Raw genomic sequence first — 57341 nt, 5'->3', positions numbered from 1 at the left:
AGCGCCCTCGCCCGTGCCCACCGCATGTGCGCGGGCCTCGGCGTCCCCCTCACGCTCAGCGGGGCGAGCGCCCGGACCCGCAGCCTCCTGGACGCCAACAGCACCTGATCCGACGGTCAGCGCGGTCCGTGGGTCTGGAGGAAGAGCACCGGGCCGCCCGCGAGGCCGCCGCGCGCGTCGAGTTCGAGCAGCGCGGCGAACGCCTTCGCGGTGTAGGTGCGTTCCAGGGTCAGGCCGGTCCGCGCCGAGGCCAGGGCGAGCGCCCGGTCGCCGGCCGCCGTCGGGTGGGCGTAGCCGTCGCCCAGCCACGCGGTCTCCACGCGGACCGCGTCGGGGCCGGGCACCGCGCCGGTGACGTCGGCGCCCCGCACCCGGAGCAGGGCCGCGGAGCGGCGGGCCAGCGCGAGGAGGGCGCGGGCGTCCAGGCGCAGGGTGTCGTTCACGACGACGCCGAGGACGCGGGTGCGCAGCCCGGCGAGCCGCAGTCCGAGGGCCAGTCCGGCCGTGGTGCCGCCGGAGCCGACGGGGGTGACCAGCCACGCCGGCTCGGGCAGTTCCCCGGCCTCGACCTGAGCTCCCAGCTCCAGGGCGATCTCCACGGCGCCGAGCGCACCGAGCGGAGAGGAGCCACCCGCCGGCAGGTAGTAGGGCGGTGTCGCACCGTGGAAGTGCCGTACGAAGAGCCAGGGCGCGGCCAGCATCAGCCTGGTCTTCGTGCGCGGGAAGTACAGCGAGGCACCGGAGGCCCGCAGCCGCTCCAGTTGGTCCCGCACGTGCTCGTCCACCGGGTGGTCGATGAGACCGAGGGCGACCTCAAGACCCTGCTCCCGCGCGTACCGGGCAGTGGCGAGGCCCCAGTTGGTGCCGAGCCCCCCGACGGTGAGCAGCGTCCTGGCACCGCGCCGCCGAGCCTCCGGCAGCAGCCACTCCAGCTTGCGGACCTTGTTCCCGCCCCAACCCCCGTCCCCGTACCCGCTCTCGTCCTTGATCCACAGCTCGGCCCGCGTCCCCGCCCCGGGGAGCGCCCGCACGGGCGTGGGCGCCGCACCCAACCGCAGGAAGGGGAGGGAACCGACCAGCTCGGGGCAGCGCCGGTGCAGCAACGGAGGTCGCATGAAGGCGACGCTAGAGCACGGGACGCCCGACGGGACCGCCTGGGACGTGACCATCCTGAACCGGCCGCCCTCCGTCCGGCCGGCCCCGGACCGGCGTGAGCTCCGCAACACCGCGGACCGACCGCCCGCTCCGGGCACGCCCTTGCCGGTACGAGCGGGCCCTGGTCGAGGATCTTCGCCATGGACACCCACCGGACGCGACCGCGTCCGAAGGGGTACGAGGGCGCGGCGAAGCGTCCTCGGCCCGGAGCGGGAGGCTCGGCCGCTCGGAGGCGCGACGCGAGGACGGGCCGGACACCGGCGAACGGGAGGGCCGCATTCAAGCCGGGCAGGTGGGTAGTTTGGGTGTATGAGGCCTTTCAGTTTGCCGTGTTTCTTCGGTACGGACCGACAGGTGCCGTTCGACATGTACGTGGGAGAGGCCGCGCCGGACGCGCACCCGCTGGAGCAGCAGCTTGCCTGGCTGGCTCGCGAGCGGGGCGGCACGATGCCCCGGGACGTGGTGGACGCGTTCGCCAAATTGCACGCCATCGCGCTGGAACACGGGGTGAGCACCGAGGAACTGTGCGTGTACGCCATGGAGGAGGCCGCGGGACAAGCACCGGGAAGCGCCTCGGAGGGCTCTGGCTGAGCCGCGGCGCCATCGGACCCGCAGAGACCTCCCTCACTCCTCCTCGGCGGCGCGGGCGAGGACCTCCTGGAGCGGGATGCCCGCCTGGTGCGCGGCGGTTGCCGCCGTCGTCAGCGCGTACAGCATGTTCTCGTGGAAGAACCGTGCCTCGACATCCGCCAGATAGCGGAGTTGGTGTTCCAGTACCGGGCCGGGAGGCGCCCCACTTCCCCCAGCCGCCACCATCCGGGCCGGCACACCTCGGTTGTCCGGTATGTGGACGACGAAGCCGCTTCCCTGCCTCAGATCCGGCGGCCGTTCACGCTCCTCTTGCTCCAGCAGCCTTTGGAGCACCTGCCGGCAGAGATCCCCGAACGTGCCCTGGTCGGACAGGGCACCGTCCTGTTCCGAGAGCACGGGCCGGTCGGCGTCGGGCCGTCGGGCCGCAGCGGCCAGCGCGTCGAGGGCGAGCGCGCTCCCCTCCTCGTCCAGGACGTCGTGGGCGACCAGCGTGGCCAGCATCCGTACGGCGAGATGGGCGCGGGCGATGGACGGGGCGTGGACCGCCTCGGCCAGTGTGGCCAGGCCGTCCGGTTCGACACGGTCGAACCAGGGGAGTTCGGCGAAGAGCCCGCTGAGCACCGTCTCGGTGTCCCCGGCCGCCCTCAACAGTGTCCCGACGGTCGCACGGTCACCCTTGCCGATGAGTACCAGCAGGCGCAGTGCGGGCAGCCGCATCGTCCAGTTGCCCGTTTGGGCGGCGGATCTCAGCAGCCTTGTGAACCGGCCGCCGTCCCCGCCGACCAGGACGCGCAGGCCGGCGGGATGACGACTGCCGATCTCGGCGAGCACATTGAGGCTGAAGGTCCATCCGGGTCGGCTGCCGTCCCGGCGCGTGTCGGGGCTGGACTGCTCAGCCAGCTCCTGCTCGGCCCGCTCGGTCAGCGCGCGGACCAGTGTGTCCGTGTGGTCGACGGCGTCCGCTCCGGCCAACCCGGTCGGCCGGGTGACGAAGTCCGCCGCACGCGCGACCGCGCCATGGAAGTCCGGGCCGACGAGGAACGGATTGATCGCCCGGCACATGCCCCACAGGAGCGTGGCCGCCCCCGGGCCAGGCTCGTCCGGGGCCTCGAAGGACGCCACGACGCGCTCGTCCCCGGCCCGCAGCAGTGCCCCCACCGCCTCCGCGGCGAGTTCTCCGTCAGCCTCGCGAGCGAGGCGGTTCAGCTCGCGCCGCGCCGACCCGGCCGCCGCTCGGTCCGACTCGGTCCCGGTTCGGCCGCACCGCCGGAGCAGATGGCCGAGCGCGTTACAGGCGTGACGGGCGAGCTCGACGGAATCGCCGGCGGCTGTCTCGTACGCCAGGAGGATGCCGAGGAGACGGCGGACGCTGTCCTCGCCGGCCGGTGCCGCGATGCCCAGCAACACGATCGCCCTGCCCAGCGAATCGTCGTCCAAATCGTCCAGCAAGGCCTGCACGGCAGGGACGATGCCTTCGATCTCCTCGGCGCCGAGCCCGGCGCGCTCCGGTGCCCAGGCGATGCTCTGGAGCGACCCGAGGAGTCTTTTCCGGTCCCTGTCGGGCAGTCCGGGCAGCAGCGCGACCAGCTCCCCGAGTACCTCCGGGGTGAGCTGACCGAGGAGGCCCAGCAGACTTCCACGTGCCTCGTCCTCCGCCCCGAGCAGCCGCAGCGCCGCGGTGAGCACCGGGAGGGAGTCGTGGACGAGATCGAGGATCATCCAGGACAGTTCGGCGGTCAGCTCCGGCCGCTCGACCGTGCACCGCTCGTGGAGCAGCACCAGATCCGCCAGGACGCGCGCGCCGACACGTGAGGTACGGAAGGCGGGTCTGCCCCCGCCTCCACGGGCCACCTCGGACACGGCGAGCGCGGTGCGCAGCCGTACCCGGTCATCGGCGTCGGAGAGCAACCGGGGCAGGGCTTCGACGGCCGTCGGGTCCAGCCCGCCGCGCTCCAGCTGGAGCAGGGTGGAAAGATCCGAGATCCGCTGATCCGGATGGGTGCGCCAAGCCGTCGGCTCGGGCCGGGACGCGGAGAGCACCGACACCGCCAACAGCTCCGCGGCCTCCGCCACCGACCCGCTCCTCAGCAACGCGGTCACGGCGTCGCAGGCGTCCCGGTCGAGTTCAAGGCGCTCTGCCCGCCCTCGGCGCAGCAGCTCGGCGACCCCACCCGCCAGCTCTTCACCGTCCGCCTCGGGCCGGGTCAGAGACCGCCACAGCTCCGCCGTTCCGAGGCGTCGCCCGGTGCCGGCGCCCCGGAGCGCCTCCAACGCGTCGGCGCAGGCGGCGGAGGCCGTCAGGATCGCCCAGGAGGCGGGGACGGCGCTTTCCAGTTCGCGGAGTTCGTGTTCGTAGCGGAGGAGGGAGGTGGCGAGCGGCGCGGTCTCCCGCCCCCCTGTCGGCTGATGACCCTGCACGGAGTCCAGCAGGGCGCGTGCTTCGTCCGGATCGCAGCGCCGGGCCGTTCGTAGACAGGCCAGGCTCCGCTCGTGAGGGTCGTCGATCGCCAGGGCGCAGTCGATGGCAACCCGCCGCAGCTCGGGGGTCCAGCCCCCGGCACTGCGGTCCGCGGCGAGTTCCATCAACCGCAGCCGCTCGTCCGGAGCGACGACCGTCGGCAGCAGACCGCTCAGCAGGCTCACCGGGTCACCGCCGGTCAGGGCGGCCAGAGCGACGCGGGCACGGGCACGGGGGTAGGGGTCGTCGATGCCGGCGGTCTCCTTCTCCAGCAGCTCCCGCAGGTCCCCGTCACCCCGCGGGATCACCGCATCGCCCGAGGCCACCGACGGCAGCAGCGGCAGCAGACGTCCGAGGGTGCGTCCGGCACTGACCCGGTCCACCGGCAGGATCTCTGAGGCCAGGCAGGCGGCTTCCACGAGCAGGTCGCGCGCGGCGAGGAGTGGGGCCAGCCGGTCGAGCAGCCAGCACCGCGCGAAGCCGAGACGCGGGGCCATGCGGCCAAGACGTGTCAGGGCCTCGGTGGCCGCGTCCGCGGTGCGCGGCTCGAGTGGGTCGAGGTCCCATTCCCAGGTGCGCAGGCCCGCCGACTCGGCGGTGACATGCAGGGTGGCCAGTGTGTCGGCGAGGCTCGCGGGTCCGTCACTGAGGATGGCCTGGCCGGCCGTGTCCAACGTGACGGCGAGGTTGTAGGTCTTGTGCTGGCTGGGAGGGGCGCAGATCGAGAGCAGCAGCAGGATACGGACCTGTTCCCGGCCGATCTCCCCGCCGTAGTTGGCGGGGGAGGCGAGGACAGCTCCGGCGCTGCGCAGGACGGCGGAGACGAAGCGTTCGCGAGCGCCGGGCTCTCGCAACACCGGCTCGAAGGCGGTGACCATCGGGGCCACGGTCAGTTGGCCCAGCGCTCCGCGCAAGGTCAACGCGGTCCGCCCCAAGCGCCACCGGGCGCGGCGCAGGACTGCTTCGGGCACGCTCGTCGCGTAGTCCCCCAGGGACTCACCGGGGGCGTCTGTCATGAGGGCCCCGGCCGCCAGTGCGTCGCCCCGGGCTTCAGGGGTCTCGTCCGGGGCCGCCGCAATGTCCCGGAGGAGCCCGGAGATGGTCCCGGCCGGATGCTCTGCGGCCAGCCACGCTCTGAACCGGGGGGTGAGCGGGGTGTCGACGGTCATGAACTCCGGGACGAGGAGACGCTGGTCGGTGGCCCGGGCGAGAGCGGGAGCCACGACGGTGTCCAGCAACACCGCCGACCGATGTCGCACGGCCGGCGGATACGAGGCGGCGGAGAGCCGGGCCCGCAGCCGGCTCTCCTCCGCCACCCATCGCTCGCGGTCCACGGCGTCGACACCGCCGTAGAGGCAGATCACCGCCCGGGTGATCCGTAGGTCGGAGATGATCCGGGTGGCCGTCGAGCCGTCGAGGGTGGAGACGAAGGGAGTCAGAGAGGAGGGCAGGAATGCCCTGCGGAACTCCGATACGGGCCGCGGCTCCGGCACCTCCACCCGTACGCCGCTCAGGGTCTGCCGCACGACCTCCGCCAGCCCGCCCCACACCTCGGCGGCCTTCTCCGGGTCCGGTGGCGGCAAGGCCCGCCGATGTGCCTCTTCCAGGGCCGAGAGGGCCCTCACCGAGGCCCAGCCCGTCTCCTCGCCATCACGTTCCTGCGCCCGGAACAGCGCCTCGACGATCGGACGATCGGTCAGCGACAACCGCTCCGCGGAACGTGCCGCCGACGACGAACGGGCGGGATCCGACGAGGCTATCGCGACGGCCAGTTCGTCCAGGGCGACGACGCTCGTCCGTTGTCCGTCACCGAACAGCCACCGCTGGTCGCGCACCACGGACTCCAGGGCGGCAGCGGCCTCGGGCAAGGTCGCGGGGTCGGCGTCCAGCAGCGCCGTCACGACAGCCCGCACATGGGAGGGGCGCAGTGCCCGCCGAGCGATCGGTCGCGGTGCGGTGCACAGCAGCACGGCTGTCCGGGCGCCACCGTCGCCGGCCAGGAGGCCGGTGACGAGGGCGTCCAGCCGGTCCGGGTCGGTGCGGCTGAGGTGGCCGAGCCCGAGACGGATGGCCTCGGCCCAGCGCGGGTCGCCCAGATGCTCGCCCAGTGGCCCTGGCCCGCTGGACCACCGGCGGTCCACCAGCCAGCGTCCAGCCAGGTACTCCTCGATGCTGAGGTGGAGGAATCCGTACAGGTTCTGTCCCCGCGCGGTCAGCAGGCCGAGTGTCTGGGCGGCGGCCAGTGCCCCGTCGACCGCGAGGTCGTCGGGCGGTCCGGTGAGCGCCAAGGCCTCCCGCATGCGGACGGCGAGATCGTCGGTGTCGAGGATGCCGGTCCGTGCGGTGCGGTGCACTCCGTAGGCCAGTGCCGCGTGGGTGCGCAGCAGGCGGTCCGCGTCGAGTCCTGCCTCGGGAGGGTTGGTCCGAGCGAAGGCGCTGTCGACGATCGCGTCGTACAGGTCCGAGCGCAGCAGGCCGTCCTCACCGAGATCGGCCACTCGTCCGGCGGCGACGGCGGACACGAACGAGGTGAGGAGGAAGGGATTGGCGGCCAGGTCGCGGGCGGTGGCGGAGACCCTGCCGAGTTCACGGTCCAGCCGTCCGATCAGCGCCCGGGTGCCGGCGGTTCCCCGCTCCGTGGCGGCGCAGTAGTGGCTCATCCAGTAGTGGCCGGTGACCGCGACGGCGTCCTCGTCCATGGGCCGCAGGACGAACTGCTGCACCCCGCCGACGAGCGGGGTCGCGTAGTAGCCGATGAGGCGGCTGGTGACGAGCAACTGGTTGCCTGATGCACGGCGAGGCAGGTCGTATCGGGGTCCGTCGCCATCGACCAGCCCGTTGAGCGCGGCGACCAGCGCGGTCCGCTCGGCGCCGGTGGGCACCTCGTCCAGGCCGTCGACGATGAGCAGCAGTCGGCCTCGCCCGAACGCTTGACGGGCGAGGCGCTCCAGGTCATCGGGTGCCACCGGGTCGCCACTCAGCGGGTCGGTGGGCACGGAGCCGTTCCAGCCGGCCCGAATCGCCCAGGTGATCAGAGAGTCGGCCGTCGGGACCGGCAGGGGAGCGTTCGTGGGCTCGGAGCCGCTCGGGGGACGGTGACCGGGGACCGCGGCGGCGGCCAGATCGGCGGCACGGCACAGCACCGGGAGCCGCCAGTGGGGGTCCCGCTGGCCGTGATCGGTCGTCGCCTGCCGGAACGCCAGCGTGCGCGCGAGGGTGGTCTTGCCGCCTCCCGGATCGCCGAGGATCACCGACCGCCATACGGAGCCCAGGAGTTCGGCGGGCGGGACGGGCTCGCCGGCCGGCGCGGAGTGTCGGTCGACGTGCCCGGTCGCCGTCAGGTAGGTGGGCAGCGGGTGGTCGGCCAGAGAGCCGGACACGGCTTCCGAACTCAGGTAGTCGACCTCGCGCAGCCGGGTGTGCTGGGTGGAGCGGTCGGTGACCGGGACCGGAAGCGCGGGGAGTTCGGCGAGCGGTGCGCGTACCGGGACGCCCGCGATGACGGACTCCAGGTGACGGTGGGTCTCGGTCAGCCACCGCAGGTAGGCGTCCAGTTCGGGGACCGCGGCAGGCCGAGTGGCGTCGGCGGCCGGGGCGAACGGATCGGCCGCGCCGTCGCCCGCCAGCAGTTCGTCGATCCGTACCGGGTCTCCGCCGGAGCGCAACCGCAGCAGGACGGGCTGACGGCTCCAACCGTCGCGGGGTGCCTCCGCCTCCAGCTTGGCGACCAGAGCCGTGCGCAGGAGGTCGTAGTCGGGGACGGAGTCGAGGCCGGCGCCGGTGTCCTCCAGGGTCTCCAGGAAGGCGTCGGTGAACCAGGACTTGCCCTCACGTGCCGAATACCCGGCCAGCTCGCCGGGGGATGCGGCCAGCCAGGCCAACTGATCGCGGTCGCGGTACGGAGTGCCTGGGAAGGGCAGACTCATCGGATCGGGGTACCGGCCGGCGGCTATGTCGGAGGCCGAGAGGTCGCGCCGGCACGCGTCGACGAGGAACCGCTGACGGGTGAAGCCGTCGACGAAGGAGGACTGGTAGAGCCGGAGCACGCTGTCCAGGTCGAGGTTGCGCAGGTTGGTGTCGGTCGCGTTGGAGAGGACGAGACGGGTGCGGCCCTGTGGGTCGATGAAGCCGTGACCGCTCCAGTAGACCCACAGCAGTTCACCCCGCCATGAGGGCACCTGATCGGTCAGCAGGTCCTCGACGGCGGTGGAGGTCGACTCGTCGTCGGGTCGGCGCCCGGCGGCCGGCGGAGCCGTCATCCCGCCCGGGGGGCCGGCCTCGGAGGCCAGCAGGACGATGTTCTCGGGCGGCACACCCTGCCCTTCCAGCCATGCGGCGAAGCGACGGCCGCCCCTGCCGAGGCCCGGCAGGTCTGGCAGCACGCCGTTGCCCGCCCGGTAGCGCTCCGCGCACACGATGACCGCGTACGTCCTGGAGGGGTCTGCTGGAGCGTGAGTACCGCCGACGCGGCCGCTCGGAGTCATCCGAGGATCTCCGCCAGCCCCTGGTAGAAGGCGGGGTTGCCGAAGTAGTCGCCGTGGGCGGAGGGGAAGGCGTTTCCGCTGGGCACGGACACGTCGGTGACACGGCCGGGGAAGACCCGCTCACCGACGTAGCTGAGCAGGTCGCGGGGGTCGTAGAAGTTCGTCCACGGCGGTACGGAGTCGGGCAGGGGAGTGCCGTACGGCAAGGAGGGCAGGGCGTCCAGCTCGTACAGGAACGGGCCCTGTGACCCCACGGTCACCAGGGCTCGGACCTCGGGCAGGTGACGCGTCGCCAGCAGGTCCAGGGCGGCTATCCCGCCGAGGCTGTGACCCATGAGCACGATCGGCGGCTCCGCGTCCCGGCAGCAGGCGGCGATGAACTCCCGGATCCGCTCGCCGCGGCTGAGGTAGAGCATGACGTCCCCTGCGAGCGGGTACGCCGCGTCGGTGATCACGCTGCGGCGGTTGCCACCGCGCAGCTTCCAGGCGGTACGGGCGGCGGTTTTGGACAACGCCCACACTCCGCCCAGTGGGCTGAGATGGCCCGCGCCGAGAAGTTCCGTCATGGCGGCCACCAGCCAGACACGGTCCTCCGCGAGGACCGGGACCGCCCCACCCGGGCCTTCCGCGGTACGGCGCAGGGTCTGCGCGAGGATCGCACGGGCCAAGGTGGGCGCCAGGTCCGCTGGTGGGTCCGGCAGTCGCAGTGCCTCCCGCGTCGCTCCGGCTTCCGTGACCTCGACCACGGCTGGACCGAACTCCGCCTGTATGCCCAGAACTTCGAGTCGAACGGCCAACACCGGGTCCTCGGCCAGCTTCGCGGCACGCTCGACGAGCCCCGCGTCGGCGTCGGGAGGCCCGAACAGCCCCTGTCCCAGGCTCGGCCCGGCCGACGGGGCTCCGATCGGCCCCGCGGCGACCGCGAGACGGAGCTCGTGCAGGGGGTCCGCCTCCAGCAGCAGCCACTGCGACGAACTCCACTCCGCCTCAGCCGCCCGCCCGTCGTCGGAGCCGCCCTCGGGCTCGTACACCGGAAGCGAGTCCCCGCCGGCGTTCAGGGTGGCGCCGAGGCGGTCACCCCAGCGGCAGGGCAACAGTCGTGCCTCCGGAGAGCTCTGGGCGAGCCGGGCGCGCACCCGCTCGAACAGCGCGGCGTACTTGTCCCCCCGCGCACCGATTCCGTGGACGAACAGCACACTGGTCATGAGCCCCCCCGCTCACCGCCTTGCGAACTCGCCCATCATGGCACCGCCGGGATGTCTGTGGCAGGCGGTCGGAACATGTCGCGCCTCAGCCGCCCTGTGACGACTCCGCCGCCCGTGTCCTGCTCTCATGGTGGCGGCTCGAACGCGGCCACCGGCCTCCGTCACGGAGAAGTTGCCGCACCGCTCACGCAGATCCGTTCCTCACGGGAACGGTGCCGGTGCCGGGTTGTTCGGTCTGCTCGCTCGTGCTGGGGCACGCCGCTCGGGCACGCGGGCCGGGCGCCGCCGCGGAGGCCGAGCTCCGCCGCGTCCGAGCGCCGCCGGTCCGCGGTGAGTGCGGGTCCGGGGCGTGTGCCTCCCGTATCTCGGCGCGCGGATGTACAACATGGCGGTACTCACGCAACTCGTGGCAGAAGCGTTCGACGTCGGCCCCGAGCGCACCTGGCACGCGGCGCCCGTCCACTCCAGGCGGGAGACTGCATTTATTGCTCTCGACCCCGGACACTCATCACCGGGCGGAGGCCTGCGCCGCTCTCCAACGGGAGGACACACATGTCAGGAGTCTGGGATCCGCATGGCAGCCTCCAGCGCACGCTGTGGATCGGCGGCGCACAGTGGTCCGGCAAGACCACCGTGGCAGAAATCATCGCCACATGGCATGGATTGACGGTGTATCACTACGACTACCACGACGCCCGCGGCCACCAGGATCGCCGGATCGCGCGCCGGGTCGCCTTGGGCGAGCCTGTGGGAGATCCCAGCCCCGACCACGTCTGGGTGGAACGGAGCCCGGAGGAGATGGCCGCCGAGACGCTGGCCGACTTCCCGGTCCGCTTCGAGTGGGCGTTGGACGACTTGCGCGCGTTGTTCACCGGTCGGCCGGTGATCGCTGAAGGGTGGGGACTACGACCAGAGCTCGTCGCGCCACTGCTCGACTCGCTCCGGCGCATGGTCGTCCTCGTCCCCACCGAAGAGTTCCGCCAGCATCAGATCCGTACCCTTCCGCGTGCTGGGTCCCTCAACGTCTCTGTCACCGACTCAGCCCGTGCCCAGGCCAACCGCGTCGACCGCGACCGGCTGATCGCCAGGAGTGCGGCACAGAACGCCCGCCGCCTTGGCATCCGCGTCATCGAAGTCGACGGTGCGCTCAACGCGACGGCGGTTGCAGCAGAGGTGGCTGAGCACTTCGCCCCTTACCTGGGTTCGGCGACGGCTGCGTGAACGCCAGGCGAAAGCGGCCGTCGGGAATCCCTCGAGCCAGCAGCGACCGGCGTGCGTGTCCTACCCGTCGGACGGGTATGCCCTCTCCGAGCGCAGGTGCGGAAGGTCAGGTGTTCCGTTCGTTCCGGGGCTCATCCGCCCGGCTCCGACGCGGTTTCGCAGGGCTTCTGCCCTGCGACGGCGAGCCGTCCTCGCTGACGGCACTCCCCTGACCGGACCGTTCGGGACGCCGCTGCTCCTCGCGCCCAATGCCGGGTTCTTGACGCTTGTCCTTCATTCCACCCATGGCGGCAACTCCTCTCGACCTCAGCCGGCGTAGCCGACGCTCCGGCCCCGCGCAGCACCCCTTGCCGCATCGATCCCGGCTCGGACGTCCTGCGCATACCCCGGAATACGCCTGTTAACGGACAGCGGCGGATCAGGTGTATCGATCACGGGGGTTGTCGACACCAGTCTTGTATGGGCGGGGCCGGTGCGAAGGGGAATCCCAGGCGGGAAGCCGTGCAGCCAGGCCGGACCGATGTTCCTCACAAACATCGTTCGGCACCTGCCGGTGTACAGTCGAGACCGCCCTTGACCTGCACAAAGCAGGCAGGGAGCCGTCTCAGAGGAGTCCACTGTGCTGCGCACTCTGTTCAAGTCCAAGATCCACCGTGCCACCGTGACCCAGGCCGACCTGCACTACGTCGGTTCCGTCACCGTCGACGCCGAGCTCATGGAGGCGGCCGACCTGCTGCCCGGCGAGCTGGTCCACATCGTCGACATCGACAACGGGGCCCGTCTCGAGACCTACGTCATCGAGGGTGAGCGCGGCTCCGGTGTCATCGGGATCAACGGCGCCGCCGCGCACCTCGTGCACCCCGGCGACCTCGTCATCCTCATCAGCTACGCCCAGGTCGAGGACGCCGAGGCGCGGGCCTTCGTGCCGCGCGTCGTGCACGTCGACGGCGACAACCGCATCGTGGAGCTCGGGGGCGACCCCTCCGCGCCCGTTCCCGGGACCGACACCGCGCGCGCCCCGCACGCCGTGCCCGCGCTGGGCTGAGCCCGCCGAAGGCGAGGCCCCTGCCGAGGGCGAGGGGCCGCCTGCCAGGGATGAGCGCCCACCTGTCGAGGACGAGGGCCCACCTGCCCCGTCACGGCGCCCGCCCGGTCCCGGAACGCCGACAGACCGCCCCCGCCACGACGCCCCCCCCGCCCCCGCCACGACGCCCCCCCGCCCCCGTCACGGCGCCCGCCCGGCCCCCGAAAGGCCCGGCGGGCGCCGTCGGGGTGCTGGGGTCACCCTGGAAGGGGGTCCCGCGCACGGGGCCTCCGTCGACCGGGAGGTCCGTGATGACGCATCCCTTCCCCGATCCGGTGCCCCCTTCGCCGATCCCGACCCCGCCGCCCGTTCCCACGCCGACCCCCGCGCCGGTCCCTCCGGATCCGGCTCCCGGGCCGGGCGGTCCCGTACCGGAACCCGAACCTCAGCCCGAGCCGGGGCCCGCCGGAGCGTGATCGAGTCAACGCGAAGGTGACAGACGGGGCTTGAGGTTGCGCGAAGCCCTTGTCACGGAGCGTGCGCCACCCCTAACTTGGACGGCTGCTGCTGTGTTCAAGGGGGGCCCCATGGCCGTACGCGGACGTCACCGCCGCCACCAGCCGAGCCGGATCAACCGTGCCTCGCTCACCGTCACGGCGGGAGGCGCCGGCATGGCGCTGCCGCTGATCGGCGCGGGCGCCGCCCAGGCCGCCTCGCTGGACGTCTGGGAGAAGGTCGCGTCCTGCGAGTCCTCCTCCAGCTGGCACATCAACACCGGCAACGGCTACTTCGGCGGCCTCCAGTTCACCCAGTCCACCTGGGAGCGGTACGGCGGCACGCACTACGCGCCACGCGCCGACCTCGCCTCCAAGGACCAGCAGATCGCGATCGCCGAACGCGTCCTGAAGGGGCAGGGGCCCGGCGCCTGGCCGTCCTGCGGCCCCGAGGCGGGCCTCGCCCGCGGCGGCGATTCGCCCGCCGCACCCCGGCGCGCCACGGCGGCCGAACCGGCCGGCGGCGGGAACGACGTCCGCACCGCCTCCCTGCCCGCCCAGCGCCCCGTGGCCGAACGCCCGGCGCGGAGCGCGAGCCCGACCACCGTGCCCACCGTGCGCGAGATGTACACGGTGACGCCCGGCGACTCCCTGTCGGCCATCGCCGTCGAGGAGCACGTCAAGGGCGGCTGGCAGCGCCTCTACGAGGCCAACCGGCGGGTCGTGGGCGACGACCCCGACCTCATCCACCCCGGCCAGCGCCTCACCCTGCGCATCGCGGCGCCCAAGACCGCCGAGAAGCCGAAGACCGGCGAGACGCCCAAGGCCGCGGAGAAGCCGAAGACCGCGGAGAGGCCGAAGACCGCCGAGACGCCCAGGAAGGCCGAGCCCCGGGCCGTCCTGGCACCCCGGACCGCCCGTCCGGTCGGCACCGCGCCCACCACCCCGCACACCACGAAGCCCGGCACCAAGCCGAGCCACAAGCCCACCGTCCAGCCCAAGCCCGGCCACAAGCCCGTCGCGCACCCCAAGCCGAGCCACAAGCCCACGGTCCAGCCCAAGCCCAGTCACAAGCCCACGGCTCACCCCAAGCCCAAACCCAAGCCGAAGCCCAAGCCCGCCGCCCAGCCCTCCGGGGACGGCTACTCCGCGCCCGTCTCCGCGGGCATCGGCACCCGCTACGGCACCCCGGGGTCCTCCTGGTCCAGCGGCTACCACACCGGCGTCGACTTCCCCGTGCCCACCGGGACCTCGGTCAAGGCCGTCGCCGGGGGTCGGGTCGTCTCGGCCGGGTGGGGCGGTGCGTACGGCTACCAGATCGTCGTGCGCCACGACGACGGCCGCTACAGCCAGTACGCGCACCTCTCCGCCCTCACCGTCCGCGAGGGCCAGCGGGTGCACGCCGGTCAGCGCATCGCCCGCTCAGGGTCGACCGGCAACAGCTCGGGACCGCACCTCCACTTCGAGATCCGCACGGGTCCCGGGTACGGCTCCGACATCGACCCCCTGGCCTACCTCAGGGCGCGGGGCGTCTCCGTCTGACGCCACCGGGGCGCCCGATGACACCGTGCGCGACTCCGGCACGGCCGTCAGCCGGTCGAGGGTGAGCTGGACGAGCCCGCCCGCGGCTACCGCGCCGCAGACCACCGCGGCGGCGGTGCCGGCCGCGCCGTACCGGAAGCCCTCGCCGAAGAGGGTCACGCCGACCGCGGCCGCGACCACCGGGTTCACCACCGTCACGGTGGCCAGCGGGGCGGCGAGCCCGGCACCCCGGTACGAGGCCTGGGAGAGCAGCAGCCCGGTCACCGCGAACGCGGACAGCACCAGGAGACCCGTCCACTCGGCGAGCGGGGCGCGGGGCGTCCACTCCTCCGCCACGGACTTCGTCAGCACCGAGGCCATGCCGAAGGAGACACCGGCCGCCGCGGCGAGCACCACACTGCGCAGCACGGACCGTCCCGCCAGGCGCGCGACCGTGAACAGCACGGCCACCGCGCCGAACGTCGCGCCCGCGAGCAGCCAGCGCTCCCCGTCGGTCAGGGACCGGGCCTCGGCGCCGCTGGTCAGGCTCAGCAGCCCGGCGAGGCCCACCGTCGCCAGGAGCGCGCCGCGCCAGGCCCGCCGCCCGGCCCGGCGGCCGACGAAGAGGGCCGCCATGGGCAGCGCGAAGACGATCGTCAGCGCGCCCAGGGGCTGGACCAGGCTGAGCGGCCCGTACGCGAGCGCGGCGACGTGCAGGCTCGCACCGACGCCGTTCAGCAGCACGGACACCCACCAGGCGCCGTTGCGCAGCGGCGCGTAGCGCGGACCGGCGGCGGAGGCCGCGACCCGCTCCTGCACGATCGCCGCGGCCGCGTAGGCGACCGCGGAGGCCAGGGCCAGGACGACGGACAGTGTGAGGGGGCTCATACCTTCCACGATCTCTCCATCCGGCCCCGCGCGTCGTCGTACCAGGGGACGTCTTCGCCGGTACCACCGACGCGGTACGCGGCCCCCGCGTACACCCCCGGATGTACACCTCCGCAGGTCGGAACGGGTGCAAAGCGCGCTTTCCGATCATTCTGGAGGGTGCCGCGAGCCCTCTCGAAAATCTTGGACGAGAACGCGGAGACGTTACGGTGGGCCCGACCACAGGACTCCGGGGCGGGGGCGTGCGCATGGGCATCGACGCGAGCGACGACGGCGGATCGCCGGGCGGATTCTTCGCCCTGCGGACCACCGCACCGGCGGCCGGCGGCGCGCACCGCCCGCTCTCCGCCCTGTACGCGGGGGAGACCGGGCCCCTCACCGCGCGCGTGGACCGTGTCGCCGCCCGTCTCGGCGCCCCCGAGCGGCGGGTCGGGGCCTCCGTCGCCCACCTCGGGCTCGCCGCCCGGCTCTGGTCCACCGCCCTCGGCCCGGCCGCGATCCACGGCCGCTTCCCCCTGCTCGACCCCGCCGAGCTCCACTGGGACGGGGCGCTGACCTCGCCCGACGACCTGTGGTGGGCCGGCTCCGCGACCCGCCCCGCGACCGTGGACGAGCTGCGCGCGGCCGTCCTGGAGGCCCATCTCGTCCCGCTGCACGCGGCCCTGCGCCGCGACGGGCCCATCGCGCCGCGGCTCCTCTGGGGCAACGCGGGCTCCGCCCTCGCCGGCGCCCTCCGGGAGCTCGTCCGCTGGGCGCGCGCCCAGGGGCGTCCGGACGCCGCCGAGCGGGCCACCGCCCTCGTCGCGGGCCTCCTGGAGCTTCCGGAGCTCGCCGGGACGGTCCGCGGCCCCCGGCTGCGCCGGGCCAGCTGCTGCCTCTACTACCGGTGTCCTGGCGGCGGGCTGTGCGGCGACTGTGTCTTCGACCACGCCCCCCGAACGGGTTTGGAGGCGCGGCCCCCGGCTCCGTAAAGTTGGGTCTTCGAAAGCCGGCGAGCGGTGACGTACGAGCGAACGAGGAACCCGAAGGCCATGACGGTGACCGAAGAATTCCAGGACTACGGGCCGGGCATCGACCCCGAGCGCCTGGCCGTCTGCCTGAGCGTCCTCGACGAGCTCGACAAGATCGATGTCGACCACCCGGACGCGATCACCGTGCGCCGCGCCACCGCCGGGATCTACCGGACCGTGAAGCAGCGCCGCCGCCAGGAGCGCCGGGCCTCGAAGACCGCCAACGACAAGGCGGTCACCGAGGCCACGGCCACCGGCTCCGCTCAGCGCATCGACGACGAGACCGAGGGCCTGCTGCCCAGCTCCGTCACCGAGGAGGGCCGGATCGCGGGGATACTCCAGCGTCCGCGCTCCTGCTACGTCTGCAAGACGCGCTTCGTCGAGGTCGACTACTTCTACCACCAGCTCTGCCAGCCCTGCGCGGCGCTGAACCGGGCCAAGCGCGACGCGAGCGCCGACCTCACCGGCAAGCGCGCGCTGCTCACCGGCGGCCGGGCGAAGATCGGCATGTACATCGCGCTGCGGCTGCTGCGCGACGGCGCCCACACCACCATCACCACCCGCTTCCCCAAGGACGCCATCCGCCGCTTCAAGGCGATGGAGGACTCCGCGGACTGGATGCACCGCCTGGAGGTCGTCGGCATCGACCTGCGCGACCCCGCCCAGGCCGTGGCGCTCGCGGACCAGATGGCCGAGGCCGGTCCGCTGGACATCCTGATCAACAACGCGACGCAGACCGTGCGCCGGCTCCCCTCCGCGTACGCCGCGCTCGTCGACGGCGAGAGCGCGCCGCTGCCCGCCGGCGAGCTGCCCGCCCACCACGTCATCGGCGCGTTCAACTCGGGCGCGGTCGGCGAGCTCGTCGGCTCGTCCGAGCTGCCCGCGGGCGTGCGGGACCTGGAGGCCCAGCAGGTCGCCGACCTCGCGCTCGTCGCGGGCAACGCCACCATCGCCAAGCACCTCGACGGCACCGCCATCGACGCCGGCGGCCTGGTCCCGGACGTCGTCGAGTCGAACACGTGGGTGCAGAGCATCGAGCAGATCTCCCCGGTGGAGCTCCTGGAGACCCAGCTCTGCAACTACACGGCCCCGTTCATCCTCATCAGCAAGCTGCGGTCGTCGATGGCCGAGGCGGCGAAGAAGGCGGCCAGCGGGCGCTCGTACGTCGTGAACGTCTCCGCGATGGAGGGCGTCTTCAGCCGTGGCTACAAGGGCGCGGGCCACCCGAACACCAACGCCGCGAAGGCCGCGATGAACATGGTGACGCGGACCAGCGGCGAGGAGATGTTCAAGACCGACGGCATCCTCATGACCTCGGTCGACACGGGCTGGATCACCGACGAGCGCCCCCACTTCGACAAGCTGCGCCTCGCCGAGGCCGGTTTCCACGCCCCGCTGGACCTCGTCGACGGCGCGGCCCGGGTGTACGACCCGGTCGTGCGCGGCGAGGCGGGCGAGGACCTGTACGGCTGCTTCCTCAAGGACTACGCCCCCGCGAACTGGTAGGCCCCGGCCCGCGGCGGTTCCCGCGGTCCTGACGACAAGAGCGTCTCGCGGTCCTGACAGCGGACGGCCCCACCGTCCTGACAAGAGCGCCCCATCGGCCTGATGGGGCGCTCTTTCCGGCTTCATTCACTCGATCGCATCACACTTTGGAGCGCGGTAGAGCGCAGGCGTGCTCATTTGGTTAATCTGAGGCACAGGTCGGCCACCGAGGAGACACCACTTCCTCACGGCCCTCCCGGGACAGGCCTGCCACCAAGGCCGCGGTCCCGCCACGAAACGGCGCCACCGCGACCGATCCGGCATCCTCCCACCTTGACGCGACACAAAGGAGTGCGCGGTGACACCCGAACTGACGAAGCAGGAACCGCGACCGGCCGAACGCAACGAGCGGCCCCGCCGCAAGGGCGAACTCGGCAGCCTCGACGTGTGGGCCCACGCGGCCCCCATCCGGCTCGCGGGGTACGAGGAGGACCTCGCCGAGCCCCACATTCTGCCGGGCATCGACTGATCCCTCCGTTCCACTCCGGGTGCCCCCGGCCGGACGCGGCCCGGGGGCACCGGTGCGTTCAGCGCGAGGTGTCCGTGGGCTCCCGCAGGCGGATCGGCGGCAGGTACTCCCGGACCAGCGTCCGGTGCCACCAGGCCCCGGTCGTCCGCAGCTCGTGCCAGGTCGTGTAGCGGTAGCGGTAGAGCCGGGCGCGGACGAGGGCCGGCGGGGCGTCCGGGAACGGATTGTGGGCGAGCAGCCGCAGCGTGTCCCGGTCGCCGTCGAGCAGCCGCTCCACGAAGGGACCAAACCACTCGCGCGCGTACCCGGGGGAGAGCGCGGCGAACCACATCAGCCAGTCGAGCCGCAGGTGGTACGGGGCGAACTGGCGGGGCAGCCGGCGCGGGTCACCGGGCTTGCCCCGGAATCCGTACGCGCGCCACACCGTGCCCGGGTGCGGTGCCGGGTCGTCGGTGCCCTCGACGACGATCTCGTCCCGGACCCGGCCGACGGTGCCGAACGCGCCGTAGCTGTTGACCAGGTGGTACGGGTCGTACGAGCGGTTCATCGCCTGGTGCCGGGAGAGCAGGTTCCGGACCGGGCGGTAGCTGCGCACCAGCACGAAGGCGGTGGCCGCGCAGACCACGACCACGTACCAGAGCGGCGGATCCGGCCGGGGGTGCGCGCCGGTGAGCGGGGTGGCGTCCACGACGGAGAGCGCCAGGACGATGGTCAGCCAGTTCAGCCAGGCGAAGTTGCCGGACAGCACCAGCCACAGCTGGGTCGCGATCATCAGACCGGCCGCCGCCGTGGCCACCGGCTGCGGGGCGAACAGCAGGAAGGGCACGACCAGCTGCACCACGTGGTTGGCCGCGGCCTCCACCCGGTGCAGCGGGCGCGGCAGGTGGTGGAAGAACCAGCTGAGCGGGCCGGGCATCGGCTGGGTCTCGTGGTGGTGGTAGAGACAGGTCAGGTTCCGCCAGCAGGCGTCGCCCCGGATCTTGATGAGACCGGCGCCGAACTCGACCCGGAAGAGCAGCCAGCGCAGCAGGAAGAGGATCAGGACGGGCGGGCCGGTGTCGTCGTTGCCGAGCAGCACGGCGAGGAGCCCGGTCTCCAGGAGCAGCGACTCCCAGCCGAAGGCGTACCAGGTCTGGCCCACGTTCACGATCGACAGGTACAGCCCCCACAGGACCAGCCAGAGGAGCATCGAGACCGGCAGCGGCACCGCGTCCCCGGCACCGGCGACGAGCGCGAGCGCGAGGGCGGCGCCTGACCAGGAGACGGTGGCGAAGAGCCGGTCGGAGTAGCGCCAGTGGAAGAGCGACGGGGTGTGGCGCGGGCTGGTCCGGCGCACGTACTCCGGTACGGGGAGCATGCCGCGCTCCCCGATCAGCGCCCGGAACTGGAGGGCCGCCGAAAGGAACGCCACGCAGTACAGCCCGGCGAGGCCCCGCTGGAAGACGATCCGGCCCAGCCACTGGTCGGGCGCCGTGAACCACTCCATCGCTCCCAGTATCGGCCCGCCGTCACGTCCTGACGAGACGGGTCAGGATCCTGCCGAGGTGGCGCGCGTACACGTGCTGGAGCCGGGGGACCAGCGGCCCCGCGAGCCGGGTGTACCAGGTGGCGGGGCGGCTGAAGGCGGTGACGGTGAAGCGGACCGTGCCGTCGGGGTCGAGGGTCACGACGAAGGACTCCTCGCCGCACTCCGGGTGCCCGGTCAGGGTGCCGTAGGCGAAGCCGACGCGGTCCTTCTCGTACGCCGTCCAGATCACCGCGCACGGGACGCCGAGCCGCAGCGGTCCCGCGCCCAGCGACACCTCCAGGTGGACGCCGGGCCAGGCGCGAGCGGCGTCGGCGCGGACGCGCGCCCCGGACGCGCGGTGCATCCCCCAGGTGGTGACGGCCGCCCCGGCGGCCTCGAACGCGGCGCGGCCGTGGCCGACGACCGCGCTGTGGCGGAGGTGGTGGTAGCCGGCGGGGAGCGCGTCCGGGGTGCGGGTCGCGCCGACCTCGCGGTAGGTGAGGCCGCGGCGGCGGGCGGGGCGGGAGAGGGTGTGCGTGAGGCGGGTCATGCCGGGAGCTCCGTTCGCGGGCGGTTCGTGGGGGACGGGGCCGTGCGGTCCGCCCGGAGGCGGTGCCGCGCGAGCAGGGCGCAGACGGCGAAGCCGAGCGCGTTGCCCAGGCCGTGCGTGGCGGCCGTCCAGGTCAGGGAGAGGTGCGGAAGCCCGGTCGCCTCGCCCAGCGCCCAGCTGAGCGCGAGCAGCATGGTGACGAGGAGGACCAGGGCCGAGACGGCGAGGAGGCCGCGGGTGAGCGGGTCGGCGGCGAGCTCGCGCCGCTCCCGCAGGGTCAGTACGGCGACCGCGGCCATCCCGGTCGTGAGGACGACGGCGCCGGCGAGCTCGGCCCAGTCGTCGACGAAGTAGCCGATCAGGACGAGCAGGGTGCCGGCCGGGACGCTGAGTGCGGCGCAGCGGGCGGCGGGCCCGTCCGAGGCGCGGCTGACGAGTCCGGCGACCAGCGCGGCGGCGAAGCCGGCGAAGTGGAAGTGCGGGACGGTCAGGGCGAGCAGGTCGAGGTCGAAGCCGAAGAGGGGGTACGAGGCCCGCTCGGCGACGAGCGCCAGGCCGGCGACGGACGGTGCCGTCAGGGCGGAGAGGACGGCGATCTCGCTGGGCCGCAGCGAGCGGGTGAGCATCAGCCGCGCCGGGGCCTGGAGCGCCAGCGCCAGGGTGCCGAGGGCGTAGACGCCGGCGAGCGCGGCCGCCGCGCCGGACCGGGGCAGCCACAGGGCGAGGGCCCCGGGGGCGGCGAGCAGGGGCCAGGCGCGCCGGAGCGCGTCCCAGCCGGGTGGCCGGGGGCCGTCCAGGAGCGAGAGTCCCGTCGGTACGACCCAGAACATGCCGATCATCACGACGGAGCTCACCAGGCCCGACAGCACGGTCATACGCCACCACCCCCACTTGAACGCGTTCAACGAGTCGAGCGTAGGACCTTTCTTGAACGTGTTCAAGTCGATGTCCGGGGTGACCCCGCCGACCCGGTCGGCCGCTCTCCGCTTGCGCGCCCTCACGCGCTGCGACAGACATGAGGGACTGGCCGCAACCGGGCGCCGGGCCCGGAGGAGAGAAGTCGGGAGAACCAGGTGCGCTCAACCCTCCGCCGGACGCGGCGAACCGGTCTCGCCGCCGCGGGGCTCGTCCCCGCCCTGCTGCTCACCGGCTGCTCCACCGCCTGGGAGGGCGCGGCCGGCGAACCGGCCGCCGCCCCCGTCCAGGACGTCCTCCTCCAGCCGCTCGGCGCGCACGGCCCCGACCCCTTCACCGACTCCACCGTCCGGAACACCGCGGCCCCCGCCGCGCCGGACCGGGGACCGGACGACGGCCCCTCGCCGGCCCACGAGGTCACCGGCTCCACCCCCGGCCTCTACGGCGGCACGCGCGCCGTCGGCAGCTGCGACGTCGAACGGCAGGCCGCCCTCCTCGCGGCGGACCGCACCAAGGCCCGCGCCTTCGCCGAGGCCGCCGGCATCCCCGAGGCCAACGTCGCGAGCTGGCTCCGCGGGCTCACCCCGGTCGCCCTGCGCGCCGACACCCGCGTCACCGGCCACGGCTACCGCGACGGCCGGGCGAACGCCTACCAGGCCGTCCTGCAGACCGGCACCTCGGTCCTCGTCGACCAGTACGGCGCCCCGCGCGTCCGCTGCGCCTGCGGCAACCCGCTCCGCAGCCCCTCGGCCGACCCCGGCGGCGTCCACCAGGGCGAGCCCTGGGACGGCTTCGACCCCGACCGGGTGATCGTCGTGAAGCCCACCGCCTCCGTCGTCACCAGCCTGGTCATCGTGAACACCTCCGACCGCACCTGGATCGAGCGCCGGACCGGCAGCGACGGGGACGAGGACCGGGAGCCCGCCGTGGCACCCGCCTGCGACCCCGACACCTGCGCCCTCACCGGCTCCGGCACCCCCGACCCCAGCGGCCCCGGCCACCCCGACTCCCCGGCCCCCGTGCCGCCGGAGCCCACCACCCCGGATCCCGCCCGGCCCGCCCCCGCCACCCCGCACCCCGACGTCCCCGACCCGTCCGGGACCGGCGGCACCGGGACCGACCCGACGGCCCCCCTGCCGACGGCGCCCGACCCGGACACGGAGCCGGCCCCCGACCCGTACGACGAGCCCCTCCCCGACCCCTTCGCCGAGCCCTCCGAGCCCGACGGGCAGCAGCCGCCCGACGAGCTCTTCCCGGCCGGGGCGGTTCCCGACCAGCCGGAGACGTTCCAGGGGTGAGAGGGATCTTCCTGGTGCGCCCGGGCGGGGCTGCGCCTAGCGTGGCCCCATGACTGCGGGCAGCGGCGGCGGGGAGGCGGACGCGCGGCCGGAGCGTGCGCCCGTGGAGCCGGGATCCGCGACGCGGATCCTCGCCGACTACGGCTCCGCCTTCCGGATGGGCGGCTTCGACTGGGACCTCGTCGCGGGGACCATGACCATGGACGCGGCCGCCCTCGAGGTCTTCGGCCTGCGCCCCGACGAGTACGACGGACGGCCCGAGAGCCTCGCCCCCCGGGTGCTGCCGGACGAGGGCACCCTGCTCGACACCCTGGTGGCGCAGGCCCTCAAGGACGGCAGCGAGCAGTACGGCGCGTACTTCCGCATCCGCCGCCGGGACGGCGGCCTCCAGTGGACCCACACCCAGGGCCTCGTCCACCGGGACGACTCGGGCCGCCCCGTCCGCATCATCGGCATCGTGCGCGACGCCACCCACGAGCTCACCGAGTCCGCCGCCCGGCTCGGCCTCGACGAGGGCCGGCGCCGGCGCGCCGGCGTCGTCGAAGGCACCGCGGCGGCCCTCGCGTACGCCCGGACCGTCCAGGACGTCATCGACCTCCTCAACGACTCGCACGCGCTCGAACACTTCGGCGCCGCCAGTCTCGTGATGGGGCTCCTGGAGTCCGGCCGCATCCATCTGGTCGCCGAGGGACCCGAGGGCGCGTTCGTGCCGGGCACCCGGTTCACCCGGGTGGACGAGCCCTACCCGATGAGCGAGGTCGTCCGGACCCTGCGCCCCCGGTTCATCGTCTCGCCCCGGGACTTCGCCGAGTCGTTCCCGGTGCTCTGGCCGCACATCAGCGGCCTCGGGATCACCGCCGCCGCCTACCTCCCGCTCATCGCCCAGGCCCGGCCCATCGGCGCGCTCGGCCTGCTCTACAGCGACAGGACCGGCTTCAGCGAGGACGAGCGGACCCTGCTCGTCGCCCTCGGCAGCAGCATCGCCCAGAGCCTCCAGCGGGCCATGCTCTACGAACAGGAGCACGACCTCGCCGAGGGGCTCCAGCAGGCCATGCTGCCCCGCCGGATCCCCGAGGTGCCGGGCGCCCAGACGGCCGTCCGCTACCGCTCCGCCCGCCTCGGACGGGACATCGGCGGCGACTGGTACGACGTCATCGCGCTGCCCGGCGGGCGGGTCGGCGCCGTCATCGGCGACGTGCAGGGCCACGACACCCACGCGGCGGCCGTCATGGGACAGCTGCGGATCGTGCTGCGCGCCTACGCCGCCGAGGGGCACCCGCCCGCGACGGTCATGGCCCGGGCCTCCGTCTTCCTCCACGAGCTCGACACGGAACGGTTCGCCACCTGCACCTACGCGGAGGTCGACCTCGCCACCGGCGTCGTCCAGGTGGTGCGCGCCGGGCACGTCGACCCGATGGTCAGGGACGTCGACGGCCGCTGCCGCCGGCTCCCCGTCGAGGGCGGACTGCCGCTCGGGCTCTCGGCCGAGTTCGGCCGCCTCGACTACCAGGTGACCACCCTGGAGCTGGACCCCGGCCAGACCCTGATGCTCTACACCGACGGTCTGGTGGAGAAGCCCGGAGCCGACCTCGACGAGGGGCTCCAGTGGCTCTCCTCGCTGGTCCGGCGCGGCCCCGCCGACCTCCAGCAGCTCGCCGACCACCTGTGCGACGTGGTCGCCGACCGGGGCGGCGAGGACGACGTGGCGATCCTGCTGCTGCGCCGCCACGGCAGCTACCACCCGCAGGGCACCGGCCGCTTCCAGCAGCACGTGGCGCAGAACGACCCGGAGGCGCTGAGCTCGGCCCGGCACATGATCCGGGCCGCCGTCCGGGCCTGGGGCGCGGGGGAGCGCGCCGACGAGATCGAGCTCGTCGCGGACGAGCTGATGACCAACGCCCTGATGCACACCGACGGCGGGGCGATCGTGACCCTGCGGATGCTGACCGGGCCCCCGCGGCGCCTGAGGGTCGAGGTGGAGGACCGGTCCAGTGCCCTGCCCCGGCGCCGCGAGGCAGGGGAGGCGGGCGTGTCGGGGCGCGGGCTGCTCCTGGTCGACGGGCTCTCGGACACGTGGGGCGTGGAATCACGGGGCGGCGGCAAGTGTGTGTGGTGCGAGTTCGCCATGGAGCGTTGAACGTGTTAACCGAGCGTGAACTGATCGTACTTGACCGTAACTGACGGTACGCGATTGACTTCCCCCCACCGCCTCTCCGCTGCCCCCACCCGCCTCTCCGCTGACTCCCCCCACCCGCCTCTCCGCTGACCTGCCCCCCCGCCTCTCCGCAGAGGCCCCGGCAGGACACCGCAGGACAAGAGGACACCGTGAGCACCGAGCTACTGGCACCCCTGGACCTGGCCTTCTGGCACCTCGAATCCACCGAGCACCCCTTGCACCTCGGGGCCCTCGCCCACTTCGGACCCCCGCCCCCCACCGCCCGGCAGCAGCCCCCCGACGTCCTGGACCTGCTCGCCCGCCGCGCCGCCGCCGTCCCCCGGCTCCGGATGCGCGTCCGCGACGTCCTGTTCCCCGTCGGCGGCGCCGCGTGGGCCGCCGACCCCGACTTCGACGTGCGCCGGCACGTCCGCGAGATCACCCTCCCCGGCGAGGACTTCCCCGCCGAGACCGCCCGGCTCGCCGCGGAACTCATGGAACGGCCCGTCGCCCGAGGCCTGCCGCCCTGGGAGATGTACCTGCTCAGCGGTGCCCCCGACGGCTCCTTCGCGGTCCTCGTCAAACTCCACCACGCCCTCGCCGACGGGATGCGGGCCGTCGCCATCGGCGCCGGGATCTTCGACGAGATCGCCGCCGGCCGGCGCCCCGTGGGCCGCCCCCACCCCGTCCCGCCGCGCTCCTGGCTCCCCGGCCCCGGCCGCCTCCTCGGCATCGCCCGGGACCGCCTCGGCGACCTCGGCCGGGCCGTCGAGGTCGGCGCCTCGGTCGTCGGCTCCTCCGTCGCCCGGGCCGGCCGCCTCGAAGCGCGCCCCGGCACCCCGCTCGCCGCCGAGCCCAGCGGCACCCGCCGGGTCGCCACCGCGAGCCTGCCGCTCGACCGCGTCCACCGCATCCGCCGCAGCACCGGCGGCACCGCCAACGACGTCCTCCTCGCCCTCGTCGCCGGTGCCCTGCGCCGCTGGTTCGACGGCCGGGGCAGACCGCTCCCCGGTGTCGACCCCCGCGCCCTCGTCCCCGTCTCCCGGCGCCGCCCCGGCGGCCCGGCCGGACCCGGGAACAGCCTCTCCGGCTACCTCCTCGACCTGCCCGTCACCGAACCGGACCCGGACGCCCGGCTCGCCGCCGTACGGGCCGCCATGGACCGCAACAAGGCCGCGGGACCCTTCCGGGGAGCGGGCGCCGTCGCCCTCCTCGCCGACCAGCTGCACCCGCTCGCCCACCGCTTCGGCGCCCCGCTCGCGGCCGGCGCCGCCCGGCTCCTCTTCGACGTCCTCGTCACCCAGGTGCCGCTGCCCCGCTCCGCGCTCTCCCTCGGCGGCGCCCCTCTGCGCGCCCTCTTCCCGATGGCCCCGCTCGCCCGCGGCCAGTCCCTCGCCGTCGCCATGTCCCCGTACGACGGCCGGGTCCACATCGGCCTCGTCGCCGACGGCGCGGCCGTCCCCGACCTCGACGCCCTGGCCGCCGCCCTCGCCGCCGAACTCGACCTGCTCGACCCGCCGGACACCACGACGCGCGCGTAGCACCGGGACGGACCCACCCCGGGCGGGGGGCCGGGCACGCCCTCGCCCGCCGCCCGGCGCAAGCCCCCGCCCGCCGCCCGACCAGACACCCCGCCCCCCCGCCCGGCGCGCGCCCCCATCCCCTCTGCGGCAGGGTGGAACCATGCCCGAACTCCCCGAGGTGGAAGCGCTCCGCGCCTTCCTCGACACACACCTGGTCGGCAAGGAGATCGCCCGCGTCCTGCCCGTCGCGATCAGCGTCCTCAAGACGTACGACCCGCCCCTGAGCGCCGTGGAGGGCGCCGAGGTCACCGCGGTCGGCCGGCACGGGAAGTTCCTCGACCTCACGACCAGCGGCACGGCGGGCGAACTCCACCTGCTGGTCCACCTGGCCCGCGCGGGCTGGCTCCGCTGGCAGGACCCGCTGCCCTCCGGCCCGCCGAAGCCCGGCCGGGGCCCGCTGGCGCTGCGCACCGCCCTCACCGGGGGCGACGGCTTCGACCTCACCGAGGCGGGCACCACCAAACGCCTCGCCGTCCACCTGGTCCACGACCCCCAGGAGGTCCCGGGCGTGGCCCGGCTCGGCCCCGACCCGCTCGCCGAGGACTTCGGGCCCGCGGAGTTCGCCGCCCTGCTCGCCGGGGAGCACCGCCAGATCAAGGGCGCCCTGCGCGACCAGAGCCTCCTCGCCGGCATCGGGAACGCCTACAGCGACGAGATCCTGCACGCCGCCAGGATGTCCCCCTTCAAACCCACCCAGAACCTCACCCCGGAGGAGACCACCGCCCTCTACACGGCGATGCGCACCACCCTCCGGGAGGCCGTCGAGCGCTCCCACGGCCTCGCCGCGGGCCGCCTCAAGGCGGAGAAGAAGAGCGGGCTGCGGGTCCACGGCAAGGCCGGCGAACCCTGTCCGGTCTGCGGCGACACCCTCCGCGAGGTCTCCTTCAGCGACTCCGCCCTCCAGTACTGTCCGACCTGCCAGACCGGGGGGAAGATCCTCGCCGACCGCCGCATGTCGAAGCTCCTCAAGTAGCCCCCCGGCCCCTCACATAGACTCCCGCGCATGCTGCGCGTCCTGGCCGTCGACGACGAGGAGCCCGCCCTCGGCGAGCTGCTCTACCTGCTGCGCGCCGACCCCCGGGTGCGGACCGCCGAGGGCGCCGGGGACGCCACCGCCGCCCTGCGCAGGATCGGACGGGCCCTGGAAGGCGGACCCGACGGGGACGAGGCCGTCGACGTCGTCTTCCTCGACATCCACATGCCCGGCCTCACCGGCCTCGAACTGGCCCGGCTGCTCGCGGGCTTCGCCCGGCCCCCGCACCTCGTCTTCGTCACCGCCCACGAGGGCTTCGCCCTCCAGGCCTTCGACCTCAAGGCGGTCGACTACGTCCTCAAGCCGGTCCGCCGCGAGCGGCTCGCCGAGGCCGTCCGCCGCGTCCACGCACTCGTCCACGCCACCGCCGCGCCCGCCGCCCCGGCCGTCCCCGAGCAGATCCCCGTCGAACTCGGCGGCGTCACCCGCTTCGTGCCCGTCGACGAGATCGCCTACGTCGAGGCCCACGGCGACTACGCCCGCCTCCACACCGACCACGGCAGCCACCTCGTCCGCATCCCCATCTCCACCCTGGAGGAGCGGTGGGCCGACCGGGGCTTCGTCCGCATCCACCGCAGCCACCTCGTCGCCCTCGCCCGCGTCGACGAACTCCGCCTGGACGGCGGCGCCACCTCCGTCCGGCTCGGCGACACCGACCTGGCCGTGAGCCGCCGCCACGCCCGCCACCTGCGGGACCTCCTCATGCGGCGCGCGGGCGGCTGACCCGCGGACCCCTACCCGTGCCGCACCCGCTCTGCGTACACTCCACGAGCCAGCGAGCGAGTCAGAGAGCGGACGCCGATGCCGGAGCACCACCCCCCGCGCAGGCCCCGGCGCGAGACCGTCACCTACGCCTCCGCCCACGGCCCGGGAGCCGTGCCCGCGCCCGCCGGGCGGCGCCCCGCCCACCCGCCGGCCCGCTCCGAGATCGACGAGCAGACCACCCTCGGCCACACCTACGTCCGCTCCCTGATGCGCAGCCAGCTCCGCGCCGCCCTCACCGCGCTCGGCGCCCTCGCCCTGCTCGTCGGCTCGCTGCCGCTGCTGCTCGCGCTGCCCGCGCCCGAGGCGCTCGTCTGGGGCACCCTCGGCTTCGGCGTGTACCCGGTCGTCTGGGTCATCGCCCACTGGTACGTCCGCAGGGCCGAGCGCAACGAGCGCGACTTCACCGGCCTCGTGGAGCGCTGAGGACGGTGCGCACCCCCGCATGAACCAGGCCTACGCGGTCGCCGCCGTCACCGCCGTCGTCCTCGCCACCGTCCTCATCGGCGCCCTCGGCCTGCGGATCTCCCGCACGACCTCCGACTTCTACGTCGCCTCGCGGACCGTCCGGCCGGGCCTCAACGCCGCCGCCATCAGCGGCGAGTACCTCTCCGCCGCCTCCTTCCTCGGCATCGCGGGACTCGTCCTCGTCCAGGGCCCCGCCATGCTCTGGTACCCCGTCGGCTACACCGCCGGATACCTCGTGCTGCTCGTCCTGGTCGCCGCCCCGCTGCGCCGCTCCGGGGCGTACACCCTCTCCGACTTCGCCGAGGCCCGCCTCGAATCCCCCCAGGCCCGGCGGCTCGCCAGCCTCTTCGTCGTCGGCATCGGCTGGCTGTACCTGCTGCCGCAGCTCCAGGGCGCCGGACTCACCCTGGAGATCCTCACCGGCGCCCCCGACTGGGTCGGCGGGCTGCTCGTCGCCCTCGTCGTCACCGGCACCGTCGCCGCCGGAGGCATGCGCAGCATCACCTTCGTCCAGGCCTTCCAGTACTGGCTGAAGCTCACCGCCCTGCTCGTGCCGGTCCTCTTCCTGCTCGCCGCCTGGTACGGGGACGGGGCGCCCCCGGCCCGCTTCGACGCCCCCGCCGTGCTCCGCGGCCACACCGTGGTCGAAGTCGCCGACACGGTACGGATCGGGCTCGACGAGCCGCTCAGGGTGACCGTCACCGGCCGCGTCGACGCGGTCGCGCACACCGGCCGGACCGTCACGCTCGCCCCCGGCACCCACCTCGTCCGGGGCGGCACCACACTCTCCTTCGCGCCCGGCAGCGCGCTGCCCGAGCGGGCCGCCACCGGGGCGGACCCGCTCGGCTGGTCCCAGCCGCTGGCCGGTGGCCGTGACGGACACCAGCTGTACGCCACGTACGGACTGATCCTCGCGACCTTCCTCGGCACCATGGGCCTGCCGCACGTCGCCGTCCGCTTCTACACCAGCCCCCACGGCCGCGCCGCCCGCCGCACGACCCTCGTCGTCCTCGGGCTCGTCGGCGCGTTCTACCTGCTGCCACCGCTGTACGGCGCCCTCGGCCGCGTCTACGCCCCCGAACTCGCCCTCACCGGCTCCGCCGACGCCGCCGTCCTCGTGCTGCCCGACCGGATCCTCGGCGGACTCCTCGGCGACCTCCTCGGCGCGCTCCTCGCCGGCGGCGCCTTCGCCGCCTTCCTCTCCACCGCCTCCGGACTCACCATGTCCGTCGCCGGGGTCCTGACCCAGGACGTGCTGCCCTCCCGGGGCGTCCGCCACTTCCGCCTGGCGACGCTGCTCGCCACGGCCGTCCCGCTGGGCGTCGGGGTGGTGGCCTCCAAGGTGCCGGTCGCCGACGCCGTCGGCCTCGCCTTCGCGGTGTCCGCCTCGTCCTTCTGCCCGCTGCTCGTCCTCGGCATTTGGTGGCGGCGGCTCACCCCGCCCGGCGCCATGGCCGGACTCCTGCTCGGCGGCGGCTCCGCCCTCGCGGCCGTGATGGCGACCCGGGCCGGACTCGCCCCCGGGGGCTGGCCGCACACCCTGATGGCCTGGCCCGCCGTCTGGTCCGTGCCCCTGGGGTTCCTGACGATGGTCCTCGTCTCCCTCGCCACCCCCCGCCGGATCCCGCCCGGCACCCCCGCCCTCCTCGCCCGGCTCCACCTCCCGGAGGAGATCACCGGCACCGTCCCCGCCCAGGAGGCCCGCCGATGAGCGGCATCGCCCTCGCCGCCGCAGCCGCTACCGGCGCCGTGCTGCTCGCCGCCGGCTTCGTCCTCGGCCGCCTCGCCGCCCGGCGCGACGGCCGCGCCGCCGCCGACCCCGACCTCGGCACCCCCGTCGAACGGGCCACCTTCCACACCCTCCACACCGCCTCGCTCGCCGCGCCCCCGCTGCGCGCCGGACTCACCGAGGAGACCGCCCGCAAGGCCGCCCGCACGCTCCGCTCGCTGCTCGGCACCGAGGCGCTCTGCCTCACCGACCGGGGCGCGGTCCTCGCCTGGGACGGCCCCGGCGAGGACCACCACCGCGCGCACGTGCCGCAGCAGGCCGCCGAGACCCTGGAGACCGGCCGCAGCCGCTCCGCCCACAGCGGCTGCGCCGACCCGGCGTGCCCCCTGCGCTGGGCCGTGACCGCGCCGCTCACCGGGGAGGACGGGGTCCTGGGCGCGCTCGTCGCCTACGGCTCCCGCGAGTCGGCCGTGCTCGTGCGGGCCGCGACCGAGGTGGCCCGCTGGGTCTCCGTCCAGCTGGAGCTGGCCGAGCTGGACCGCTCCCGCACCCGGATCGTGGAGGCCGAGATACGGGCCCTGCGCGCCCAGATCTCGCCGCACTTCATCTTCAACTCCCTCGCCGCCATCGCCTCCTTCGTGCGCACCGACCCCGAGCGGGCCCGGGAGCTGCTCCTGGAGTTCGCCGACTTCACCCGCTACTCCTTCCGCAGGCACGGGGAGTTCGCCCAGCTCGCCGACGAACTCCGCGCCGTCGAGCAGTACCTGGCGCTCGCGGGGGCCCGGTTCGGGGACCGTCTGAAGGTGACGCTCCAGATCGCGCCCGAGGTGCTGCCGGTGGCCCTGCCGTTCCTGTGCCTCCAGCCGCTCGTGGAGAACGCCGTCAAGCACGGCCTTCAGGACCGGGAGCGGGGCTGCCGGGTCACGATCGCCGCCCGGGACGCGGGCGCCGAGGCGGTGGTGACGGTCGAGGACGACGGCATCGGCATGGATCCGGAGCTGCTCCGCGCCGTCCTGCGCGGCGAGCACCCGGCGGGCTCCGGCATCGGCCTGTCCAACGTGGACGAGCGGCTGCGCCAGGTGTACGGCGCGGAGCACGGACTGGTCATCGAGACCGGGGTGGGGGCCGGGATGAAGGTGACGGTACGGATTCCCAAGTACCGTCCGGGCGTGCACCCTTCGGCCCTCTAGTCAGCGCAGGTGCAGCGACAGGTGGGCCAGCGGGAGGCCCAGCTTCCAGGCGGGCAGCCAGATCTGCTCGGTCTCGTCGACGGGCTCCTCGGAGCCGGCGCGGCCGTCGAGGTCGGCGGCGCGGATCCAGGTGTCCCGCAGCCGGTGCCAGGCGGTCCGGGCGAGCGCCAGGTCCGGTCCGTCGCCGCTCTCCGCGGTCCGCGCGGCGAGCCGCTCCTCGACCCAGGGCGGCCAGGGCCGGTCGTGGGCGGTGTGCCGCAGCCACGCGTCGACCCGGCGGGCGGACCAGGCGTCCCCGGGCCCGGCGGCACCGTCCGCCTCCCCGGCGAGGTGGACGGTGAGGGCCAGGGCCTGGAGGCCCGCCCGGTACTCCAGCGAGCCGGGGGCCACGAGCGCGGCGGCCCGCAGCACCTCGTCGGCCAGGAACTCGGCGCACAGCCAGGCCATCGGGACGGCGAGTCCGCCGCCGCTCGTGCCGCCGGCGCCGTTCGTGCTCTCGGGCAGCAACGCTCCCACCTTCTCCCGGACGTGAGGGCCCCGGATGTCAGGGGCCCGGGGGAGAGCCTCCTCCGTGAAGGGCGCCCGCGGGTCCCGCTTTGCTCAACTCGCCCGAGCGGTTTCGGATACGTTTCCCGGCCGGATCGGTGCGGGTGGGGTTGCCGGTGCGCGGTGGGGCGGGAGGGTGGGGAGGGGCGGGCTCAGCCGAGGAGCGCGTACACCGCCGTCGCGTGGGCGGCGGTCTCCTCGGCGCCGTCGGCCGTCATGGTGATGTCCGCGAAGGCCATCCGCCGGCCGGCCTTGGTGAGCCGGGCGCGGACGAGGACGTCGGCGCCGGTCACCGCGCGCTGGAAGCTGATGGACTGCTGGACGGTGGTCATCGGCACGAAGCCGCCGCGGGCCGCGGCGACCGCGATGACCGTCGCGGTGTCGGCGGCGGCCATCAGCGCCTGGCCGGAGAGGCCGCCGCCCTCCCGGGCGAGCCGGTCCGACCAGGGCAGCCGCAGCACGGCCTCGTGGCCGCCGGCGGATCCGATCGACTCGACCGTGAGCCCCAGATCGAGCACCCAGGGGGCGACGTTGTCGGCGAGGACCCGCGCGGCGGCGGTGGGAGTCAGCGTCACGGCGTCATTGTGCGGCCCCGGCGCGGGCCCGGGCAACGGGCGCGCGGCGCGGCCGGTACCCGGGCAGGGAGCGCCCCAGCTGCCGCAGCGCGTAGTGCGAGCGGGACTTGACGGTCCCGGCGGGTATGCCGAGTTCGTCGGCGGCCTCGTTGACGGTGAGGCCGTGGAAGTAGAGCCGGACGAGCACCGCGCGGTGCTCGGGGCTCAGCCCGCGCACGGCCGCCCGCACGTCGAGCGCGGCGTCGGCGGACGCGGTGGCGTCGGCCGGGTCCGGCGTCACCGCGAGGACGCCGTCGCCGATCTCCGCGGGCCGGGCCAGGCGCGAGCGGCGGGCGTCGATGGCGATGCGGCGGGCCACCGTGAAGAGCCACGGGCGCATCGAGGCGTACGGGCCGTCGAACGCCTCGGGGTGGAGCCAGGCCCGTACCAGCGTCTCCTGGGCGAGGTCCTCGGCCCGCTGCCGGTCCCCGTGGGTCAGGCCGAGCAGGAAGGAGAGCAGCGCGGGGCCGTGGTCCCGCTGGAGCTCCTCCAGGGTCCGCTCGTCGGTCGTCGTCGCTGCCGCCGTGGTCATGCCGCCCGCCTCTCCCGTGCCTCGTCGTCCGGGGCGTATCCGAACGCATCCGGACGGCGGAGGACAGGGAACGGACGGCGGTCTGCGACGAACGGTCCGCGCCGAGCGGCGAATGGCACGGCGAGCGGTCGGGAGGGGGGCCCGCGTCCGTTCCGGCCGGGCGCCCCCCCCGCACTCCGGGCGGACGCCGGGAGGTCACGGGGGCCGGGTATCGGGGCGCGGGCGCGCCCGGCCGGTCACGGCACGACGGTGACCGGCCAGCGGCCCGCCTTCACCAGGCGGACCGCGACCGAGCCGACGAAGCGGTGGCCCGCCGACTCGGAGGCGCCCACCACCACGGCGTCCGCCGTCAGTTCGTCCGCCGCCTGGACCAGACCCGCGTAGGCGTCGCCCCGGAAGGTGTGGAACTCCCACCGGATCCGCCACAGGTCCTTGACCCGCTCGGCGGACGCCCGGATCTCCCGGACCAGCTCTTCGGCGATCTCCTCGGTCGTCCCGCTCACCGGAACGCCCAGCGCGGCACCCGCCGGGATCACCGGCTGCACGTACACGAGCGCGAGCAGCGCGTTCTGCCGCCGGGCGAGCCCGGCCGCGTAGGCGACGGCGCGCAGGGAGGAGGCGGAGCCGTCGACCCCCGCCATGATCACTTTGGGGCCGTCGGTACCGCGTTCGAACCGACCGGGCTGCTGTTCGCTCACCCGGCGAGGCTATCGGCTCATCGGGTGCTTTCGGACGGGGGGCCGGTGTCGCTGAGCTGCGCGGAAGCTCGCCCGTACGAACCATTGGTCATGAAAAAGGATCAGATGCCTCACGGGCGCCGGGCGGTACTGCGCCTCGCCGCGGCCCTCGGGGCCACCGCCACCGTCGGCGTCCTCGCCGCCGACCGGTTCGCCACGCCCGACCCGGCCGGAGGCGCCGCCGCACCCCGCGACGCGCCCGCCGCGGGCCCCGCCGCGGGTCCGCAGGCCCGGGCCGCCCGCCTGAACCCGTCCGCGTACCGGCTCCAGCCCATGACCGCGTACGCGCCGCCCGCCTTCCGGCGGGCGGTCCCGCCGGTGCGGCAGCGGCCCTTCCTCAGCATGTCCGGGGTCGGCCGGTCGATGGTGCTGACCTTCGACGACGGTCCCGACCCCCGCTACACGCCCGGCATCCTGGAGACCCTGCGCCGCTACGACTGCCGGGCGATGTTCTTCGTCTGCGGCGAGATGGCCGTCGACAACCAGGACCTGCTGCGGGAGATGGACGCCGACGGCCACGTCGTCGGCAACCACACCTGGTCCCACCCCCTCATCCCCAAGCTCAAGCCCTCCCGGATCCGCGACGAGCTCGGCTCCACGAGCGAGGTCGTCGAGCGGGCCCTCGGCACGGCACCGCTCTGGTACCGCGCGCCCTACGGCGCCTGGAACCGGCACTCCTTCGAGATCGGCGCCGAACTCGGCATGGAGCCGCTCGCCTGGACCGTCGACACGCTCGACTGGACGGAGCCCGGCACCGGACCCATCGTCCGCAGGGTCCTGGACGGGGCCGCGCCCGGCGTCGTCGTCCTCTCCCACGACGCGGGCGGCGACCGCTCCCAGAGCGTGGCCGCGCTCCGCCGCTACCTGCCCGAACTCCTCGACGCGGGCTACCGGATGACCGTCCCCCGACGCTGACGCACCGGCGCGGGGAGCCGGGTGAGGCGCGCGGAAGGGGCGCGAAGGCACGGGAGGGCCCCGGCACTTCGAGTGCCGGGGCCCTTCGCGCGCGTGCGGCTAGCGCGAGCCGACCATGCGCGCGTAGACCACGACGTTCCCGTCGTAACCGCGCTGGCGCGTGTAGCCGCCGCCGCAGGTGATCACCCGCAGTTCCGGCTCGCCGTTGTCGGCGTAGACCTGCACGCCGGGGAAGTTGTCCTTGGCGTACACCTCGATGCCGTAGATCTCGAAGACCGCGACCCGGCCGTCGTACCGCTCGACCTCGATGTGCTGGCCCTTCTGCAAGGACCCCAGGCCGTAGAAGACCGCCGGCCCCTTCGCGTTGTCGACGTGGCCGACGATGACGGACGTGCCGCGCTGGCCGGGTGCGATGCCGTTCTGGTACCAGCCGGCGAGGTTGGGGTCCTCCGGGGGCGGCGCCGCCACCCAGTCGTCCGAGTCCAGGCCCACGTCCATGACGGGGGCGGCCACCTGGATCGCCGGGATCTTGATCCGGGAGGCCGGTGCGAAGGGCAGCGGCTCCAGGCCCGCGTTCGCGGCGGGCGGCGTCGGGGTCACCGGGTGCCCCACCGGCCGCGCGGCGGCGGCGGGTTGGGGCGGCCCGAGGGCGACGTCCACCCCGTTGCGCATCATCGCGAGTCCGGACAGCATGGCGAGGGCCAGGACGCCCCAGGGTTGGCGTCTCCTGCGCGGGAAGACGCGGAAGTCCTTCGGGGGCATGGTTCTCCCTTCTCGGCGTCGTCAGAACGGTAAGTGCGGCGGCGAGGACCGTCGCGCCGGACGGCGCGAACGGGTGGGGCCCGCGGCCGGAAGGGTGTCCGGGCCCCGGAGCGGGGTGCGCCGGAGCCGGCGCGCGAGGCGCCGCGGCGACCCGGGCACGACCCGGCCCGGACGCGGGCGCGGGAGAGCGCGCCCGGGCAGGCGGCGGCGGGCAGCCGGGTGACGACGGGGCTGACCCATCCGAGTCATCGTCAGATAAGCATCCCGTACGGCTGTGACCTGCGCTTCCCTCGCCTCAGGGGGTCGCGCTCCCGGCGTGTCGCCTCACCGGGGTGGCCCAGTGCCGACATGCACGGCTCGCACCGGCTTGTGATGGTTCGTCATGGAAGGCGTACTCGTCGAATCTCCCGGAGCACCGCTCTGGGGCGTCTTCCACAGGAGGTTCAACCATGCGTGCTGCACGCACTCTGGCGGTGACGGCGACCGCGTTCGCGGCGCTCGGACTCGCGGCCCCCCTCGCCACCGCCACCCACGGGCCCAGCGGCGTGACCGACAGCGCTTCCCAGACCGAGCGGGGCGGCGACGGCTCCAACGGCGTCTCCGTGTCCCCCTTCGCCGTCCACCAGGGCGCGATCCTCACGGTCACCGTCCGGGGCTGCTCCGGCGGCACGGTCACCTCGAACGCCTTCGCGACGACCAGGCTCCCCGCCGCCGGCAACGGCGTCTCCACGGCCACCCCGCGCATCTTCGACAACGCCACGCCCGGCCAGTACAACCTGGCCGTCCAGTGCAACGGCCGCACCCTCACCCAGCCGTTCCGCGTGCTCGCCGGCCAGGGCGCGCAGGGCGGTCTCGGCGGCTCGATGGCCCCGAGCTCCACGGAGATGGCGGTCGGCGGTTCGCTGGTCGCCGCCGCCGCGCTCGGCGGGGGTCTCTTCATCGCCCGTCGCCGTCGCGTGACCGGCGCGGGAGTCTGAGCGGCCGAACCTCCCGGTCGGCCCGCTGTGCCCGTCGCCCCCGAGTCCCCAGGGACCCGGGGGCGACGGGCGTCCGCGGGGTCGCCGGACACCGCTCCGGGCGCGGTCGCGACGCCCGTTCAGTGACGCCGGCCGGCACCGGCGCGGCGGCGGATCGCGTAGAAGGCGGCGCCGGAGACCGCGGTCACGGCCAGGACCCCGCCGACGGCCACCTCGGTGGTGCTCGGCGCCATCGAGCCGCCGAGACCGCCCTGCACCCCGCGCGGGGGCGTGAGGATCGTGGCGCTGATGGTCGGGGTGGCGCTGGGGGAGCCGCTGATCGTCAGGGCGACGGTGTCCTGCACGCCGCCCGTGCAGTTGAAGAGGACCGTGTACACGGCGCCGCGCTTGGCGTCCGCGTCCACGGTGGCGGTCACCGACGCGCCCGGTGCGATGGTCGCGGTGTCGAAGATGCCCGCCGAGGCCCTCGCCGTGCTGGCGCAGCCGGGGGCGCTGAGCGTCACCCGGCCGCCCGGGGCGACGACCGCGGGCGACACGAGGAAATCGCCCGGTGCCTTGGCCCCGGGCGCCCGCGCGCCGGGCGCGGGGACACCGTCCGCCGCGAGGGCGGCGGGGGCGGCCAGGGCGAGGGCGGCCGCCCCCAGCAGGGCAGTGGACGCGGCACGTATCGCGCGCATGGTGAATCCTCCGGGTCCCGAGGCGCGGCCGCGGAAGGGGGTTCCCGCGAAGGGCACGCACCTCGATGCCCGAAACGCTAGGAGCGCTCTACCACAGCCGCGATCCCAGACGTGCGAATGGGGCACCGATGTCCCCCGGGTGGCCCACTCGCGAGCGGCGGCTCACCGTGTGATCTGCGGGAACAGGTCGGTGAACGGCGCGGCGGTGGCGGCGATGCCCCGGCCGAACGGCGCGTCGAAGTCCCAGATGAGGAACAGCAGGAAGGCGATCAGGACGCTGAAGAGGCCGGCGAGCAGCAGCTCCCGGCCGGTCCTGCGGATCTGTAGCGTGAAGATCAGGCCGACCGTCACCAGGGCGCCGATGATGAGACCGAACCAGACCACCCCCGGCATGGTCGGCCCCGCGTTCTGTCCGCGCGCGCCCCGGGCGTCGTCGGCGGCGGCCACCTGGTCCACCAGGGGCTGGTAGGCCTGCCCCTCGAAGTCGTTGGCCGGCTGGTAGTCGGTGACGCTGCGCCGCACCCGCTCCAGGAGCGCGGTCCCCTCCTCGCTGAGCTCCCCCTTGTCGGCCATGTACCGCCACTCGTCGTGGACCACGTACGAGACGTACGCGTCGACGTCGGCGCGGATCCGGGAGCGGACCTCCGGCGGGTACACCTCGGCGCGCGCCGAGATCTCGTGCATCGCCTGTGCCTCCTGCCGGACGGTCTCCTGGGCGGCCCCCCGGGCCTCCCAGACGCCGGCGATGGCCAGACCGAGCACGATCGCGTAGATCACGCCGATCATCATCGTCATGTACTCGATGACGTCGGGGGTCTCGTTGGGATCGTCGTCCTCGGGGAGGCGACGGTTGTTGATGACGACGATGGTGAGCACGACGGCGCAGGCGGCGGCCATCGCGAGGGAGAGAACGAGCCAATCGGACATGGATTCCTCCGGCGGGATTCAGAGGGTCGGTGGGACGGCGGGGCCGACGGGGCCCGAAGGGCGCCGCACGTCGACGGGGTGCGGGGTCACTTGGACCGGGGGCGCAGGATCGCCGTCGCGAGCACGGCGGGTGCGGTGATCATCAGCGTCGCGGTGACGACGGAGGTGCCGCCCTTCTTCTGGGCCCGGGCCGCCTGGCGGTAGTGCGGCAGCGCCACGGGCGAGGGGGCCGCCGGCCGGGGCCGCAGGGTGGGCGTCGGGGACGGGGACGGGGACGGGGACGGGGGAGGCGGCGGAGCGGGGGCGGGCCCCGGCGGCCTGGTGGGGACGGGGGCGGGGGACGGCGGATCCGGGCGGGGCGCGGGCCGGACGGCCGGCGGCTCCGGCACCTGGCGCGGCGGCTCGGGTCGGGGCGGCTTCGGCTTCGGTGGCGGCGGGGTGGGCGTCGGGGACGGCGAGGGCGACGGGGGCTCGGGCGTCGGAGTGGGCGTCGGAGTCGGGGTGGGCGTCGGGGTGGGCGTCGGCGTCGGCGTCGGGGTGGGGGACGGGCACGGCGGGGGCGGTTCGGGGTGGCAGGGCTTCGGGTGGTGGTGCCCGTGCCCCTTTCCGCCGCCGTGGTGACCGTGGCCCCCGCCCTTTCCGTGGCCCTTCCCGCCGCCGTCGCCGTGGTCGCCGTCGTCGTGGTGGCCCGAGCCGGCGACGGCCACCGCGATCTGCGAACCGCCCGAGTCGGTCGAGGCGTAGGCGCAGGCGTCGGCGGCGGCGGGCACCGGTGCGGCGAGCAGCCACACGAGTCCGAGGGCCGCCAGCGGCCGCGCGAGGAGTGATCCGTACAGAGACACGCCGTCGAGCTTGATCACAACGGCGCCGCGCCGGGGCGGAATCCCGTGGGATTCGCCGGATGGAGGGGATCTCCGGATGTGCGGGCTTGACGTTTCGCCGGATGTCGGAGCCGGATTCGGCACAATGCCCGGTATTGCCGTACGTGATGATTCCGGACGGGTGGCCGAAGGGACACGTTCAGGCCTCTCGGCCAAGAACTGTCCGGTTGTCGCCCTGTCGGACGGCCCGGCCGGCAGGGCATCCTGCACCGGCGACCCGGGCCCGGGAGCGGCAACAGCCGAGGTACGGGCGGGGCCTGGCGCTCCGCCGGGCGCGACCGGCACCGTCCCGGGAGCCGACGCACGCTCAGATGCACGTGAATATGCACGGCCTGAAGGCGTGAAGTCTGCGTTTCACGAGCACGTGCCAATGGCGTGTGACCAAGAACGGACCGCGAATTTCCGTTTCTACTCGCTCTCCCGGCGGGCGATCAGTAGCCTCACCTCGAACACCGGCCGCGAACACATGGCCGCATCCCCGTGGCGACTTGTTGGAGACATTGATGGAGCGTCCCGCCTGGGCTCCGCCCGGTATCGACATCTCGGTGCCGAGCGTGTCCCGAATGTACGACTTCTATCTGGGCGGCTCGCACAATTTCGAAGTGGACCGGGAAGCGGCCCGCAAGGCCATGGAGTTCATGCCCGGCCTGCCCAAGGCCATGCAGGCGAACCGCGCCTTCATGCGGCGCGCCGTCCGCTACGCCGTCGACAACGACGTCACCCAGTTCCTCGACATCGGCTCCGGCATACCGACCTTCGGGAACGTGCACGAGGTCGCCCGCGCGGCCGACCCCGCCGCCCGGGTCGTCTACGTCGACCACGACCCCGTCGCCGTGGCCCACAGCCGCGCCGTCCTGGAGGGCGACGACGGCGCGGCCGTCCTCGCCGCCGACCTGCGCAAGCCGGCCGACATCCTGTACAGCCCCGAGGTGACCCGACTCCTCGACCTGGAGCGGCCGGTGGCCCTGCTCCTCGTCGCCGTGCTGCACTTCCTGGAGGACCAGGACCGTCCGTACGAGGCCGTCGCCGAGCTGATCGACGCCCTCGCCCCCGGCAGCCTGGTCATCCTCACCCACGCCTCGTACGAGAACATCCCGCTCTCCGAGGAGCAGGCCGGCGGGACCGTCGGCGTCTACCGCACGATCCGCAACCCCCTGGTGATGCGGTCGGGCGAGGAGATCACCCGCTTCTTCGAGGGCACCGGACTGATCGAGCCCGGGCTCGTCCCGATGCCGCTGTGGCGGCCGGAGAGCCCGGCCGAGGAGGAGGATCCGTACGCCTTCTCCGGGTTCGCAGGGGTGGGGCGCAAGGCGTGAAGGTCCCGTCGCAGCCGACCGGCGCCGAAGCCGACGGCCCGGAGGACAGACTCAGGCGGTTCGTCACCATCTGGAGCCGGGCGATCTTCCCGGTGACGGCCACCTCGCTGACCCGCACCGAGTTCGAGGGCCACCTGCTGCCGCTGGCCCGCACCCTGTACGACGCCCTGCACGCCCGCCCCTTCGACACGGCACCCGCGCAGCGCACCGGCGCGGAGCTCGTCGCCGCGCACTGCACCGACCCGGACGCGCTCGGCCGCAGCCTCGGCGTCGTCGACTCGTACCTGGTGCTCTACTGCGGCACCGAGTCGGACCTCCCTGCCGAGGAACTGCGCGCCCGCTGCGCCCGGCTCCAGCACGCCATGGCCGCCGGCTACGCTCAGGCCCTGCGCGAGCGGACCCGCGCCGAGCAGGAGGCCATCGCCCGCTCCGCCCTCGCCGCCCGCAGCGCCGCCGAGATAGCGCTGCACGCCACCGAGAGCCGCTTCCGCGCCGTCTTCGACGGGGCCGCCGTCGGCATCGGCATCGCCGACCTCGACGGCAACGTCCTGGAGGTCAACGAGACCCTCACCCGCATGTTCGGCGGGATGGAGGGCCGGGTGCGCAGCCGGAAGGTCAGCGAGTGGGTGCACCCGGAGGACGGCCCGCACGTCTGGAAGCTGTACGAGGAGCTGGTCCGCGGCGAGCGCGAGCACTACCGCGTCGAGAAGCCGTACTACCGCGGTGACGGAACGGTTCTGTGGACCAACCTCACCGTCTCGCTGCTCCGCGACGCGGAGGGCAACCCCCAGTACCAGCTGGCCCTCCTGGAGGACACCACCGAACGGCGCCTGCTCCATCTGCGCCTGCGGTACGAGGCCACCCACGACGCGCTCACCGGACTGCCCAACCGGACCCTGTTCTTCGAGCGCCTCGAGAAGGCGCTCGCCCCCGGCGACAACGCCCGCTTCGGCCTCTGCTACCTGGACCTCGACGGCTTCAAGGTCATCAACGACAGCCTCGGCCACTCCACCGGCGACCGGCTCCTCGTCGAGGTCGCCGACCGGTTGCAGAGCTGCGTCACCGGCGGCGGCGAGATGGTGGCCCGGCTCGGCGGCGACGAGTTCGTCGCCCTCACCACCGCCCCCGGCGGCGAGCGGGAGGTCACCGAACTCGCCGACCGCATCCTCGCCGCCCTCGCCACCCCGCTCCGCATCGACGGCCGCGAACTCACCGTCCGCGGCAGCCTCGGCGTCGTCGAGGGCCCCGCGGGGGAGCGGACCCCCGCCGAGGTGCTCCGCAGCGCCGACATCACCATGTACCGGGCGAAGTCGGCGGGCGGCAACCGCTTCGAACTCGCCGACCCCGAGGCCGACGCCCGCGCCATCACCCGCCACGGGCTGACCACCGCCCTGCCGGCCGCCCTGGAGCGCGGCGAGTTCTTCATCGAGTACCAGCCGCTCGTCCACCTCGGCGACGGCAGCGTGCACGGCGCGGAGGCCCTGGTCCGCTGGTGCCACCCGCAGCACGGGGTGCTCGGCCCGGACCGCTTCATCCCGCTCGCCGAGGACACCGGACTCATCGTGCCGCTCGGCCGCTGGGTGCTCCAGGAGGCGGTGCGCCAGGCCCGCTTCTGGCAGACCCGTCACTCCGACGGCGGCCCGCTGCGGATCAACGTCAACCTCTCCCCGACGCAGCTCCACCACCCGCGCCTGGTCGCCGACACGGTCGACGTCCTGGAGCGCTCCGGGCTGGAACCCGGCGCGCTCTGCCTGGAGCTCACCGAGTCGGCCCTGATCGGCGCCGACGAGGACCTGCTGAAGCCGCTGCGACAGCTCGCCGAGATGGGCGTGGACATCGCCCTCGACGACTTCGGCACCGGCTACTCGAACCTGGCGAACCTGCGGCGGCTCCCGGTGAGCGTCCTGAAGCTCGACCGGTCGTTCACCCGGGGCATGCAGCAGCACCCGGTGGACCCCGTCGACCTCAAGATCGTCGAGGGGATCGTCTCCCTGGCGCACAGCCTGGAGCTGGCGGTCACGGTCGAGGGCGTGGAGACGGGCACCCAGGCCCGTCAGCTCCGCGAGCTCGGCTGCGACACGGCACAGGGCTGGTACTACGCCCGCCCCGGCGCCCCGGACCGGATCCACTCCCTGCTCCTGGCGGACGCGGTGTAGCTCCCGCGGCCCCTGACGTGGGCCTTCGCGCACGCCCGTCGCGTGCCGTCGCCCCGGCGGGACGACAGGAGTCTCCCGTCGCCCCGGCGGGGACGACTGCCACCACGGACCGGCGGCGGGCCGCCGCGCGTCCCCTCCCGGTGTCAGGGCGTGCGGCGGCGCAGGAGCAGGCGCTGGAGTTCGCGGGCCGCTCGCGGCGGCGCCACGTCGCTCCGGTGCGCCAGGGCGATCGTCCGCCGCAGGCCCGGCCGCGCGAGGGCCGTCACCCGCAGGTCCCGGCCCGCGCGCCCCGCGACCATCGCCGGCACCACCGCGAGCCCCAGCCCGGCCCGTACGAAGCCGAGCACCGCGTCCAGCTCCCCGCCCTCCACGGTGAAGGTGGGCTCGAAGCCCTCCGCGCGGCACGCCGCCACCGTCAGTTCCCGCAGGTCGTAGCCGTGCCGGAACATCACGAGCGGCTGGTCCCGCAGGTCCTTGATCCGCACGGGCCGGCGCGGGGCCGGTTCCGAGGCCGCCGAGACCACCACCAGGTCCTCCCTGAGCAGCTCGACGGTCGTCAGGGCGGGGGACGGGGAGGGCAGCGGGAGGACGACCAGGGCCAGGTCGAGCGCCCCGCGCGCCAGCTCCCGTACGAGATCGTGCGAGCCGCCCTCCTCGATCAGGAGCTCGATCCCCGGGTGCAGGTCGTGGAAGGTCCGCAGCACGTCCGGGAGGAGCCCCGTGCACAGGCTGGGCGTCGCGCCGAGCCGCACCCGGCCCCGCTTCAGCTGCGCCAGCTCCTGGACCTCCAGGCGGGCCGTCTCCGTGTCGGCGAGGATCCGGCGCGCGAGCGGCAGCAGGGCCTCGCCGGCGTCCGTGAGCGCGATGTTCCCCCGGGCGCGGCTGAACAGCTCCGCGCCGAGTTCCTGCTCCAGGGCCTTGATCTGCTGCGAGAGCGAGGGCTGCGACACGTGCACCCGCTCGGCCGCCCGGGTGAAGTGCCGGGTCTCGGCCACGGCCACGAAGTAGAGGAGCTGCTGGAACTGCATGCTCCCAGCCTAGAGGACATGAATAGGTTCATCCTATCGAGATCAGCCGGACCATGTCTTGGACCTCTGGGCCCTTCGGCCCTAGCGTCGTGTCCATGGCTCTGGCACCCAGCAAGGAGACGGCGGCGCCCGCCCGCCCGCCGTCCCGCACCCCGTCCCGCGGCTTCTGGTCGTCGACCATCGGCAAGAAGACCGTCATGGCCGCGAGCGGCCTGATCATGCTCGCCTACCTGGTCGCGCACGTGGCCGGAAACCTGAAGGTCTTCTTCGGCCCCGAGGAGTTCAACGGCTACGCGCACTGGCTGCGCGTGATGGGCGCCCCCGTGCTGCACCACGCGTGGGGCCTGTGGATCGCCCGGATCGTGCTCCTCGCCGCCGTCGGTGCCCACATCGTCTCCGCGTACCAGCTGAGCCGCCGCGACATCAAGGCGCGCCCCACCCGCTACGCGCACCGCCGCAAGGGCTCCTCGTACGCGACCCGGACCATGCGCTGGGGCGGCGTCATCCTCGCCCTCTTCATCGTCTGGCACATCCTCGACCTCACCACCGGGACCGTCCATCCCGGCGGCTTCGAGGAGGGCAAGCCCTACCAGAACGTCATCGACACCTTCTCCACCTGGTACGGCAACACGATCTACATCGTCGCCATGCTCGCCGTCGGCCTGCACGTCCGGCACGGCTTCTGGAGCGCGGCGCAGACCCTCGGCGTCGGCAACGCGCGCCGCGAACGCGTCCTGCGGCTGCTGGCGAACGGCCTCGCGCTCGTCCTGACCGCGGGCTTCATCGCCGTCCCCGTCGGCGTCATGACCGGAGTGGTGAACTGACCATGAGCTACCTCGACTTCCGCACCGGCGAGCCGATCGCCGACCGCAAGGCCCCGGCCGGCCCGATCGCCGAGCGCTGGGACACCCGCCGCTTCGAGGCGAAGCTGGTCAACCCCGCCAACCGGCGCAAGCACCGGATCATCGTCGTCGGCACCGGCCTCGCCGGCGGCTCCGCCGGCGCCACCCTCGCCGAACAGGGCTACCAGGTGGTCCAGTTCTGCTTCCAGGACTCCCCGCGCCGGGCCCACTCCATCGCCGCACAGGGCGGCATCAACGCCGCGAAGAACTACCGCAACGACGGCGACTCGATCCACCGCCTCTTCTACGACACCGTCAAGGGCGGCGACTTCCGGGCCCGTGAGTCCAACGTGCACCGGCTCGCCCAGATCTCCGTCGAGATCATCGACCAGTGCGTCGCCCAGGGGGTGCCCTTCGCCCGCGAGTACGGCGGCCTCCTCGACACCCGCTCCTTCGGCGGCGTCCAGGTCTCCCGCACCTTCTACGCCCGGGGCCAGACCGGCCAGCAGCTCCTCCTCGGCGCCTACCAGGCGCTCTCCCGGCAGATCGCCGCGGGCAACGTCGAGCTGCACGCCCGTACCGAGATGCTCGACCTGGTCGTCGTCGACGGACGGGCCCGCGGCATCGTCGCCCGCGACCTGATCACGGGCGAGATCTCCACCCACTACGCGGACGCCGTGGTCCTGGCCACCGGCGGCTACGGCAACGTCTTCTACCTGTCGACGAACGCCATGAACTCCAACGCCACCGCCGTCTGGCGCGCCCACCGGCGCGGCGCGTACTTCGCCAACCCCTGCTTCACCCAGATCCACCCCACCTGCATCCCGCGCACCGGCGACCACCAGTCCAAGCTGACCCTGATGAGCGAGTCGCTGCGCAACGACGGCCGCATCTGGGTCCCGAAGGCGAAGGGCGACACCCGGCCCGCCGCCGACATCCCCGAGAACGAGCGCGACTACTACCTGGAGCGCATCTACCCCTCCTTCGGCAACCTCGTCCCCCGTGACATCGCCTCCCGCGCCGCGAAGAACGTCTGCGACGAGGGCAGGGGAGTGGGCCCCGGCGGACAGGGCGTCTACCTGGACTTCGCCGACGCGATCCGCCGCATGGGCCGCGCGGCCGTGGAGGAGAAGTACGGCAACCTCTTCGACATGTACGCGCGGATCACCGCGGAGAACCCGTATGAGACCCCGATGCGGATCTACCCCGCCGTCCACTACACGATGGGCGGACTCTGGGTCGACTACGACCTCCAGACCACCGTCCCCGGCCTCTTCGCCATCGGCGAGGCCAACTTCTCCGACCACGGGGCCAACCGGCTCGGCGCCTCCGCCCTCATGCAGGGCCTCGCCGACGGCTACTTCGTCCTGCCGGCCACCATCAACGACTACCTGGCCCGCCACCCCTCCGGGGAACCCGTCACCGACGACCACCCGGTGGTCCGCGAGGTCCTCGCCGAGACCGAGGACCGGCTGAACCTCCTGCTCTCCGTCGACGGCGACCGCACCCCCGACTCCTTCCACCGGGAACTCGGCGAACTCATGTGGGAGCACTGCGGCATGGCCCGCACCGAGGAGGGGCTCCGGGAGGCGCTGCGCCGCATCCCGGAGATCCGCGAGGAGTTCTGGAACCGGATCAAGGTCCCCGGCACCGGCGAGGAGTTCAACCAGTCCCTGGAGAAGGCCAACCGGATCGTCGACTACCTGGAGCTCGCCGAGCTCATGTGCCTGGACGCCCTCGACCGCGCCGAGTCCTGCGGCGGCCACTTCCGCGAGGAGTCCCAGACCCCGGACGGCGAGGCGGCGCGCCACGACGAGGAGTTCGCCTATGCGGCCGCCTGGGAGTTCGCCGGAGCCGCGCCCGTCCTCCACAAGGAGGACCTCACCTTCGAGTACGTCCACCCCACCCAGCGGAGCTACGCATGAAGCTCACCCTGCGCGTCTGGCGCCAGCAGAACGCCGACGCCCCCGGCGCCATGTCCACCTACGACGTGGACGGCATCTCCGCGGACATGTCGTTCCTGGAGATGCTCGACACCCTCAACGAGGAGCTCATCCTGCGGGGCGAGGACCCCGTGGCCTTCGACCACGACTGCCGCGAGGGCATCTGCGGCGCGTGCAGCCTCGTCATCAACGGCGACGCGCACGGGCCGGAGCGCACCACGACCTGCCAGCTCCACATGCGCTCCTTCCGTGACGGCGACACGATCGACGTCGAGCCGTGGCGCGCGTCCGCGTTCCCCGTGGTCAAGGACCTGGTGGTGGACCGCTCGGCCTTCGACCGGGTGATCCAGGCGGGCGGCTACATCAGCGCGCCCACCGGCTCCGCCCCCGAGGCGCACGCCACCGCCGTCCCCAAGGCGGACGCCGACTTCGCCTTCGAGCACGCCGAGTGCATCGGCTGCGGCGCGTGCGTGGCGGCCTGCCCGAACGGCTCGGCGATGCTCTTCACCTCCGCCAAGGTCAACCACCTCAACGTCCTGCCGCAGGGCTCCCCGGAGCGCGAGACCCGGGTCCTGGACATGGTGGCCCAGATGGACGCCGAGGGCTTCGGCGGCTGCACCCTGACCGGTGAATGCGCCACGGCCTGCCCGAAGGGCATCCCGCTCCCGTCGATCTCCGCGATGAACAAGGAGTGGCTGCGGGCCCGTCGCAAGGGCCCCCGCGGCTGACCGGATTCCGGACAGTCCGGCGGCGTGGGCTCCGCCACTCCTCGCGCCCCGCGAGCGAAGATCCTTCACAGGAAGATCACTTTCTCCGTAGGATCTTCGCTCCGGGGCGTTTCCGTCGCCCCGAACAGCAAGATCAACTCCGTTCAAACCTGTACTTATCGTGGCAAGTTGTCCACTTCACGGCCAACCCCCCGCCGGGGATTTCCGGCGCGCCGACCCTCCCGGGTACTGATGGGAGCCGCCGGGGGGACATGACCGACCCCCCGGCCGCACCGACCACTTGGGGGTTTCATGTCCAGCATCACCCGCCGCCGGGCCCTCGGCGTCGCGGCCGGAGCGGCAGGCGCCGCCGCGGGCCTCGCCCTCGCCGGCCCGGCCGCCGCCGCTCCCCGGGCCGCCGCCCCCGCCGCCCCGGCCTCCTTCGACGAGGTCTACCAGGGCCGCCGCATCAAGGGCGGCCCGTCGCACGGCGGCCACCACGGCGGGCACCACACCGGCGGCTACTCCGTGACGATCGACGGCGAGGAACTGCACGTCATGCAGAACGCCGACGGCACCTGGATCAGCGTCATCAACCACTACGAGCCGGTGGCCACGCCCCGGGCCGTGGCCCGCGCCGCGGTCCGCGAACTACAGGGCGCCCCGCTCGTCCCGCTGACCCTCGCCTGACCGATCCAGGAGCGCACCACCATGACCGTACGCAAGAACCAGGCCACCCTCACCGCCGACGAGAAGCGCCGCTTCGTCGACGCCCTGCTGGAACTCAAGCGTTCCGGGCAGTACGACACCTTCGTCACCACGCACAACGCGTTCATCATGAGCGACACGGACACCGGCGACCGCGTCGGCCACCGCTCGCCGTCCTTCCTGCCCTGGCACCGCCGCTTCCTCATACAGTTCGAGCAGGCGCTGCGGTCCGTCGACGCCACCGTCTCCCTGCCCTACTGGGACTGGACGGCCGACCGCACCCCGCGCTCCTCGCTGTGGGCGCCCGACTTCCTCGGCGGCACCGGCCGGGCCCGCGACGGGCAGGTCACCGACGGCCCCTTCGCCCGCACCGGGAACCGCTGGACGATCGGCGTCCGCGTCGACGGGCGCGACTACCTCCGGCGCGACCTCGGCGCCGGGGGCCGCCAGCTCCCCACCCGCGCCGAGGTGGACTCCGTGCTCGCCATGGAGACCTACGACACCGCCCCCTGGAACAGCGCGTCCGACGGCTTCCGCAACCACCTGGAGGGCTGGCGCGGCGTGAACCTCCACAACCGCGTCCACGTCTGGGTCGGCGGCCAGATGGCCACCGGCGTCTCCCCGAACGACCCCGTCTTCTGGATGCACCACGCCTTCGTCGACAAGCTCTGGGCCGACTGGCAGGCCCGCCACCCCCGGTCGACGTACCTGCCCGCCGCCGGCACCCCGAACGTCGTCGACCTCGGCGACACCATGCGCCCGTGGAACGACGTGACCCCGGCGGAGATGCTGGACCACACCCCCCACTACACCTTCGACACCGCGGCCTGACGGGCCCCGGAGCCCCGCCCCGCCCCGGGACGCCCCACCGGCGTCCCGGCGCGGGGCGCGGCATTTGCCGACATCAACGGATGATCCAGGAGGAAAGGAGGCATCGGGAACGCGCGCGACGGGTACCCGGGCTTCGCGGGCCGGGAGGCGCACACGGCCGTGCCGCACGCCGTCCACCGCGCCGCACCCGACGGAACGAGGAGGACACGTGACCCGGCAAGAGTCGGCGCAGGCCCCGCACGGGCAGCGGGAGGAACCGGGCCCCCAGCGGTGGAAGGCGCTCGGCGTCTGCCTCGTGGCGGGCTTCATGATCCTCCTCGACGTGTCGATCGTGAACGTCGCGCTGCCCTCCATCCGCTCCGGGCTGGACACGCCCGAGTCGGACCTCCAGTGGGTGCTCTCCGGGTACGCCCTCGCCTTCGGCCTGCTCCTCATCCCGGCCGGACGACTCGGCGACGCCCGCGGCCGGCGCAGCGTCTTCATGGTCGGCCTCGCGCTCTTCACCCTCGCCTCGGCCTCCTGCGGAGCGGCGCAGTCGAGCCTCTGGCTGGTGATCTCCCGGCTGGCGCAGGGAGCCGCCGGAGGGCTGGTGTCACCGCAGATCTCGGCGCTCATCCAGCAGATGTTCCGGGGCGCCGAGCGCGGCAGGGCCTTCGGGATGTTCGGCACCGTCGTGGGCGTCTCCACCGCCGTCGGCCCCCTCCTCGGCGGACTGCTGATCGAGGCCGCGGGCGCCGAGGAGGGCTGGCGCTGGGTCTTCTACGTGAACCTCCCGATCGGGATCGTGTGCCTGTTCCTCGCCCGGCGGCTGCTGCCCGACACCCCGGACGCCAAGCCGGTGCGGCTCCGCAGGCTCGACCCCGTCGGCGTCGTGCTCCTCGGTGCCACCGTCCTCGCCCTGCTGCTCCCCTTCGTCCAGTCCCGGCAGTGGTCCGGGAACGGCAAGCACCTGCTCCTGCTCGCCGCCGCCGTGCTGCTCGCGGCCTTCGTGGCATGGGAGAGGCACTGCGCCCGGTCGGGCACCGAGCCCCTCATCGACCTGGCGCTCTTCCGCCTCCGGTCCTACTGGCTCGGCTCGCTGCTGATCCTGCTCTACTTCGCCGGCTTCACGTCGATCTTCTTCGTCAGCACGCTCTACCTGCAGAACGGACTGCACTACACCGCGCTCCAGGCCGGCCTCGCCATGACCCCCTTCGCCCTGGGCTCGGGGTTCGCGGCCGGGATCGGCGGCCGGCTCGTCAACCGCCTCGGCCGTCCGCTCGTGGTCCTCGGCCTGGCCATGGTGACGGTCGGCTTCGTCGGGGCCGCGTTCGCGGTGCACCAGGTCCCCGGCCGGGGCGTGGGCTGGGCCCTGCTCGCCCCGCTGCTCTTCGCCGGCATCGGCAGCGGCCTGGTGATCTCCCCGAACCAGACCCTCACGCTCTCGGAGGTGCCGGTGCACCACGCGGGCACCGCCGGCGGCACCCTGCAGACCGGGCAGCGGGTCGGCTCGGCGATCGGCATCGCCGCGGTCGGCTCGGTCTTCTTCGACCACGTCTCCCGGGAGGGCTGGGCCGCCGCCTACGACCGGGGACTCCTGGTCTCGATCGTCTTCGTCGCGGCGGCCCTCGTCGCGGCCCTCACTGACGTGGCCGCGGGCCGCCGCGCCGCACGCCGCTGACCGCGAGGGCGGGCGCCGCCCCAGGGGTGTCAGGGAGTGGTGAAGCCGCGGAAGGTCACGTGTCGGCGACTGGTGAAGCCGAGCCGCTCGTAGAGCGCGATCGCCGCCGTGTTCGCCTCGGCCACGTGCAGGAACGGGCGCTCGCCGCGGTCCAGGATCCGGGCGACGAGCTCGTCCAGGAGGCGGACGGCGTGCCCCTGCCCGCGGGCCTCCGGGTCCGTGCAGACGGCGCTGATCTCGGTCCAGCCCGGCGGCCGGAGCCGCTCGCCCGCCATGGCCACCAGCCGGCCGCCCGCGCGGACCCCGAGGTAGGTGCCGAGTTCACGGGTGCGCGGCCAGAACGGTCCCGGCCGGGTGCGCGCGATCAGGTCGAGCATCTCGGGAACGTCGGCCGCGCCGAGGTCGACCACCTCCGTCCCGGCCGGGGCGGGGGACGCCACGGGCCGGGCGCCGTCGGACCGGACCATCTGCCGCCCCTCCAGCACGAAGACGGGCTCCCAGTCCGACGGCGGAGTGGCCGTGCAGCTGAACATGTCGGCGAAGGCGTCCCGGCCGAGGAGCCCGGCGAGGTCGGCCCAGTCCGCGGCGTCCGCGTCGGCGGGCACCGCCGAGAAGGTCGCGACCTCCGGCTGGTAGGTGGCGGCGCGCCCCTTGCGGCGCCCCAGGTCCGCGTGGTGGCCGCGCAGCGCCTCACCCACCGGGTCGTCGAGGACCCGGGTGTCGTCGTACTCGCCGTTCGTCATCCTGCGTCGCCTTTCCTCGGGACCGCCACTGTTCCACAGGGGTCCGGGGCCGACGCACACGCCCCCGCCCCGCTCAGGGCCGCCCGGAGAGGGCCCGGGCCAGATACGGCGCGGTCCGGCTGTCCGCCGCCCGCGCCACCCGCTCCGGGGGACCCGTCGCCACCACCCGGCCGCCCGCGTCGCCGCCGCCGGGACCCAGGTCGACGACCCAGTCGGCGGCGGCGACGACGTCCATGTCGTGCTCGACGACGACCACCGAGTGCCCGGCGTCCACGAGCCCGTGCAGCTGCCGCATCAGGACCTCCACGTCGGCGGGGTGCAGCCCGGTCGTCGGCTCGTCCAGTACGTAGAGGGTGTGCGCGCCGCGCGGCCGCTGGAGCTCCGAGGCGAGCTTGATGCGCTGCGCCTCGCCGCCGGAGAGCTCGGTGGCGGGCTGCCCGAGCGTGAGGTGGCCGAGGCCCACGTCGAGGAGGGCCCGCAGGCTCCGCTCCGCGGCGGGCGTCCCCTCGAAGAAGGCGGCGGCGGACTCCACGGTCAGGCCGAGGACCTCGGCGATGGTGAGGCCGCGCAGCCGGACGCGCAGGGTCTCGGGGTTGTAGCGGGCGCCGTGGCAGTCGGGGCAGGGCGCGTACGTGCTGGGCAGGAAGAGGAGCTCCACCGAGACGAAACCCTCGCCCTGGCAGGTCTCGCAGCGGCCGCCGGGCACGTTGAAGGAGAAACGGCCCGCCTTGTACCCCCGGGCCCTGGCCTCCTCGGTCTCGGTGAACAGCTTGCGCACGACGTCGAAGAGACCCGTGTACGTGGCCAGGTTGGAGCGCGGCGTCCGCCCGATCGGCCGCTGGTCCACCGTCACCAGGCGCCGCACACCGGCGACCTCCTCGGTGAGCGCGTCGACGAGGGTGGACTTCCCCGAGCCCGAGACGCCGGTGACGGCGGTCAGGACCCCGACCGGGAAGGCCGCGTCCACCGCGCGCAGGTTGTGCCGGGTGACCGGTCCGGGCCGCAGCCAGCCCGCCGGCTCCCGCACCGTCCGCTCGGGCGCGGGCGTCCGGTCGAAGAGGAACCGCCGGGTCGCCGACGCCTCGACCTCCGCCAGGCCCTCCGGGGGCCCGCTGTGCAGCACCCGCCCGCCGTGCACTCCGGCCCGCGGGCCGACGTCCACGAGCCAGTCGGCGTGCCGGACGACGTCGAGGTGGTGCTCCACGACGAAGACCGAGTTGCCCGCCGCCTTGAGCCGGTCGAGGACCACGAGCAGCGCCTCGGTGTCCGCCGGGTGCAGCCCGGCGGAGGGCTCGTCGAGCACGTACACGACGCCGAAGAGGCCGGAGCGCAGCTGGGTGGCGAGCCGCAGCCGCTGGAGCTCGCCGTTCGACAGGGTGGGAGTGGCCCGGTCCAGGCTGAGGTAGCCGAGGCCGAGTTCGGTGACGGTGGCGATCCGGGCGACGAGGTCCTCGGTGAGGACGCGCGCCGTCTCCGAGGCGCCCGGCGCCGTCGCCGCGGCCGTCGACAGGAGCCCGGACAGGGCGGCCAGCGGAAGGGCGGCGAGCTCGGCGACGTTGTGGCCGGCGAAGGTGACCGCGAGCGACTCGGGGCGCAGCCGGCCGCCGCCGCAGACCGGGCAGGGCGCGCTGGAGAGGAAGCGCTCCGCCCTGGCCCGCAGGGACGGGCTCTTCGAGTCGGCGAAGGTGCGCAGGACGTGCCGGCGCGCGCTCATGTACGTGCCCTTGTAGGGGCGTTGGATGCGACCCGCCTCGCGCACCGGATGCACGGTGACGACCGGCTGCTCGTCCGTGAAGAGGATCCACTCCCGGTCCTTCGCGTCGAGCTCCCGCCAGGGCCGGTCGACGTCGTGGCCGAGGGTGTCGAGGACGTCCCGCAGGTTCTTCCCCTGCCAGGCGCCCGGCCAGGCGGCGATGGCACCCTGACGGATCGACAGGGACGGGTCCGGCACCAGGAGTTCCTCGCTGGTGTCGTGGACGAGCCCGAGTCCGTGGCACGAAGGGCACGCGCCGGCCGCGGTGTTGGGGGAGAAGGCGTCGGAGTCGAGCCGTTCGGCACCTTCCGGGTAGTCGCCGGCCCGGGAGAACAGCATCCGCAGGGAGTTGGAGAGCGTGGTGACCGTGCCGACGGAGGAGCGGGCGTTCGGGGAGGAGCGGCGCTGCTCCAGGGAGACCGCGGGCGGCAGCCCGGTGATCTCGCCGACGGCCGGCGCCCCCACCTGGTGGATCAGCCGCCGCGCGTAGGGGGCCACCGACTCGAAGTAGCGGCGCTGGGCCTCGGCGTAGATCGTCCCGAAGGCGAGCGACGACTTGCCGGAGCCGGAGACCCCCGTGAAGACGACGAGCGCGTCGCGCGGGATGTCGACGTCGACCCCGGCGAGGTTGTGCTCGCGGGCGCCTCGGACGCGGACGTACGGATCGAGAGGGGCGTCGTGCATGGGGCGACCCTATCGAATGGTCCGCGTTTGCCCAGGTCGATCCCTGTGCCGTGCGGCGGCCGGCACCACCGGGCCCGCGGGTTCGGGTGGATCCGCGCTACACGCGGTCCATCATGGCCATCTGCTCCTCCGTGTGATGCCCGCCCGCGGCGGGGGGCAGGGCGTCGAGGCGGGCGAGTTGCTCCGGGGTCAGGCGGACCGCGGCGGCCGCCGTGTTCTCCTCGACGCGGGCGGCGCGGCGGCTGCCCGGAATCGGCACGACATCGTCCCCCCGGGTGAGCAGCCAGGCGAGGGCGACCTGTGCCGGTGTGGCGTCCGCCTCGGCGGCGACGGCCTGGATCTCGTCGGCGATGCGCAGGTTCCGGGGCAGGTTCTCCGCGGTGAAGCGGGGGTTGTCCGCCCGGAGGTCCGAGGCGTCGAAGCGGCCCGCCGCGCGGACCGTACCGGTGAGGAATCCGTGGCCGAGCGGTGAGTACGCGACGAAGCCGATGCCCAGTTCGCGCAGGACCGGCAGCACGGCCTCCTCCGGGTCGCGGGTCCACAGGGAGTACTCGGACTGGACCGCGGTGACCGGGTGGACGGCGTGCGCGCGGCGGATCGTGGACGGGCCCGCCTCGGAGAGGCCGATGTGGCGGATCTTGCCCTCGGCGACCAGCTCGGCGAGGGCGCCGACGGTGTCCTCGACGGGGGTGCCGGGGTCGACGCGGTGCTGGTAGCAGAGGTCGATGTGGTCGGTCCCGAGCCGCCGCAGCGAGCCCTCCACGGCGGTGCGGACGTTCGCGGGGCTGCTGTCGAGCCGCCCGGGGCCGCCGCCCGCGTGCGAGACGAGCCCGAACTTCGTGGCGAGCACCACCTGGTCGCGGCGGGCGCCGAGCGCCCGGCCGACGAGCTCCTCGTTGGTGTAGGGCCCGTAGATCTCGGCGGTGTCGAGGAACGTGACGCCGAGGTCGAGGGCACGGTGCAGGGCCCGGACGGAGCCCGCGTCGTCCGAGCCGGAGCCCGTGTAGCCGAAGGACATGCCCATGGTCCCCAGGCCGATCCGGGAGACCTCCAGGTCCCGCAATCTCGTGTGCCGCATCGGACCGCCTCCTTCGGGGCGCGAGGGTGGGTGTGGGGGAGTGGGGGCGCGCGGGGTGGGGGCCCGGGAGCCAGGGCCCCCGCCCCGCACGCCGTCAGACCTCGTACTCGACGCCGACGCCGCCGAAGTGGAGCCGGCCCTGGACGAGGACCTTCTCGCCCTGCGCGTCGTACGCGGTGAGGAGGCCCGCCTCCATCAGCCGGACGACGATCTGGGTGCTCAGCTCCTGCCGGCCGACCGCGCCGAGGCGCTTGACGAGCGTCTTGTAGCCGAACTCCTCCTCGGCGAGGTCCTGGAAGATCTGCCGGGCCTCCTCGTCCATCGGGTACTGGGCCATGTCGACCCCCTCCCCGTTGGCCAGCACCTCGCGCTGCTCCAGCCGGAAGCCGATCGGCTCGACGCGGTAGTGCTGCTTGAGCACGGCCTTGCCGCCGGTCCACCGGAAGCGGGTGATGCTGTTCAGCCGCTTGGTGAGGTCGCTGATCCAGCGGACCCGGGCCGGGTTCAGCTCGGCCTCGCTGAAGTCGTCGCTCAGTTCCGGACGCTGGTGGCGGCCGATGGAGATCATCGTGGACGCCCGGTCACGGAAGGACGTCACGGTCCCGGACGGGTCCTCCGGACCGTTGCCCACCAGGCTCTCGAACCACTTCTTCCGGGTCAGCCGGTCGTCGTCGGACTCCGTGATGCGCCGCTTCCGCCAGAACTCGGAGTCGGGCTCCGTGAAGGAGGCGAAGGTGTAGAAGGAGGCGAGGAACTGGTGGTACTGCTCGTAGGCCTCGCGGTACGTCCGGTTGTACCAGGCGTGCACCTCGTCCTTCTCGTCGCCGTGTCGGGTGATGCGGTCGATGGCCGCGGCGGCGGAGACCGCCGACTGCGAGGCCAGGTGCACGCCCTGGGAGAAGAGCGGGTCGGTGAAGCAGGCGGCGTCACCGCAGAGGAAGAAGCGGTCGGCGGAGAACACCTCGGTGTCGTAGGACCAGTCCTGCACGATCCGGACCTCGTCGACCTGCTCGGCGCCGTCGAGGATGGCCACGGCCTTGGCGCACTTCGCGAGGGTGGACGAGTAGAAGGCGTCGGCGCCCTGCTCGCGCACCTCGGCGGACTTCGAGCGGTCGACGACGAGACCGACGCTGTACAGGTCGTCCTTGAGGGGGATCATCCACACCCAGCCGTCCTCGAAGGTGATCGAGTACGTGGTGCCCTTGAGGTCCCCCTCGAAGGGGTCCTTCAGCTTGAAGTACGACCAGACCGCGAAGTTCCGGTAGAACTCGTCGTACTGGCGCACGCCGAGCTTGCGGGAGAGGGGGCCGCCCGAGCCGCCCGCGTCGATGACGAAGTCGCTCTCGACGGTGACGCTCTCGCCGTCCCGGCGCACCGTCAGGACCACGCGGTCGGGGTCGGACAGGTCCACGTCGGTGACGGGCGTCTCCTCGTGGACGGCTATCCCGCGGCTCCGGGCCTCGTCGAGGAGGAGCTGGTCGAAGTCCTCGCGCTTGACCTGGACGGCGTGGTCGAAGACCCAGGGAGTGACCTTGGGGGCCGCGAAGGAGAAGGTCCACGGGGCCTGGTCCTGGCCCCAGAGGAAGGTCGCCGAGGGCTTCTTGACGTAGTTCTGCGCGTCGATCTTCTCCTGGAGCCCGAGGCGGTTGAGGATCGACATCGTGCCGGGCAGCAGGGACTCGCCGACGCGGTACCGGGGGAAGGCGGACCGCTCGTAGATCGTGACGTCGTGGCCCAGCTTGTGCAGGGTGAGGCCCGCGACACTACCGGCCGGCCCTCCGCCGATGATCGCCACCTTCGATCGTGCCATCACGTACTCCTTGGGACGGGAACAGACTGACGGGGCTCCACGCCGGTGCGGCGAGGAGGGAGCTTGGTAGGGGGTACGGGTGGGCGCGCAGCGTTCACTCCTCGTCGCCGCCCGGCCGGGACCGCACCTTCTTCATGCGGTCCGACATCGCGATCGTGTCGACCACGTTGATCTTCGAGGGAACCTTGAACGGTTCGACCCGGCCGGCGAGGAACTCCGCCACGTGCTTGCGCAGGGCTGAGCGGGTGACCTCGCCCGTGGGCTTGATGTCGACGCACACGGACTGGCCGGTGATCGCGTTCGGCCTGCCGTACACGACGCAGTCCTCGACGAGGGGACTCCCCATGAGGACCGACTCCAGTTCCAGCGGGAGGAGCTTCTCGCCGCCGACGTTGATGACCTCCTTGGCCCGGCCCTTGATCCGGAGGTAGCCGTCGGCCGCCTCCTCGACCAGGTCGCCGGTCCGGAACCAGCGGTCCTCGGTCAGCGCGTCGTCCTCGTAGTTCAGATAGCCGAGGAACTGGGTCCGGCTCCTGAGCTGGAGTTCGCCGTCGACGATGCGGTACTCCACACCGGCGTCGGAGATCTTGAAGTACGTGCTGGTCGACGATTCGCTGGTGGTGGTGGCGATCCCGGTCTCGCTCGTCCCGAAGGTCTGGAGCAGCCGCACCCCCGGGAAGGTCCGGCGGACCCGCAGGAGCAGCTCCTCGGACATCGGCTCGGTGCCGTACGTGATCAGGCGCAGGCTGCTGAGGTCGTGGGCGCGGTGGTAGCCGCCGACCATGATCAGGTTCAGGTAGGTCGGGCTGGTGGGGAGGACGAGGATCCGGTGACGTTCGATCAGCGCGCAGATCTCGTCCGGGGTGCGATGCCGGGGGAGGACCGCGGTGCCCCCGACCAGGAGGGTGCTGAGCAGGGAGTTGATGCCCCCGATGTGGTCGAACATCAGCACCATGAGGATGTTGAGAGCGTTCTCCCGGCGGCGCGGCCGCTTCCCGAGCTTCTCGTCGACGAGGACGTCGAGACTGTGGAGGATGACCTTCGGCGCGCCGGTGCTGCCGCTGCTGAGCAGGACGAGTCCGGCCGCGTCCGGGTCACCGAGCCGGCCGTGCACGGTGTCGGCCGGTCCGCCCGGGTCCGGGGCGGTCACGGGGCCGTCGCCGCCCTCACGGGTGACGGTGAGGTCCTCGATCTCCGTGCCGGTCCCGGTCGTCCTGACCAGATGGCCCGGCCGGCAGTGCTCGACGAGGGTGGCGAGC

At 73.7% G+C, this 57341-nt stretch carries 47 protein-coding genes (2 of these 47 only partly in view); 26 read left to right on the top strand and 21 right to left on the bottom strand.

Annotation, left to right across the window (positions count from 1 at the left end):
• Positions 1 to 108, top strand: partial view of a hypothetical protein gene (locus ACFYXU_RS23910; RefSeq protein WP_376515500.1) — the 3' end only. Its footprint begins 174 nt before the window's first position; only the last 108 of its 282 coding nucleotides appear in the window; the start codon falls outside the window, past its left edge; the stop codon is at positions 106 to 108.
• Positions 109 to 116: 8 nt separating this feature from the next.
• On the opposite strand, the gene ACFYXU_RS23905 is transcribed toward ACFYXU_RS23910, so the two are convergent.
• The gene (locus ACFYXU_RS23905) at positions 117 to 1115 is read right to left on the bottom strand and encodes a 1-aminocyclopropane-1-carboxylate deaminase/D-cysteine desulfhydrase (protein ID WP_389459836.1); all 999 of its coding nucleotides are present in this window, start codon (positions 1113 to 1115) and stop codon (positions 117 to 119) included.
• A gap of 349 nt (positions 1116 to 1464) precedes the next feature.
• Here ACFYXU_RS23905 and ACFYXU_RS23900 point away from each other — a divergent pair, with 349 nt between their 5' ends.
• Positions 1465 to 1746 carry a DUF2610 domain-containing protein gene (locus tag ACFYXU_RS23900; RefSeq protein WP_361405023.1) on the top strand — a complete coding sequence of 94 codons (282 nt, stop codon included), beginning with the start codon at positions 1465 to 1467 and terminating at the stop codon, positions 1744 to 1746.
• Positions 1747 to 1779: 33 nt separating this feature from the next.
• On the opposite strand, the gene ACFYXU_RS23895 is transcribed toward ACFYXU_RS23900, so the two are convergent.
• Together ACFYXU_RS23895 and ACFYXU_RS23890 are read right to left on the bottom strand one after the other, a co-directional pair.
• Complete coding sequence (locus ACFYXU_RS23895) at positions 1780 to 8688, bottom strand: hypothetical protein (RefSeq protein ID WP_389459833.1); 6909 nt, start codon at positions 8686 to 8688, stop codon at positions 1780 to 1782.
• The gene (locus tag ACFYXU_RS23890; RefSeq protein WP_389459830.1) at positions 8685 to 9893 is read right to left on the bottom strand and encodes a hypothetical protein; all 1209 of its coding nucleotides are present in this window, start codon (positions 9891 to 9893) and stop codon (positions 8685 to 8687) included. Before ACFYXU_RS23890 ends, ACFYXU_RS23895 begins: the two co-directional genes overlap by 4 nt.
• Positions 9894 to 10445: 552 nt before the next feature.
• Between ACFYXU_RS23890 and ACFYXU_RS23885 the strand changes: the two genes are divergently transcribed.
• The 3 genes from ACFYXU_RS23885 (at position 10446) to ACFYXU_RS23875 (ending at position 14174) form a co-directional block, all read left to right on the top strand.
• Positions 10446 to 11114: a hypothetical protein gene (locus ACFYXU_RS23885; RefSeq protein WP_389459827.1), complete on the top strand. Its 669-nt coding sequence runs from the start codon at positions 10446 to 10448 to the stop codon at positions 11112 to 11114.
• A 619-nt stretch (positions 11115 to 11733) separates the two neighbouring features.
• Positions 11734 to 12159: an aspartate 1-decarboxylase gene (gene panD, locus ACFYXU_RS23880; RefSeq protein ID WP_361405035.1), complete on the top strand. Its 426-nt coding sequence runs from the start codon at positions 11734 to 11736 to the stop codon at positions 12157 to 12159.
• Between the two features lie 566 nt (positions 12160 to 12725).
• Positions 12726 to 14174 carry a transglycosylase family protein gene (locus tag ACFYXU_RS23875; RefSeq protein ID WP_376515506.1) on the top strand — a complete coding sequence of 483 codons (1449 nt, stop codon included), beginning with the start codon at positions 12726 to 12728 and terminating at the stop codon, positions 14172 to 14174.
• On the opposite strand, the gene ACFYXU_RS23870 is transcribed toward ACFYXU_RS23875, so the two are convergent.
• Complete coding sequence (locus ACFYXU_RS23870) at positions 14055 to 15041, bottom strand: DMT family transporter (protein WP_376515509.1); 987 nt, start codon at positions 15039 to 15041, stop codon at positions 14055 to 14057. The genes ACFYXU_RS23875 and ACFYXU_RS23870 overlap by 120 nt on opposite strands.
• A 248-nt stretch (positions 15042 to 15289) precedes the next feature.
• On the opposite strand from ACFYXU_RS23870, the gene ACFYXU_RS23865 reads away from it, so the two are divergent.
• From ACFYXU_RS23865 to ACFYXU_RS23855, 3 genes are all read left to right on the top strand, one after another.
• Positions 15290 to 16012 (top strand): (2Fe-2S)-binding protein, encoded by a 723-nt coding sequence (locus ACFYXU_RS23865; protein ID WP_389406455.1) that lies wholly within the window; start codon positions 15290 to 15292, stop codon positions 16010 to 16012.
• Between the two features lie 60 nt (positions 16013 to 16072).
• Positions 16073 to 17557: an SDR family NAD(P)-dependent oxidoreductase gene (locus ACFYXU_RS23860; RefSeq protein ID WP_361405044.1), complete on the top strand. Its 1485-nt coding sequence runs from the start codon at positions 16073 to 16075 to the stop codon at positions 17555 to 17557.
• Between the two features lie 337 nt (positions 17558 to 17894).
• Positions 17895 to 18065, top strand: a complete 171-nt coding sequence (locus ACFYXU_RS23855; RefSeq protein ID WP_329853465.1) for a hypothetical protein — start codon at positions 17895 to 17897, stop codon at positions 18063 to 18065.
• Between the two features lie 58 nt (positions 18066 to 18123).
• Here the strand turns inward: ACFYXU_RS23855 and ACFYXU_RS23850 are convergent, their stop codons facing one another.
• From ACFYXU_RS23850 to ACFYXU_RS23840, 3 genes are read right to left on the bottom strand one after another with little or no spacing between them, the layout of a single operon-like run.
• Complete coding sequence (locus tag ACFYXU_RS23850; RefSeq protein ID WP_376515511.1) at positions 18124 to 19551, bottom strand: lipase maturation factor family protein; 1428 nt, start codon at positions 19549 to 19551, stop codon at positions 18124 to 18126.
• Between the two features lie 22 nt (positions 19552 to 19573).
• Positions 19574 to 20122, bottom strand: coding sequence for a DUF1990 family protein (locus ACFYXU_RS23845; protein WP_389406194.1), 549 nt, complete (start codon positions 20120 to 20122; stop codon positions 19574 to 19576).
• Positions 20119 to 20988, bottom strand: a complete 870-nt coding sequence (locus ACFYXU_RS23840; RefSeq protein ID WP_389460537.1) for a YndJ family protein — start codon at positions 20986 to 20988, stop codon at positions 20119 to 20121. The genes ACFYXU_RS23845 and ACFYXU_RS23840 overlap by 4 nt, the downstream gene beginning before the upstream one ends.
• Positions 20989 to 21195: 207 nt before the next feature.
• On the opposite strand from ACFYXU_RS23840, the gene ACFYXU_RS23835 reads away from it, so the two are divergent.
• From ACFYXU_RS23835 to ACFYXU_RS23800, 8 genes are all read left to right on the top strand, one after another.
• Positions 21196 to 22335 (top strand): DUF6777 domain-containing protein, encoded by a 1140-nt coding sequence (locus tag ACFYXU_RS23835; RefSeq protein ID WP_389459820.1) that lies wholly within the window; start codon positions 21196 to 21198, stop codon positions 22333 to 22335.
• A gap of 49 nt (positions 22336 to 22384) precedes the next feature.
• Positions 22385 to 24472 (top strand): SpoIIE family protein phosphatase, encoded by a 2088-nt coding sequence (locus ACFYXU_RS23830; RefSeq protein ID WP_389459817.1) that lies wholly within the window; start codon positions 22385 to 22387, stop codon positions 24470 to 24472.
• 188 nt (positions 24473 to 24660) lie between these two features.
• Entirely contained in the window at positions 24661 to 26031 is a 1371-nt protein-coding gene (locus ACFYXU_RS23825) for a wax ester/triacylglycerol synthase family O-acyltransferase (RefSeq protein WP_389459814.1), read from the top strand.
• Positions 26032 to 26173: 142 nt separating this feature from the next.
• Positions 26174 to 27046, top strand: a complete 873-nt coding sequence (locus tag ACFYXU_RS23820; RefSeq protein ID WP_376515521.1) for an Fpg/Nei family DNA glycosylase — start codon at positions 26174 to 26176, stop codon at positions 27044 to 27046.
• Between the two features lie 30 nt (positions 27047 to 27076).
• Complete coding sequence (locus ACFYXU_RS23815) at positions 27077 to 27829, top strand: LytTR family DNA-binding domain-containing protein (RefSeq protein WP_361405065.1); 753 nt, start codon at positions 27077 to 27079, stop codon at positions 27827 to 27829.
• 78 nt (positions 27830 to 27907) lie between these two features.
• Positions 27908 to 28294 carry a hypothetical protein gene (locus tag ACFYXU_RS23810; protein WP_376515524.1) on the top strand — a complete coding sequence of 129 codons (387 nt, stop codon included), beginning with the start codon at positions 27908 to 27910 and terminating at the stop codon, positions 28292 to 28294.
• Positions 28295 to 28313: 19 nt separating this feature from the next.
• Positions 28314 to 30047: a cation acetate symporter gene (locus tag ACFYXU_RS23805; protein WP_389459809.1), complete on the top strand. Its 1734-nt coding sequence runs from the start codon at positions 28314 to 28316 to the stop codon at positions 30045 to 30047.
• On the top strand, positions 30044 to 31255 hold the full coding sequence (locus ACFYXU_RS23800) for a sensor histidine kinase (RefSeq protein ID WP_389459806.1): 1212 nt from the start codon (positions 30044 to 30046) through the stop codon (positions 31253 to 31255). Before ACFYXU_RS23805 ends, ACFYXU_RS23800 begins: the two co-directional genes overlap by 4 nt.
• Here the strand turns inward: ACFYXU_RS23800 and ACFYXU_RS23795 are convergent, their stop codons facing one another.
• From ACFYXU_RS23795 to ACFYXU_RS23780, 4 genes are all read right to left on the bottom strand, one after another.
• Positions 31256 to 31762, bottom strand: coding sequence for a hypothetical protein (locus ACFYXU_RS23795; protein ID WP_329853450.1), 507 nt, complete (start codon positions 31760 to 31762; stop codon positions 31256 to 31258). It lies immediately after the preceding gene.
• A 191-nt stretch (positions 31763 to 31953) separates the two neighbouring features.
• The gene (locus ACFYXU_RS23790) at positions 31954 to 32376 is read right to left on the bottom strand and encodes a PaaI family thioesterase (protein ID WP_389459801.1); all 423 of its coding nucleotides are present in this window, start codon (positions 32374 to 32376) and stop codon (positions 31954 to 31956) included.
• 4 nt (positions 32377 to 32380) lie between these two features.
• Complete coding sequence (locus tag ACFYXU_RS23785) at positions 32381 to 32947, bottom strand: sigma-70 family RNA polymerase sigma factor (protein WP_376515536.1); 567 nt, start codon at positions 32945 to 32947, stop codon at positions 32381 to 32383.
• A 236-nt stretch (positions 32948 to 33183) separates the two neighbouring features.
• Entirely contained in the window at positions 33184 to 33645 is a 462-nt protein-coding gene (locus ACFYXU_RS23780; protein WP_329853444.1) for a universal stress protein, read from the bottom strand.
• A 105-nt stretch (positions 33646 to 33750) separates the two neighbouring features.
• On the opposite strand from ACFYXU_RS23780, the gene ACFYXU_RS23775 reads away from it, so the two are divergent.
• Positions 33751 to 34599 carry a polysaccharide deacetylase family protein gene (locus ACFYXU_RS23775; protein ID WP_389459798.1) on the top strand — a complete coding sequence of 283 codons (849 nt, stop codon included), beginning with the start codon at positions 33751 to 33753 and terminating at the stop codon, positions 34597 to 34599.
• A 99-nt stretch (positions 34600 to 34698) separates the two neighbouring features.
• Here the strand turns inward: ACFYXU_RS23775 and ACFYXU_RS23770 are convergent, their stop codons facing one another.
• Complete coding sequence (locus tag ACFYXU_RS23770) at positions 34699 to 35361, bottom strand: class F sortase (protein ID WP_329853440.1); 663 nt, start codon at positions 35359 to 35361, stop codon at positions 34699 to 34701.
• Positions 35362 to 35810: 449 nt separating this feature from the next.
• On the opposite strand from ACFYXU_RS23770, the gene ACFYXU_RS23765 reads away from it, so the two are divergent.
• Positions 35811 to 36338, top strand: coding sequence for a hypothetical protein (locus tag ACFYXU_RS23765; protein ID WP_376515542.1), 528 nt, complete (start codon positions 35811 to 35813; stop codon positions 36336 to 36338).
• A 119-nt stretch (positions 36339 to 36457) separates the two neighbouring features.
• Here the strand turns inward: ACFYXU_RS23765 and ACFYXU_RS23760 are convergent, their stop codons facing one another.
• The 3 genes from ACFYXU_RS23760 to ACFYXU_RS23750 form a co-directional block, all read right to left on the bottom strand.
• On the bottom strand, positions 36458 to 37015 hold the full coding sequence (locus tag ACFYXU_RS23760) for a hypothetical protein (RefSeq protein WP_361405089.1): 558 nt from the start codon (positions 37013 to 37015) through the stop codon (positions 36458 to 36460).
• A gap of 162 nt (positions 37016 to 37177) precedes the next feature.
• Positions 37178 to 37942, bottom strand: coding sequence for a hypothetical protein (locus tag ACFYXU_RS23755; protein WP_361405092.1), 765 nt, complete (start codon positions 37940 to 37942; stop codon positions 37178 to 37180).
• An 86-nt stretch (positions 37943 to 38028) separates the two neighbouring features.
• On the bottom strand, positions 38029 to 38784 hold the full coding sequence (locus ACFYXU_RS23750) for a hypothetical protein (protein ID WP_389459795.1): 756 nt from the start codon (positions 38782 to 38784) through the stop codon (positions 38029 to 38031).
• A gap of 542 nt (positions 38785 to 39326) precedes the next feature.
• Here ACFYXU_RS23750 and ACFYXU_RS23745 point away from each other — a divergent pair.
• A complete protein-coding gene (locus tag ACFYXU_RS23745) occupies positions 39327 to 40139 on the top strand; it encodes an SAM-dependent methyltransferase (protein WP_329853431.1) in 813 nt (270 codons plus the stop codon).
• Complete coding sequence (locus ACFYXU_RS23740) at positions 40136 to 42295, top strand: putative bifunctional diguanylate cyclase/phosphodiesterase (protein WP_389459792.1); 2160 nt, start codon at positions 40136 to 40138, stop codon at positions 42293 to 42295. Before ACFYXU_RS23745 ends, ACFYXU_RS23740 begins: the two co-directional genes overlap by 4 nt.
• Positions 42296 to 42438: 143 nt before the next feature.
• On the opposite strand, the gene ACFYXU_RS23735 is transcribed toward ACFYXU_RS23740, so the two are convergent.
• A complete protein-coding gene (locus ACFYXU_RS23735) occupies positions 42439 to 43323 on the bottom strand; it encodes a LysR substrate-binding domain-containing protein (protein ID WP_329853429.1) in 885 nt (294 codons plus the stop codon).
• Positions 43324 to 43418: 95 nt separating this feature from the next.
• On the opposite strand from ACFYXU_RS23735, the gene ACFYXU_RS23730 reads away from it, so the two are divergent.
• The 6 genes from ACFYXU_RS23730 (at position 43419) to ACFYXU_RS23705 (ending at position 50014) form a co-directional block, all read left to right on the top strand.
• The gene (locus tag ACFYXU_RS23730) at positions 43419 to 44147 is read left to right on the top strand and encodes a succinate dehydrogenase (protein ID WP_376513288.1); all 729 of its coding nucleotides are present in this window, start codon (positions 43419 to 43421) and stop codon (positions 44145 to 44147) included.
• Between the two features lie 2 nt (positions 44148 to 44149).
• Positions 44150 to 46090 (top strand): fumarate reductase/succinate dehydrogenase flavoprotein subunit, encoded by a 1941-nt coding sequence (locus tag ACFYXU_RS23725; protein ID WP_389459789.1) that lies wholly within the window; start codon positions 44150 to 44152, stop codon positions 46088 to 46090.
• Positions 46087 to 46836 carry a succinate dehydrogenase/fumarate reductase iron-sulfur subunit gene (locus tag ACFYXU_RS23720; protein ID WP_329853425.1) on the top strand — a complete coding sequence of 250 codons (750 nt, stop codon included), beginning with the start codon at positions 46087 to 46089 and terminating at the stop codon, positions 46834 to 46836. The genes ACFYXU_RS23725 and ACFYXU_RS23720 overlap by 4 nt, the downstream gene beginning before the upstream one ends.
• A gap of 291 nt (positions 46837 to 47127) precedes the next feature.
• Positions 47128 to 47505, top strand: a complete 378-nt coding sequence (locus tag ACFYXU_RS23715; protein WP_376513285.1) for a tyrosinase cofactor — start codon at positions 47128 to 47130, stop codon at positions 47503 to 47505.
• A 21-nt stretch (positions 47506 to 47526) separates the two neighbouring features.
• Entirely contained in the window at positions 47527 to 48354 is an 828-nt protein-coding gene (locus ACFYXU_RS23710) for a tyrosinase family protein (RefSeq protein ID WP_389459787.1), read from the top strand.
• Positions 48355 to 48562: 208 nt separating this feature from the next.
• Complete coding sequence (locus ACFYXU_RS23705) at positions 48563 to 50014, top strand: MFS transporter (protein ID WP_376513281.1); 1452 nt, start codon at positions 48563 to 48565, stop codon at positions 50012 to 50014.
• Positions 50015 to 50043: 29 nt separating this feature from the next.
• Here the strand turns inward: ACFYXU_RS23705 and ACFYXU_RS23700 are convergent, their stop codons facing one another.
• From ACFYXU_RS23700 to ACFYXU_RS23680, 5 genes are all read right to left on the bottom strand, one after another.
• Complete coding sequence (locus ACFYXU_RS23700) at positions 50044 to 50757, bottom strand: GNAT family N-acetyltransferase (protein ID WP_376513279.1); 714 nt, start codon at positions 50755 to 50757, stop codon at positions 50044 to 50046.
• A 73-nt stretch (positions 50758 to 50830) separates the two neighbouring features.
• Complete coding sequence (locus tag ACFYXU_RS23695; RefSeq protein ID WP_389406183.1) at positions 50831 to 53194, bottom strand: ATP-binding cassette domain-containing protein; 2364 nt, start codon at positions 53192 to 53194, stop codon at positions 50831 to 50833.
• Positions 53195 to 53291: 97 nt separating this feature from the next.
• Positions 53292 to 54272 carry an aldo/keto reductase gene (locus ACFYXU_RS23690; RefSeq protein ID WP_376513275.1) on the bottom strand — a complete coding sequence of 327 codons (981 nt, stop codon included), beginning with the start codon at positions 54270 to 54272 and terminating at the stop codon, positions 53292 to 53294.
• A gap of 94 nt (positions 54273 to 54366) precedes the next feature.
• Positions 54367 to 56082, bottom strand: coding sequence for a chloramphenicol-biosynthetic FADH2-dependent halogenase CmlS (gene cmlS, locus ACFYXU_RS23685; RefSeq protein WP_389406181.1), 1716 nt, complete (start codon positions 56080 to 56082; stop codon positions 54367 to 54369).
• Between the two features lie 94 nt (positions 56083 to 56176).
• Positions 56177 to 57341, bottom strand: the 3' portion of a protein-coding gene (locus tag ACFYXU_RS23680; RefSeq protein ID WP_376513271.1) for a class I adenylate-forming enzyme family protein. 257 nt of this gene lie beyond the right edge of the window; only the last 1165 of its 1422 coding nucleotides appear in the window; its start codon lies off the right edge, out of view — the gene reads right to left on this strand; it ends in the stop codon at positions 56177 to 56179.

This window comes from Streptomyces sp. NPDC002232, from assembly GCF_042890295.1.
GTDB lineage: Bacteria > Actinomycetota > Actinomycetes > Streptomycetales > Streptomycetaceae > Streptomyces.
The sequence above is the reverse complement of the archived record's forward strand: the minus strand, read 5'-3'. Positions and strand labels throughout refer to the sequence as shown.

Bases quoted from the DNA above. Each gene is read 5' to 3' on its own strand.
- ACFYXU_RS23905 (WP_389459836.1), bottom strand. From the start codon at position 1,115: ATGCGACCTCCGTTGCTGCACCGGCGCTGCCCCGAGCTGGTCGGTTCC.
- ACFYXU_RS23900 (WP_361405023.1), top strand. From the start codon at position 1,465: ATGAGGCCTTTCAGTTTGCCGTGTTTCTTCGGTACGGACCGACAGGTG.
- ACFYXU_RS23895 (WP_389459833.1), bottom strand. From the start codon at position 8,688: ATGACTCCGAGCGGCCGCGTCGGCGGTACTCACGCTCCAGCAGACCCC.
- ACFYXU_RS23890 (WP_389459830.1), bottom strand. From the start codon at position 9,893: ATGACCAGTGTGCTGTTCGTCCACGGAATCGGTGCGCGGGGGGACAAG.
- ACFYXU_RS23885 (WP_389459827.1), top strand. From the start codon at position 10,446: ATGTCAGGAGTCTGGGATCCGCATGGCAGCCTCCAGCGCACGCTGTGG.
- ACFYXU_RS23875 (WP_376515506.1), top strand. From the start codon at position 12,726: ATGGCCGTACGCGGACGTCACCGCCGCCACCAGCCGAGCCGGATCAAC.
- ACFYXU_RS23870 (WP_376515509.1), bottom strand. From the start codon at position 15,041: ATGAGCCCCCTCACACTGTCCGTCGTCCTGGCCCTGGCCTCCGCGGTC.
- ACFYXU_RS23865 (WP_389406455.1), top strand. From the start codon at position 15,290: ATGGGCATCGACGCGAGCGACGACGGCGGATCGCCGGGCGGATTCTTC.
- ACFYXU_RS23860 (WP_361405044.1), top strand. From the start codon at position 16,073: ATGACGGTGACCGAAGAATTCCAGGACTACGGGCCGGGCATCGACCCC.
- ACFYXU_RS23850 (WP_376515511.1), bottom strand. From the start codon at position 19,551: ATGGAGTGGTTCACGGCGCCCGACCAGTGGCTGGGCCGGATCGTCTTC.
- ACFYXU_RS23845 (WP_389406194.1), bottom strand. From the start codon at position 20,122: ATGACCCGCCTCACGCACACCCTCTCCCGCCCCGCCCGCCGCCGCGGC.
- ACFYXU_RS23830 (WP_389459817.1), top strand. From the start codon at position 22,385: ATGACTGCGGGCAGCGGCGGCGGGGAGGCGGACGCGCGGCCGGAGCGT.
- ACFYXU_RS23820 (WP_376515521.1), top strand. From the start codon at position 26,174: ATGCCCGAACTCCCCGAGGTGGAAGCGCTCCGCGCCTTCCTCGACACA.
- ACFYXU_RS23815 (WP_361405065.1), top strand. From the start codon at position 27,077: ATGCTGCGCGTCCTGGCCGTCGACGACGAGGAGCCCGCCCTCGGCGAG.
- ACFYXU_RS23810 (WP_376515524.1), top strand. From the start codon at position 27,908: ATGCCGGAGCACCACCCCCCGCGCAGGCCCCGGCGCGAGACCGTCACC.
- ACFYXU_RS23805 (WP_389459809.1), top strand. From the start codon at position 28,314: ATGAACCAGGCCTACGCGGTCGCCGCCGTCACCGCCGTCGTCCTCGCC.
- ACFYXU_RS23800 (WP_389459806.1), top strand. From the start codon at position 30,044: ATGAGCGGCATCGCCCTCGCCGCCGCAGCCGCTACCGGCGCCGTGCTG.
- ACFYXU_RS23785 (WP_376515536.1), bottom strand. From the start codon at position 32,947: ATGACCACGGCGGCAGCGACGACGACCGACGAGCGGACCCTGGAGGAG.
- ACFYXU_RS23775 (WP_389459798.1), top strand. From the start codon at position 33,751: ATGCCTCACGGGCGCCGGGCGGTACTGCGCCTCGCCGCGGCCCTCGGG.
- ACFYXU_RS23770 (WP_329853440.1), bottom strand. From the start codon at position 35,361: ATGCCCCCGAAGGACTTCCGCGTCTTCCCGCGCAGGAGACGCCAACCC.
- ACFYXU_RS23765 (WP_376515542.1), top strand. From the start codon at position 35,811: ATGCGTGCTGCACGCACTCTGGCGGTGACGGCGACCGCGTTCGCGGCG.
- ACFYXU_RS23760 (WP_361405089.1), bottom strand. From the start codon at position 37,015: ATGCGCGCGATACGTGCCGCGTCCACTGCCCTGCTGGGGGCGGCCGCC.
- ACFYXU_RS23755 (WP_361405092.1), bottom strand. From the start codon at position 37,942: ATGTCCGATTGGCTCGTTCTCTCCCTCGCGATGGCCGCCGCCTGCGCC.
- ACFYXU_RS23745 (WP_329853431.1), top strand. From the start codon at position 39,327: ATGGAGCGTCCCGCCTGGGCTCCGCCCGGTATCGACATCTCGGTGCCG.
- ACFYXU_RS23735 (WP_329853429.1), bottom strand. From the start codon at position 43,323: ATGCAGTTCCAGCAGCTCCTCTACTTCGTGGCCGTGGCCGAGACCCGG.
- ACFYXU_RS23730 (WP_376513288.1), top strand. From the start codon at position 43,419: ATGGCTCTGGCACCCAGCAAGGAGACGGCGGCGCCCGCCCGCCCGCCG.
- ACFYXU_RS23725 (WP_389459789.1), top strand. From the start codon at position 44,150: ATGAGCTACCTCGACTTCCGCACCGGCGAGCCGATCGCCGACCGCAAG.
- ACFYXU_RS23720 (WP_329853425.1), top strand. From the start codon at position 46,087: ATGAAGCTCACCCTGCGCGTCTGGCGCCAGCAGAACGCCGACGCCCCC.
- ACFYXU_RS23715 (WP_376513285.1), top strand. From the start codon at position 47,128: ATGTCCAGCATCACCCGCCGCCGGGCCCTCGGCGTCGCGGCCGGAGCG.
- ACFYXU_RS23710 (WP_389459787.1), top strand. From the start codon at position 47,527: ATGACCGTACGCAAGAACCAGGCCACCCTCACCGCCGACGAGAAGCGC.
- ACFYXU_RS23700 (WP_376513279.1), bottom strand. From the start codon at position 50,757: ATGACGAACGGCGAGTACGACGACACCCGGGTCCTCGACGACCCGGTG.
- ACFYXU_RS23695 (WP_389406183.1), bottom strand. From the start codon at position 53,194: ATGCACGACGCCCCTCTCGATCCGTACGTCCGCGTCCGAGGCGCCCGC.
- ACFYXU_RS23690 (WP_376513275.1), bottom strand. From the start codon at position 54,272: ATGCGGCACACGAGATTGCGGGACCTGGAGGTCTCCCGGATCGGCCTG.
- cmlS (WP_389406181.1), bottom strand. From the start codon at position 56,082: ATGGCACGATCGAAGGTGGCGATCATCGGCGGAGGGCCGGCCGGTAGT.